Raw genomic sequence first — 57,671 nt, forward strand, 5'->3', positions numbered from 1 at the left:
TGTGCCCGATCAGCCAACCCTGGTAGGCCGACATCTTGAAGAAGTAATTCTTCTCGCGGATCTTCTCGACCGGGCGGCCGCTGATGGGATCCTTCCCGTCCACCAGTTCCTTTTCGGTGAAGAAGCGTTCCTCGCTGGTGGAATACCAGCCTTCGTATTCCTGCTCGTAGATGAGGCCCTTGTCCCAAAGCTTGCGGAAAACCCCTTGCACGAAGGCGATATGGGCGGGATCGGTGGTGCGGATGAACTTGTCGTAGCCGATGTTGAGCTGCTTCCAGGCGTCCCGGAAGCGTTCCGAATACTTGTCCGCATGCGCCTGCGGGGATTCTCCCGCCTTCTCCGCGGCTTGCTGCACTTTTTGCCCATGCTCATCGGTGCCCGTCAGGAAAAAGGTGGGTTCCCCCGCGAGCTTGTGGAAGCGGGTGAGCACATCGGCCAGGATGGTGGTGTAGGCGTGCCCGATATGGGGCTGATCGTTGACGTAATAGATGGGCGTGGTGACGTAGAAGCGATCTGGGCTCATAGGAGCAAAGCTAGGAAATCGCTAAGGCAGGGCGTCGCCCCGCGGCGCCAGCCCAGCCACCTTGCCGATCACCAGCAGGGTGGGGGAGTCGAAACCCAGGCGTGACGTCTCTTCCCGGATACCCTCCAGGGTGGAAACGCAAACGCGTTGATCCGGGAGGGTCGCGTTCTGGATGGCAGCCGCCGGAGTCCCGGGTTCCCATCCTTGCGCGAGGAATGCGGGTACGATTTCGGCCAGCCGATGCAGGCCCATCACCAGCACGATGGTATCGGCCTTTGGGATTTCGGTATTGGTGGCGGAATACGCCATGCCGGACATGACCGCGAATGAGCGCGCCACTCCCCGATGGGTCAAGGGGATGCCGGCCCAGGCAGGTCCCGCCGTGGTGGAGCTGACGCCGGGGATCACCCGCCAGGGAATACCCTTGGCCTGCAATGCCAGCACCTCTTCCCAGCCTCGGCCGTATACGAATGGGTCGCCCCCCTTGAGACGCACCACGCGTTTCCCCGCGAGGGCATGTTCCACGAGGCGGACTTCGATCTCATCTTGCCGGGTGGATTCGAAATGCCCGCGCTTACCCGCCGCGATCAGGCGGCAGTCGGACGGGGCGAGGTGAAGGACTTCTTCCGGGATCAAGCGATCATGAATGATGACTTCGGCCCGGCGCAGGATGTCCGCAGCCAACAAAGTCAAAAGGCCCGGATGGCCGGGTCCCGCGCCCACCAGGTCGACCCCGGGCAGGACGTTAACCGTGCCGGAAGGATGTCGCCCGGCGTCCGGCGCTCCTGCCTCTCGATCCCTCTCTACCTGCCCGTCCATCCCCGCCGAATCCGGATCCCCGCTCGACTTCACGGCTTGATCCAGCATGGTTTCGGCCTGCGCCCGGTCGCCGGCCTTCAGGGCTTCCAGAAGGGCCCGGTAGGGAAGGTTCTCCAGTATCGATGCGGCTCCCGGTATGCCCCGGGCGCGTAATCGGGAACGGAAACCGGAAAGCAAGGCGGCGGCATCGGCCACTTCCGGCCCCAGGGCCTGGGAGAGAACTCGTTTCAAGTGCCGGGTAAGGCCGGGAGCGGCCCCTCCGGTCCCTACGGTAACCGTCACGTTACCCTGCCGGAGGACCCCCGGGACGTGGAAGCTCCCCGCTTGCGCCGCATCCGCCACGTTGCAGAGGATATTCGCCTTGCGGCAGATCGCGGCGATCTCCCGGTTCACCGAGGTATCGTCGCTGCAGGCGAAGACGAGGTATTTGCCGCCTTCGTCGCCGGGACGGAACGGGCGGTGCTCCATGCGGAGGGCCGAAGCCAGGCGCTCCACAGCGGGCGAGATTTCCGGGGCCACTATGGTGACGTCCGCGCCGCAACGCAATAGCTCGGCCAGCTTGCGCGCGGCCACGGAACCTGCCCCGACCACGAGGACGGGTTTCCCATGCAGATCCACCGCGAGGGGATAAAGTATGCGCGAGGATTGCGGGATCGGCTCCGAATGCTCATCCGAAGGCCCATCCGAAGGTTCATCCGAAGGCGTAAGCGAGGATATATCCGAAGACATATCCGGAAAGGTAGCAAGTCAGGAGGCGGCTTTCCGGCCTTCCCGTCGTAACCGTCCGCGCAGGTATTCCCTCCCGACGACCCAGAGGATTTTCTTTCCCGCCCGCCAGCTGCCTAACACCGTTCCCGAAATCTTCGACTTTCCGATCCGCTTGCGGTAAGAAACCGGGACCTCTTCGATGCGCAGTCCCAGGGCGGCCGCCTTCACTTGCATCTCGATGGTCCAACCGAAATCGCGGTCCTCCATTCCCAGCTTTCGCAAGGCGTCCATGCGGATGGCCCGGAAGGGGCCTAGATCGGTATAGGCCACGCCCCAACCCAAGCGCACCAGGCGCGTCGTCAGCCAATTCCCGAAGCGCGCCACCGGCAATAGGGCTCCCGGTTCGCTTTGGCCGAGCGTCCGCGATCCGATCGCCAAATCCGCCCGGCCCGACCGGAGGGGCTCCAACAGGCGATCCATTTCCCGCGGATCGTCGCTGAAGTCCCCGTCCAGGAAAACCGCAACCTCGGTATCCACGGGCAAGGCGGCGATCCCGCCCAGGCATGCCGCCCCGTACCCGCGGCGGCCCTCGGCCACCACCGTAGCGCCCGCGTTACGTGCGACGGCGGCGGTCCCGTCGGTGCTGCCGTTGTCCACCACGATCACCTGGGCCGCAACGGCGGGAATGGCGGCTAGCACCTTGGCGATGGCCAGCTCTTCATTCAGGGCCGGGATGATCACTACTACTTTCATTCCGTCTTCTCCCGTCCGCGGCACCAAGCGAGCCAGGCTCCCAGCATCAGGGGCGGCAGATACTCCGGGAGGCGAAGCCAAACCCGCTCGGACCAGGCGCCCGTGGCCGCCATGCGCGCGTACACCTCGTAACTGATCAGGCTGGTCGCGGTGAGGAGCAGCCAAGGCCGATTCAGCCGCAAGGTCGCGAAGGGAAGGATCCAGATGAGATACCAGGGGTGGAGGGTGGGGGAGAAAAGCAGTACGGTTCCCAGGCAGGCCAGGGCCTGGGATTCCGGCGGATCCCGGCGCGTCCTCCATAGGCAGGCGCCCAAGACCGCGCAGAAGAGGGCCGCGAGCAGGGCGTTGCGCGCCATCGCCGGCAGGAATGGGAAACCGTAATCCATCAGTCCGGGAACGGCGCCGTTGAAACGGAAGCGCGTGGCGAACCGTCGCAGCACGTCTAACGCGCCCACCCGCCACAAGAGCATGCCGACCGCCGCGCACGCAGCGAGTGCCCATGCCGCCCCCCTTCGCCAGCCGTCGCGCAGGACCAGCAAGGGCGCCAACGCCAGCGAGGAGATCTTCGCCAAGCCTCCCATCCCCAGCCAAGCGGGCGCCCAACCGGATCCCAAGGCCCACAGAAAAGCCACGTTCAACCCGGCGGACAACGCGTCGAAGTGCCCTCTCCCCGCGCTTTCGAAGATCAAGAGCGGATTCAGGAAATAGGCGGCAAGCACATGGGATGCGTACTGGTATGCGGGTCCGGTCCCGCGTAAGCTCTCGTTCCCGCCCAGGCTTTCGCCCTTATCCCGGCGCCCCCGCAACAGGCCCGACAATGCGAAGAAGGTCGCGACATCGCAGGCTAGGAAACCCGCCTTGAAGACGAGTATCTTCGGCCCCAGGCGCGCCAAGAGACGGAACAGGGCTTGGGCCAATGGGGGATAGAGCGTTGGCAGGTGCGGATGGTTGATGCGGGCCCAGTCGGCATCGCGCAGGAAGGCCAGGTAAGGATGATCCGGGGCCAACAGGTAAGGGCTGAAACCGTTGAGGCTTACCTTGCCTTCCCAAATGAATCGATAGATATCGTCAGAAGGCGGTAGAGGGAGCAGGATCAGCCGCGCGGCCATGCCGATGGCGAGTATGGGGCCTATCCCGATCGGCGCCCGGTTTTCCGCCCATGCGAACCCGTATACGAGGAAGGCCGCGCCCAGGCAGGCCCAATAAATCGGAAGGGCCCCTTCCAAGGGGCCCAAGCGCGAGAGAACGAGGAATGGCAGGAGGAAAAGGACGGCCGCCGCAAAGCTCCGGCGGTCCATGGGGACGTCTTTAGGCTTCTTGCAGGGCCGGGACGGTCGCGAACTTGACCAGGTAGAACTTGCGCAGGTAATGGGTCAAGGACATGGTGCCTACGACCAGGAAGCCGACGGCGTACAGGCCCAGGAAAGGCCCGACCAGGTACTTCTCGGCAGAGGTGTACTGGTAAAAACCCGTGAAGCAATACGCGGCGAGGGACAATTCCACCACCGAGGCATAGGGGAACTTCGACTTGTAAACGTGCACCTGCTTATCCCCCGCCTTAGGAGTGCGAATGAAAGCTCCCTTGCGGCCGGACAGGGCCGAAAGGACAGCGCGCGTATTATTGAGGGCCACGCCCACGCCCAAGGCCATCAAGGTGGGCAAGGAAAGGATTCGGCTCTTCCAATTCTTCCGGGAGACGCGCTGAGCCACCAAATACAGGATGGACGGGGCCAGGGAGGAGATGAGGATCAAGACGCACAGTCCCGAGAAGGCCACGGTGCCGACCTTGAAGGGGAACCAGAACAGCAACGGCAGCGCCAGGATGGCGGTCAAAAGCATCAGGGGATGGATGGCGTAGTGCGTCGTATGCAGAACGCTTTGCAGCTTGACGCGCCAGGAAACATTGGCGCGGAGCACTTGCGGCAACAGCTTCACCGCGGTCTGGATGGAGCCCTTGGCCCAACGGAATTGCTGTGACTTGAAGGCGTTGATGTCGGAAGGGAGCTCGGCGGGCACGACCACGTCGTAGAGGAATTTCATGCGCCAGCCATGCAATTGCGCGCGATAGGAGAGATCCATGTCCTCGGTGAGGGTATCGCCCTGCCATCCGCCCGAGGTCTCGATGGCGCTCTTGCGCCAGATCCCGGCGGTGCCGTTGAAGTTCATGAACAGCCGTCCCCAGGAGCGCGCCGATTGCTCGATCACGAAATGCCCGTCGATGCCGATGCTTTGCGCCAAGGTGAGGGAGGACTCTTGGGAGTTGAGATGGCCCCAGCGGGCTTGCACCAGGCCGATTTCCTCATCCATGACCAGGAAGGGCACGCAACGCATGAGGTAATCGGTGGGCGGGACGAAATCGGCATCGAAGATGGCGATGAAATCGCCGCTGCATACCTGCATGCCCTCGTTCAACGCGCCGGCCTTGTAGTCATGGCGGTTGGTGCGGTGGATAAGCTTGATATCGTGGCCCTGTGCGCGCATTTCGGCCACCATGCGGGCCGAAATCTCTTCCGACCCGTCGGTCGAATCATCCAGGACCTGGATTTCATGCTTGTCCTTGGGGTACTCCATGGCGCATACCGCCCGAATCAGGCGTTCCACGACATTGGCCTCGTTGTAAACCGGCAATTGGGTGGTGACCTTCGGCATGCGGTCCATGCCGCTTTCGGCATAATAGCGACGAAGCTTGCGCTTATCGTGGACCACTTCCTTCCGCTTATTCTTCAGGAATAGCGCCAACAGCCAGTAACAATTGATGCCATAGGTGAATAGCCCCACGGAGGCTATGGCATACAGGCCAAACATGGCGTAGATGATCGGTGAGGGCATCTTATCCTATTCCCAGATGTTTGAGTGGTTCCAGGTGTCTTACCCGCTCGAAGTCTGCCAGGGTATCGACATCGGAAAAAGCGTTAAGCGAAATGTAACTTAAAGAATGGATTTTTAGAATATTTAAGGTTTGCTCCAGAACTTGCCCCGTGCTCCAAGGGATGCTTTGGAAAAGCGCCGGGCGTTCTTCTTTCAAGCCGAGCAAATAGTAACCTCCGTCTTCCGTCGGTCCAAGGACGGCATCGCAATCATTGAGCGCGGTAAAAGAGGAAACTATGGATTCTTTCGAAATTTGCGGGCAGTCACAACCGATGACTACGGATTTACGCGCGCCGCGGTCGAAGCTGGCGGCGAAAGCGGCGCTCAATCGGGTTCCCAAATCTCCTTGCGCTTGCGGTAGATAGGCATCCATTCCCGGCGCCCAGTCGGCGCCGTCTTGCGCATGGGACGGCGGATCGGCCATGAGGATCTTGCGGCAGGGCAAGGCGCGGGCGACCGTGAGCGTGTGGTGGAGCAGCGCCTGGTAGACACGCAATGCGTTCGCGGTTCCCATGCCGCGCGCCAATCGCGTTTTGCAATTCCCGGCCTGGGGATACTTGGCGAAGACGAGGAGTTCGTCGGAGCTGGTTTCCGCAATCACGCGGGGAAAATTAAGAAAAGCGGAGCCGGGGTAAAATGGAAATGAGGAGGAAGGCAGCGATCCGGGTCAAGGGACCCGGATCGGCGAGGGGTATCTAGTGAACGGTGCCGCGGGGCTTTTTGGTGGGGAAAGGGACCAGGTGGGGCTGGCTCAAGGCGTATTCCTCGAACTGCGCCTCGTAATCGGACCACTTGCCGAACTCGGGGCGCTGTTGGTAATCAGGCTTACGGCCCGTGGCCAGCATCTTCTGGAAGTGGCGGCGCTTGTATTCGGTGCGATGCAGCTCGCAATACATGGGATAGATATTATGGTCGGGATATAAAGTGAAGGAGTATTCTCGGCCGCAATCGGGCAGGGAGCAGCACAAGGTCTTCTGCATCGGCTGGATGGCATCGGGCTCGATCACCAGGTTGGTGTCTTCGGGCTTGGGCGCCTCTTTCGGCACGAAACGTTCCGCGCGGCTTTTGCGGGTACGATGATCCACGCAATAGAGGCTCGTGGGCGAACCCTCGAACTTCTTGTTGCAGGCGGGGTGCTTGCAGGTGCGGATTTCCTTGCGGACCCGGCTGCCGGTGTTCATCCCCTGGCCGAATGACCGTGCTTCGATTACATGCGCTGTCTTTTCCATGGTGCGGTGCTCTCCCTAAGACCATTATCGGAGGCGGGACCGCATTCCTTGAGTGATGAAGTGGAAGTTGAAGCGGTCAAATCACTCTGGCTTGCAAAAAAACCCAATGGGTTTTTGGAGCCTTGCCCGGCTCGCGGGAGAGGCGGCGGATGTAAGCGGGAGGGCCCGTTCCGCCACCGTATCCAGTAACCAAAATTCCTATATTGGGCCAATGGCCACCGAGTCCTCCGCCGCCGGCGCACGCGATGAGTTCGATGCGACGGAGCACGTCGCCCGGCTCAAGCCCGGAGTGGTGCTCCTCGCGCGGGACATGTCCGATCCCAATTTCAATTCCACCGTCGTGCTCGTCTGCCAGCATGGCGCGGAAGGGTCGTACGGCCTGGTGCTCAATCGGCCCTCGCATATGCCTCTCTCCGAGGTGTTCGATAAGCCTCCCGTCTGGGCCGGCGATGCCTCCCGCAAGCAGCGCATCTACATAGGCGGGCCGGTGCAGCCCGAGGAATTGCAGATCCTGCAAGTCACCACCGAACCCGTTCCCGGCTCGTACCAGGTGGCGCCCGAAGTTTTTCTGGGCGGATATTGGGGCGATCTCAAGGACATCATCGAGCTCGATCCCCGGACCATCCGGTTGTTCCTCGGGTACTCGGGTTGGGGCGCGGACCAACTCGCCCGCGAGGTGCAGGCGGAAGCCTGGGAAGTGTGGAGCGTGGACGTGAAGCGGTTGCTGCTGGGGCCCGAGGACGCCTGGGCCGGCGGCATCGGGCAGATCAAATCCTTCCTGTCGACCCTGCGATAGCTTCTTCCTAATCCTGCCACTTAGGCCGAATCGTGCCACTTGGGCAAATCGGCCTTGATTCGGCAACCGCCCGCCGGCAAAAAAAGGTGACTAATCCGGAATTCTTCTTATTTTTCCGATCGAATGGCTGCCTCATCCGGTCACCCCTCTAAGTTGAAACGCAGGTAAGGTTTTTCCGAGCGGGTTTGCCCGCGACCTCTCCTGCAAAGGGGAGGGGAGGGTAGTCATTGTGTCGTACGCAAGTTTTTAAGCAGGAATACAATATGAAGGCTCCAGGAATTCCCCAGAATGAAGGCTTGTACGATAGCGCGTACGAGCATGATGCCTGCGGCGTGGGATTCGTCGTCCATATCAAGGGAAAGAAGTCCCACGACATCGTGGCCAAGGGCATCCAGCTCCTGGTCAACCTCGAGCATCGCGGCGCCGCCGGCGCCGAACGCAATTCCGGCGACGGCGCGGGAATCATCACCCAGATGCCACATGCCTTCTTCCTCAAGAAATGCACCGAGCTGGGCATCGCCTTGCCGCAGCCGGGCGAGTACGGCGTGGGCCAACTGTTCCTGCCCAAGCCCGAAGATCAACGCAAGGAGATCGTCAAGCTCTTCACCCGTTGCGTGGAAGAGAGCGGCCAGATCGTCCTGGGCTGGCGCAGCGTGGAGACCAACAATTCCGAACTGGGCGAGTCGGTCAAGCGCACCGAGCCCGCCCATTGGCAGGTCTTCATCAAGCGCGGCAAGAACGCCAAGGATCCGGAAGCCTTCGAGCGCAAGCTGTACGTCATCCGCAAGTACGCCGAACGCGTGATCCGCGATTCCAAGCTGCCGGGCAGCGAAACCTTTTACTGCGGCTCGCTCTCGTACAAGACCATCGTTTACAAAGGCCTGTTCCTCTCGCCCCAGGTGATGACCTATTTCCCCGATCTATCGGATGAGAGCTTCGAATCGGCCCTGGCCCTGGTGCACAGCCGCTTTTCGACCAACACTTTTCCGACCTGGCCTTTGGCCCATCCGTTCCGCTACATCGCCCACAACGGCGAAATCAACACCCTGCGCGGCAACGAGAACTGGATGAAGTCGCGCGAGACCTTGCTCAAGAGCAAGCTGTTCACGCCGGACGAGATCAAGAAACTGCTCCCCATCATCGATGAGAAGGGTTCGGATTCGGCCAAGCTCGACAACGTGGTGGAACTCCTGGTCCTGTCGGGCCGGTCCTTGCCCCATGTCATGATGATGCTCATTCCCGAAGCCTGGGAAAAGGATCCGGAGATGAGCCCGGAGAAGAAGGCCTTCTACGAATACCATGGCACCTTGATGGAACCGTGGGACGGCCCCGCTTCGGTGGCCTTCACCGACGGCCAGATGATTGGCGCCACCCTGGATCGCAACGGCCTGCGGCCTTCGCGCTACCAGTTGACCGAGGACGACATCCTGGTGATGGCCTCGGAAGCGGGCGTGATCGAATTCCCGGCCGACAAGATCAAGCTGAAGGGCCGCCTCCAACCCGGCAAGATGTTCGTGGTTTCCCTCGAGGAAGGCCGCATCATCCCCGACGACGAAATCAAGATGAAGGTCGCGACACGCAAGCCTTACGCCAAGTGGCTGGCCAAGAACAAGATCGAAATCGTGAACCTCAAGCCGCCCCGCGAAATCCGCCAACCGGATCCCGAGACGGTCATGAAGCGCCAGAAGACCTTCGGCTATACGCTGGAAGATCTGCGCATCCTGATGGCCCCCATGGTGAACAGCGGGGAAGAGGCGCTGGGATCGATGGGCAACGACGCGCCCTTGGCCGTGCTCTCGGACAAGTCGCGCAACCTGTTCGATTATTTCCATCAGCTCTTCGCCCAGGTGACCAACCCGCCGATCGACAAGGATCGCGAGGAGATGGTCATGTCCCTGACCTCCTTCGTGGGTAAGGAAGACAACCTGCTGGACGAGACGGACAAGCATTGCCGCGTCATCGAATTGCCCCAGCCGGTCCTGACCAACGACGATCTGGAACGCCTGCGCTGGGTGGACAAGAACCATTTCCAGGCCCGCACCATCCCCATCGTCTTCAAGGCTTCCTCCGGGGAAGACCGTTTGGCCAAGGCCCTGGAACGGATCCGCCGCCAGGCCTCCGAAGCCATCGCCGAAGGCTATAACGTCATCGTGCTTTCGGACAAGCCCATCGATTCGGACCATGCGGCCATCCCGTCGCTGCTGGCCGTCGCGGCCGTGCATCATCATCTGATCCGCGAGGGCACGCGCTCGCAATGCGGCATCATCATCGAGACCGGGGAAGCCCGCGAGGTCCATCATTTCGCCCTCTTGCTGGGCTACGGCGCCAGCGCCATCAATCCTTACCTGGCCTTCGAGACCATCGAGGACATGCGCCGCCGCAAGATGCTGAAGGACGGCCTGACTTCGGAGAAGGCCCAGCAGCTCCTGATCAAATCGGTCAACAAGGGTCTGCTCAAGGTCATCTCCAAGATGGGCATCTCCACCATCCAGTCGTATATCGGCGCGCAGATCTTCGAAGCCGTCGGCCTTTCGAACGACGTGGTGGACGAATACTTCACCGGCACGGTTTCGCGCCTGGGAGGCATCGATCTGGCCACCTTGGAAGAGGAAACCTTGCTCCGCCATCGTTTCGCCTATCCGGAAATCCCGGAAGAGGAAACGGCCGAACTCGAAGTGGGCGGCCAGTACCAATGGCGCCAGCGCGGCGAGCGCCACCTCTTCAATCCGGATACCATCCACAAGCTGCAGCACAGCGCGCGGACCAACGATTACAAGCTCTACAAGGAGTTCACCAAGCTGGTGGACGACCAGACCCGCAATCTCTACACCATCCGCGGCCTGCTGGAGTTCAAGGACATACAGCCCATTCCGCTCGAATACGTCGAGTCGGTGGAGTCCATCCTGAAGCGATTCGCCTCCGGCGCCATGTCGTACGGGTCGATTTCCTGGGAAGCGCATACCACCATGGCCATCGCCATGAACCGCATCGGCGGGAAGAGCAATACGGGCGAAGGCGGCGAGGACGCTTCCCGTTTCCAACCGCTCCCCAATGGGGACAGCATGCGTTCGGCCATCAAGCAAGTGGCTTCGGGCCGCTTCGGGGTGACCAGCAATTACCTGGTCAACGCCGACGAGTTGCAGATCAAGATGGCGCAGGGAGCGAAGCCCGGCGAGGGCGGGCAATTGCCCGGCTGGAAGGTGGACAAGTTCATCGCCAAGACCCGGCATTCGACTCCCGGCGTGGGCCTCATCTCGCCTCCGCCACATCACGATATCTATTCCATCGAGGATCTCGCCCAGCTGATCTACGATCTGAAGAACAGCAACGATAAGGCCCGTATCAGCGTGAAGCTGGTGGCCGAAGTCGGCGTGGGCACGGTGGCCGCGGGCGTGGCCAAGGCCCATTCCGATGTCATCCTTATCTCCGGCCATGACGGCGGTACGGGCGCTTCGCCCCTCACGTCGATCAAGCATGCGGGCCTGCCCTGGGAACTCGGCCTGTCCGAAGCGCATCAGGTATTGATCAAGAACGGCCTGCGCGGCCGCGTGGTCTTGCAGACCGACGGCCAATTGCGCACCGGACGCGATATCGCCGTGGCCGCCTTATTGGGCGCGGAGGAATGGGGCGTGGCGACCGCGGGCCTGGTGGTGCTGGGCTGCATCATGATGCGCAAGTGCCATCTTAATACCTGTCCCGTGGGCGTAGCCACCCAGGACCCGGACCTGCGCAAGCTGTTCAACGGCGAGGCGGATCACGTGGTGAACTATTACCGCATGCTGGCCCAGGATCTGCGCGAGCATATGGCCATGCTGGGCTTCCGCACCGTCAACGAGATGGTGGGCCGCGTGGACAAGCTGGCGCCTAAGCGTGACGTCAAGCATTGGAAGGCCAAACAACTCGATCTGAATAAGTTGCTCTTCAACATGGCCGATACCCATAAAGGCATGGGGACCTTCTGCTGCGAGCGGCAGGATCATGGTTTGGAAAAGGCTCTCGACTGGAAGCTGATGGAAGCCGCCAAGGACGCGCTCGAGCATGGCAAGCCGGTCCGGAAAGAGGACTTCACCATCCGTAACGTCAACCGCACGGTGGGGACCATACTCTCCTCCAACATTTCGCGCCGGTACGGCGAGGATGGCCTGCTGGAAGACACCATCTGGTTCAAGTTCAAGGGTTCGGCGGGGCAGTCCTTCGGCGCTTTCGGGGCCAAGGGCCTGACCTTCGTACTGGAAGGCGAAGCCAACGATTATTTCGGCAAGGGATTATCGGGCGCCAAGCTCATCTTGTACCCGCCCCTGGAAAGCAAGTTCATCGCCCGCGAGAACGTCATCATCGGCAACGTGAGCTTCTACGGGGCCACCGGCGGCGAGGCCTACGTGCGCGGCATGGCGGGCGAGCGTTTTTGCGTGCGTAACTCCGGCGCCAAGGTGGTGGTGGAAAGCTGCGGCGACCACGGTTGCGAATACATGACCGGCGGGCGCGCGGTGGTGCTGGGCGAAATCGGCCGCAACTTCGCGGCCGGCATGAGCGGGGGCATCGCCTATATCTGGGATCCCCAGGGCAAGATGGCCGCTCGCGTCAATAAGGAAATGGTGGATTTGGAAGAGGTGACCCAGGCCGAAGAGGCCATCGCCCTGAAGGAAATGATCGAAAAGCATCTGGAATACACGCGAAGCGGATCGGCCAAGGAAATCCTGGCGGACTGGAAGCACAATGCCGCCAAGTTCCTGAAGGTGATGCCGCGCGATTTCAAACGGGCCATGGCCGATCTGGCCGTGGAGAAGGCGGCCGGGCATGCGGCCCCGACCGAAGGCGTGGGGGCCCCCGGGGCCTCGGGCGCCGTCGCCGAGGATTTGGTTTCGCCGATCGTGACTCCGAAAGCGAAGGTATAAGGGAAATGGGAAAGATTACCGGATTCAAGGAATACGAACGCAAGACCCCGAAGTACCTGGCGGTCGACGATCGCACCAAGAACTACCAGGAGTTCGTGGTGCCCCTTTCGAAAGAGGAAGTGGAGCAACAGGGCGCCCGCTGTATGGATTGCGGCGTGCCGTTCTGCCATACCGGATGCCCCCTGGGCAACATCATCCCGGACTTCAATGATCAGGTCTACAACGCCAAGTGGGAACCCGCGTTGCGGACCTTGCTTTCCACCAACAATTTCCCCGAGTTCACCGGCCGGATTTGCCCGGCCCCTTGCGAGTCGGCCTGCGTGCTGGGCATCAACAAGCCCCCGGTGAGCATCAAGAACATCGAAGTCTCCATCATCGATTACGCCTTCTCCCAAGGCTGGATCGTCCCGGAACCGCCGGCCGTCCGCACCGAGAAGAAGGTGGCGGTGATCGGTTCGGGCCCCGCGGGCCTGGCCGCCGCCGATCAATTGAACAAGGCCGGGCATTGGGTGACCGTATACGAGCGCGCCGATCGCATCGGGGGTCTGCTCCGCTACGGCATCCCGGACTTCAAGTTGGGTAAGAACCACGTGCAGCGCCGTGTGGACCTGATGGAGAAGGAAGGGGTCAAGTTCGTGACCAAGACCGAAGTGGGAGTGAACCTGCCCCTGGCCGAGCTGAAGCAGAACTTCGACGCCATCGTGCTGGCGATAGGTTCTACCGCGCCGCGCGACTTGCCGATTACGGGCCGCGACGCCAAGGGCGTCTATCCCGCCATGCACTTCCTGACCCAGAACAATAAGCGCGTCGCCGGCGATAAGATCCCGAAAGAGATCGAACTGCTGGCCACCGGCAAGAACGTGGTCGTCATCGGCGGCGGCGATACCGGTTCGGATTGCGTGGGCACTTCCATCCGGCATGGGGCCGCTTCCGTGACCCAGATCGAGCTTTTGCCCAAGCCCCCGCCCGGCCGCACCCTGGATACGGCCTGGCCCAACCACCCTGGCCCCCGCATGCTGTCGACTTCCTCTTCGCAGGCCGAAGGATGCCAGCGCGATTGGGCCGTGCAGTCCAAGGAATTCGTGAAGGATGCCGACGGCAATCTCAAGGCCATCAAGGCCGTGCGTCTCGATTGGTCGTCGGGCAAGCCGGTGGAGATCCCGGGTTCGGAATTCGAGATGAAGGCCGAACTGGTTCTCCTCGCCATGGGCTTCCTTTTCCCGGAGACGAAAAACTTCGTGGATCAACTCGGAGTGGAGAAGGATGAGCGCGGCAACGTGAAAGCCAACGCCAAGTACGCGACCAACGTGGAAGGGGTGTACGCCGCCGGCGACGCCCGCCGCGGCCAGTCCCTGGTGGTGTGGGCCATTTCCGAGGGCCGCGAATGCGCCCGCCACGTGGACGAGTTCCTGAGCGGACAGTCTTCCATGCTGGCGTCCAAGAATCGTTCGCTTACCGAAGTAAGCGCCTGATACCGGCCGGCGGCCGGCCCCATGGGGCCGGGCCGCCGGTCAATCTTCCCCAATTTTTCCGATTCATCCCAACCTTCCCCAAGGTCCCCGCGCTTTGCGCTGGCCGCCCCCCTCTGCCACCCCCAGAATGGTTAAACCATGTCCTTGGATGGCGTGACACCCTCCCTCGATCCGACGGGGGAAATCAGCACCTTTTGTCCGGTCCGACTCCATCTGGCCGATCGGCGCTTCGACGGCCTCTTGGATACCCTGGATGCCAAGGGGGGATCGTTCTACGTGCTCACGGATGGGGATATCCCACGGCCGGGCACCCGCCAGCGCGAGGATCTGGAAATGCAAAGACGCGCGGAACTCGTATTCGGCCCGCCCGAAAGCGAATTGCGCATACCGTGCAAGGTGCGCAGCATGCGCATCGATGAAGACGGCCTTTTCATGTACGTGGGCCTGGATTTCCAGTTCGGCGCGGAAATGGATCGCCGCCGTCTGGATGGGTTCATCGCCTCACTTTGGTGAGCCTCTCGGCCGGCGCCGCTTCCCGCCATCCATAGCGGCGCGTTTCCATTCGACCCGAACTATATTCCCTTCCAGGGAAGTCTCCCGTAGCGAGGGAATATGAAAAGCGCCATAAGCGTTTGCGCGTTCTGTCTCGGCTGCATTGGCTTCACGGCCGCCGCCGATGCCTTGCCTTCCTCCACCCATGTCGAGAAAGCGGATTCCTGGTCCGCCCTGTTCAAGCGCGGCGAGGGCTGGACCGGCGCCGACGGCATCTTTTCCATTCCCCTATCGGGCTACGAGGGACCCGGCCATGCGTCGGGAGGGAAAACCTTGTTCGTATTCAGCGACACCTTCATCGGCCATGTGGATTCTTCCACCGGGGCACGCAAGAACGCCGTCCTGATCAACAATTCCCTGGCCGTGCTGGATGGCGACCAGCCGGACCCCGCGCGGATCCGGTTCCTATGGGGCAGCACCGATAAGGCCGCGCCGACCGCGGCATTCGTCCCCGATCTGCCCTCGACCGCGGGGAGACAGGCCTGGTATTGGCTGCAAGACGGTTTCGCCCGTAATGGTTATGTGTACGACCTGCCCATCATCATGGCCCGGGATACGACCGGCGCGCCGGGCTTCCAATTCAAGGTTACCGGCGTCGCCCTGCTGAAGATCCCTCTGGATTCCAACGGCGATCCGGACATGGCGCATGCGGTCCAGCGGGAAACGCCCTTGTTCCACGGCGGCGCCAAGCCGTTCTATTTCGGCTGCGGCATCTTCGTGAATACCCGCTCCGCCGGGGCCCCCGATCCGGACGATTCGGTGTACGTGTACGGTCGCGACGGCCTGTACGTGGCGCGCGTCCAGGCGGATGAGTTCGAGGATTTCGGCAAGTGGCGCTACTGGGACGGCCAGGGTTGGAACGAGGACATCGCCAAGTCCGCGTCCCTAGGCTTGGGCGGCCCGGAACTCAGCGTCATCGCCATCGATGCGGGAGCCTTGCGGGGCAAATACCTGCTGACCACCATGGGACTCGAGAACAAGCTTTTCGTGCGCATCGGGGATAGCCCGGCGGGCCCCTTCGGGGATCGCCACGATGTCTACGTCGCGCCGGAATGGAGTCCCTCCGATTCCATCGTAACTTACAATGCCAAGGCCCATCCCAGCCTTTCCCGGGACGGAAACTGGTTGGTGACCTACAACGTGAATACCACCAGTTGGGCGCGCGATCTGGCCGATGCGGACATCTATCGTCCCCGCTTCCTATGGATGCGTTTCGATCCGGCCGATGCCCTTCTCGGGACTCCCGAAGCGCGCGCCAGAAGTCGCGCAGGGGCGGAATGGAATGGAAGCGGATCGATCGGATTCGGGCGGGCTTCCGGCGCGGTCCGCGGGACCGATGGCCGGCTATGGCCCCCGGCGCAAGGGCTGCCGGCCGGGCGCTAGCGCCGACTCCCGGGCCCGGGAATCATCCCAGGCCCACGTCCAGGCATAAGATGAAAGGATGCCCGTCGGCATCCTGGAAGCGGCAGGAAAGGGTGCGGCAAAGCATTCCCGACGCCAGGGACAGATAAGGCTCGGTGGCATGGGGGAAATCCCCGCTTTCGGCCAAGCCGTAGAAGTATTCCTTGGAAGAATGATCCGCGCCCTCGGTCGCCGGCAGGAACAGGCGCGAACGGGGCTTGGCCGCCATGGCCGGGGCGAACACCGTGGGCGTTACCTGCAATCCGTCGCAGCTCAAAACGTATAGGCATTCGATGCGGGGCGAACGCAAGGCAAGCCGGGCCAAGGTTTCCTCGAAGCAGGCGAAGCGGGACGAGGCGGTTTCCGAGAGCATTCCCGCCATCAAATCCGTCCGGGCCTGCTTCTCCGCGCGGTTGCGGCCCATACGCTCCTCGGCTCGCTTACGTTGCTTATCCGCCGCCGCGAAGAGATGCGAATCCACCAGCTCGAGCGAGAGTCGATCGGGGGCGGAGGGCCGGCCGAAGAAAAAGCCCTGCACCATATCCGCTCCCAGATCCACGCAAACGGAGACTTCCTCTTCCGTCTCCACGCCTTCGGCGAGGACCAGCGATCCGACCCGCCGGCCAAGGCCGACCAGGGATTTGAAGAGTTCCTGTTTGTGGAAGTCGGTTTCGATGCCTACGATCAGGGACCGATCCAGTTTCAGGATCTCCGGCTTCAACAGGCCGATGCGATCGAGATTGGAGAAGCCCGCGCCCAAATCGTCCAGGGCGATCAGGAATCCCTGCTCGCGGTGGGTTTGCACGAAGCGCACCAGCGCTTCCACGTCCGCGACCTTGGACTCGTTGATCTCGATCACGATTTGGCCGGGGACGAGGCCGCATTCGCTTACCGCGCGCCTCAGCACGCCCGATCCCAGTACCCCCTGATCCAGCACCGACGATTCGAAGTTGAGGAAGAGGAGCGGCGACTGCGGGGCGCCGGCCATGGGGGCAAAGGCCGTCAGGGCCTTGCGACGGCACAACCGATCCAGCGCGACGGTTTCCCCGCGGCGGGAAGCCCAGGCGAAAAGATCGAGAGGGAGGATGGGCCGTCCCGATCCGATTTCCCTCGGCCGCGCGAGACCCTCCACGCCGATGATGGCCTTTTTCTTGAGCGAGATGATGGGCTGGAAATGGATGTCGAGGGAACCTTCGCTTAGCACGGAATCCCATGCCGAATCCGCGCTTTGCGGAGTCCAATCTTGCGCGGGTACGGGCGCGATCAAACGCGCCGGGGCGATGGTGCGGGGCCAGGTTTGCCAAGGCGCCGGGCCGCCGCGTCCGCCGGCCTCTCTTCTTTGCGGCATCGGTTCTCCGAAAAAAATACCGATCAGATTGTAGGATATGGCGCAGGGGCGTGGCCCGCCTGCCGGATAGGGGCCGGTCGGGAATTGTCAAGGAATCGCGAAGAACCCAAGCGGCAGCGAAGCAGCTAAACTGGACCGCGCCGCAATTTTTTTGGTTCTAAGTGGGCTGCGAGGCCGGCAGCCCGCGCGTGCCCGGCGGATTCGCCAGGCCGCCTTTGGCGGCCCGCGGCTTAGATCCCCACCCCAGCTTCACGCCCACGGCCGTCGCCGCCATGAAGGACAGTTCGCCGCCGATGTAGCTGAAGAGCTTGGTGGCCGCTCCGGTGGTGAATCCATAGGAATGCAGTCCCACGTTCAAGAGGTTCACGCCGAACCAGGCCAGGCTCACCACGATCGCGCCGAATACCGCGCCCTGCGCCATGCCGAAGGCGCGGATATAGCCCCACTGCTTGGCATGCAAAAGGATGATGCACCAGATGACGATCAGGAGCGCGCCGTTTTCCTTCGGGTCCCAGCCCCAGAAACGGCCCCAGCTCTGATCGGCCCAGATCCCGCCCAGCACCGTCCCGATGAAGGAGAACAGCAACCCGAAGCATAGGGTCCCGTACACCATCTTGCTGATTTCCTTCAGCCGTTCGGACTTCCCACCGGCTTCGCCGGTGGGACCCAAAACCCCGCGGCCGCCGTCCGCGGGTTCGCCGCGGGACGCTTCATCGCCGCGGATGGTCGCCGGCCATAAGGCCCGGATCAACCAGAGGTGGCCGATGGCACCCGCCAGAAGGCAGGCCGAATAGCCGATGGTCACGCAGACCACGTGGGTGGAGAGCCAGAAATTGCTGTTGAGCACGGCCACCAGCATTTTCATGGTATCGCCCTCGGCCGCGTAGCGATTGGCGATGGATAAGAGAACCACGCCCAGGAGCGAAGCCGACAAGAGGCCGATGGCCCGGCTGGGCTTCTTCCGGTTGATGCGTTCGATGAAAAGGGCCGCCAGGATGGAAACCGCGGCGACGAACGGGAAGGTTTCGAAAAGCGAAGTCACCGGGGGCCGCTTCATGATGAGGATGCGCGCGACGATGCCGGAGATATGCACGGCATAGCCGGCCAGGAAGACCCAGAGCGCGCCTTTGTACATCCACTCCTTGCGGGTCAGGAAATAGGCGAAGCAAGCGATGAGGGCGAACCAATACAGGACCAGGCCCCAATAGAAAGGCTCGCTTTTCTGGTACAGGATTTCCAACGGGAAATGGGTCTCGGAAAGCTGCTCGTATGCCCGGTTCTCCATGGCGCCCACATAGTCGCCGGCGTCCTTGCTAAAGCCCGCCTGATCCCCGGCGCGGTAGGCCGCAGCGGCATCGGCCCAGTAGTCCAACTCTTTGCGGAAGGATTGCAATTCCTCGGGCACGGCCACGATCTCGGCGGGGCTGACCCAGCCCGGCACTCCCGCGGCCGCGGCCATGGCGGGCGGAATGGGGAAGCACCGGAAAGGGGAAGGATGAAGCGTTTGGGAGTTCATGTACATGGCCTGGGACAAGGCTACGATCTCCCGTTCCATGGGGGTGCGTTGGGCTTCGCCGCGGTTTCCGATGCCCTCCAGGACCTTGGCGATGGGCTGCGCGTCCATCATGAGATCCCAGAACGAGTAGCGCGGTTGCCCGGGCTTGAGTTGCAACAGGGCGCGGGTTTCCGCCAACTGCACCTCGTAAGCGGCGTTCGGCAATGCGAAGGAAAAGGTGCGGGAGAGGTTCACGAATTCCACCAGGTTGCCGAATACGCGCAGCACTTCCTTCTGCACCAGATTCCGCTTCTCATCCTGCAAGGCGTTCGCTTTGTCGGCCAGCTCCTGGAGCTTCGGCAGCGATTTCTCCAATTGGGAGAACGAATAGCGGCGGCTTTTCTCGGGGGCCACTCCCAGGGCTTCGGCCACTTCGGGATTGTTGATCAGGAAGATGCGCAGATCGCCCACCGTTTCCGGCGCGAAAAGGATCTTGGCCATCACCTGCATGGCGGAAAGGTTTTGATAGCTGGTACGCCCCGAGAATTGCAACAGCATGTGCCGCGCGTAGGTGATCATGGGCTTGAGGCGGCCCTCGTGCAGCACGGGCACGGCTTCTAACGCCTTCACGTCATGGACGGGGACGATCGGTACCGGGCCCGGTTTCGGCAGCAAGGATCCCATGCCGGCATGCGCGTGCGGATCCGCGCCGGTTTCCGGGCCCCCGGTCTCCGGGCCGACCTCGGGATGCCCGTCGGGTAGGGAACCGTCCGTAGCCGTCGGCCCGTTGGCGGGCGCGACCGCGCCCCCGGCCTTATGGGACTCTTCGAAAAGCGAGTCGAACTTCTGATCCATGGCGGCGGGGGCCGGATTGGCGCTTTGCGATTGCGCGCGGGCGAAGGGCGCGGCCAGTGCGAGCAGGATCCACAGGCTGTTGGCGATGCGAGTCATACGGCGGCCTCCCTGCGCACGAACGGGATCAGGCGGATGAGGAAATGCAGCAGCAGCCCCGCGAAAACGGTGATGCTGGAAACATAAGGGAGCACGCGGCCGGGATTGGTCACCACCGCGAAGGTTGACTTATTGGCCTGCCCTTCCGCCTGCGCATAGGATGCCTGGAAGAAGGTAAAGCCGTAGGTACGCAGGGGATTGTTCATCCACACCTTCACCGGGCGGCTGGAGCCGTTTTCGGTCAGGTCGGCGTAGCTCTCGAAGCTGCTGGGGATGTCGGTGCCGGGGTGCAGGTTTTTCACGAATCGATTCAGCTTCAGGCTGAAGGGGAGGGGATAATGCTTCAAGCGCAATTGCGCGAAGACCTTTTTGCCTGCCAGGGTGAGGGAGAGAGGCCTGGGCTCCTGCGCGTAGAGCAACACCTCGCGATCCGGTTGGCCCGGCTCGCTCAAGGTGAAGATGACCCCGGGCGCGTTCTGGGTCACCTCTTTCTCCGGCTTGCGCTGCTCCAAGAGCCCGATGCCCGAGCCGTTCAGGTAATGCGGCCCATTGGTGGCCTGGGTGGTGAAGGCGTCGGAGTTCTGGTAATAGGCGTGGACGGTGATGCGTGCCCCATAGGGTAAGATGTCCAACTGCCGGCCCGGTTGCAGCGCATCCGAGCCCCAGGCGAAAACGCTATTGGTGTCTCCCCGGCTTTCCCAGAAGGCCAATTCGAATTCATGGTAGGCCGTGGTGAAATGCCCGGTTTCCCCTTCCGCCAAGGTGAGTTGGGATTCCACCGCCAGCATCTGGGTGATGAATCCGCCCACGAGCAAAGCCATGATCCCGAGATGGACGATCCACAGGCCGATGCGGTTGAGGCGCCAGGTCAGCTGCACCGTCATCATCACGGCGAGTTGGATGGAGAGGATCCAGATGACCAGGCTCGCTCCCGGCAGCGGAAAGAACCCGCCGACCAGCACGATGCCGTATCCGAAGAAGCGCTTCTGCGCTTCGAACAAGCCATGATCGGCCTGGTACAAGGTGCCGAAGAAGATCAGCGCGAAAAGGATCAAGAGGCAAATCAAGGTGATGGCGGGATGCAACACGGCCTTGACGAGGCCGCTACGTGCGGCCGTCCGCCGCCAGGAACGCGCTTCCGTCATGCCTTAGTACCTGCGATGCGCAACGACTTGCAGAAGGCGGCGACTTGGGGCTTTTGCTTTTTCACCTGGGCGAAATCGCCCATGGCCTTCACGAACACGGTATACTCCTCGGTCTGCACGATGGCCCCGTAGATGGTTTTGGATTGCGTCATATCCCCCGAAAGCATCCCGGTCAGATCGATGAGCATGCCTTCCTGCCCGGTGGCGGTCTTGAAGCGGGGCGCCTTTTTGATGATTCCCTCCATCTCTTCGGGGGAAGCCTTGAGGCCCACTTGGCCCATCCAGCGGCGGATATTGGCTTCCAGGCCTCCCGCGGTTCCCCCGAGTTGCACCACGGAAACGTCCACGGCATTCGGATCGATTTCGCCGGAGTTGGCCAGATTCGGATCCATGGCGGCGAAGCTGCCGACGCGCATGGCATTGGCGGAATCCTTGGGCACCCAGCCCTTGGGTAACGTCCAGGTTACCTTGATGTCCGCCGGCGGGGCCGCCATCGCGGGCATCCCCGCTCCTCCCGGCATGCCCATGCCGCCCATGGGGCCGGCGGCCGCGATGGGTTTGAAAGCCACTTCGGAGTAGACGCGGGGCTTTTCCTCCTCGCACCCCGACAGCAGCGATAGGGCCAGCGCGACGACGGCTCCGTTGCAGGTGGATTTCAGGCTGAAAATGCGGTTTTCAAGGAAAAAAGACGGTCTCGACATCGGGGTTAATCTAGAAAATGAGCCTTCTCCGCATTTCCGCGCGTAGCCTGGCCGCCACCCGTCGCGGGGCCGCCGTGCTTTGGGGCCGAATGCCCCGTTTCCGCTCGGCTGGGCTTTCCGGACGGGGATTTCAGGAATCCAACCGTTGTGGATAGATCAGGGGTAAAAACTTTTTTTCCGCTCCCTTGCGGAGATCGAATCCACATATGCCGCAACGCGTTCATCCTGCTTTATATGTGGATAGTGTTGAAAAGAAAACGCGATTCCGGCCTTCCCGTTTTGGCTATCCTTATCCCTCTAAAACGCCCTCTTTATCCCCGCTCCGGACCGCTTTCGGCTAAGTCCTTGTTTCTTCTTTAAATAGCTTCGATCCACAACATATTGTGGGGGGTGCGGAAAAAATCCCCATGATCTAGTTGCAAAGGTATTTTCAAAACACTACACTTCATCAGCAAGTCGACGCTAAATGCAGAACTCCCCAACGAACCGCCCAGCATGGGGGTCGATCCGCCAAGCGGCTGGAAGCGCTCCCCCGGAGGGGCGGCCCCGAAGCGGGCGAAGAGCGCCAAGAGCGCGAGCAGCGTGCTGGTGAAGAAGGTACGGCGGATGCGGGGAGAGTATCTGGCGACGAGGGGCTGAACGGGACAACCGGAGGATCGCTATCCGGGTTCAATGCAGGAACAAGAGGAGAATGATTCAATGAGCATGACGCTGGTGGACAAGGAGTCCGTGCGTACGATTGATGCGGTGGGAACGGTAGTCGCGGGCCTCGACCCGGCCAAGTACCAGGTAGAGCGCCGCAATGGCACCGTGGTGAGTTTCAAGGGCGATAAGATCGTTAACGCCATCACCAAGGCGTTCCTGGCCCAGGAAGGCCTGGAGCGGGCCACCGCGCGCATTTCGGAAGAGGTCCAACGCATCGCCGACCTGGTCTTCGCGGCCCTCTCCAAGCGCCGGCCCAACGGCGGCACGTGGCATATCGAGGACATCCAGGACCAGGTGGAACTGGCCCTGATGCGCGTGGGCCGGCCCGAGGTGGCCAAGCGTTACGTGCTGTACCGCGAAGAGCGCGCCCGCCTCCGCGAAGCCGCCAAGTCCGGCGCAACGGCGGCCCCGGCACAGTCGCCGGCCATCGAATACACGGTGACCGACGCCCAAGGCAGGGTGAAGCCCTTGAACCGCGCCCGCGTGGAAACGGTCATCCGCGAAGCCGTGACCGGCTACGAGGCCGTCGTCCCCTTCGAACGCATCCTCAAGGAGGCCCTGGCCAATCTCTTCCCCGGCATCCCCGAGAAAGACGTGTCCAAGGCCATGGTCATGGTGGCCTGTTCCCATATCGAAGAAGACCCCGCCTGGAGCTACGTCACCGCCCGCATCCTCATGGACGATATCCGGGACGAAGTGCTCGGCGAGCGCCTCACCCAGGCCCAGATGACCCCGCGCTACGTGACCTATTTCGGCGAATACGTGCAATTGGCGGTGGACGCGCAGCTTCTGGACAAGCGCCTGCTGGAGTTCGACCTCGATCGCATGGGCAAGGCCCTCAAGCCCGAGCGCGATCTCAACATCACCTACCTCGGCCTCAAGACCCTGGTCGATCGCTACTTCGTGCATACCCCGGACGGCCGTACCATCGAGCTCTTACAGGCCTTCTGGATGCGCGTCGCCATGGGCCTGGCCCTCAACGAGGTGGACCGCGAGACCCGCGCCATCGAGTTCTACGAGGTGCTGTCCAGCTTCCGATTCACCAGCTCCACTCCCACCCTGTTCAATTCCGGCACTTTGCATTCGCAGATGTCCTCCTGCTATCTCACCACCGTCCCGGACGATCTGAACGGCATCTTCGGCGCCATCCGCGACGACGCCATGCTGTCCAAGTTCGCCGGCGGCCTCGGCAACGACTGGTCCAACGTGCGCGGCCTGGGCTCCCATATCAAGGGCACCAACGGCAAGAGCCAGGGCGTGATCCCCTTCCTCAAGGTGGCCAACGACACTGCCGTGGCGGTGAACCAGGGCGGACGCCGCAAGGGCGCCATGTGCGCCTACCTGGAAACCTGGCATATGGACATCGAGGAATTCCTCGACCTGCGCAAGAACACCGGCGACGATCGCCGCCGCACCCATGATATGAACACGGCCAACTGGATCCCGGATCTGTTCATGAAGCGCGTGATGACGGACGGGGAGTGGACCCTGTTCAGCCCCAACGAGGTCCCAGACCTGCACGATCTGTACGGCCAGGCCTTCGAGAAGCGCTACAAGCATTACGAAGAAGAGGTCCGCCAGGGCCGCATCAAGACCTTCAAGAAGATGAGCGCTACGGCCTTGTGGCGGAAGATGCTCACCATGGTCTTCGAAACCGGCCATCCCTGGATGACCTTCAAGGATCCCTCCAACGTCCGTTCGCCCCAGCGGCATGCGGGCGTGGTGCATAGCTCCAACCTCTGCACCGAGATCCTGCTCAACACCAGCGAGGCCGAAATCGCGGTCTGCAACCTGGGCTCGCTGAACATGGTGGCGCATATCCGGAACGGCAAGCTCGACGACCAGCTGATGGGGGAGACCGTCGCCATCGCCATGCGCATGCTCGACAACGTCATCGACCTGAATTATTACCCCGTGGTACAGGCCCGTAACTCCAACCTGCGCCATCGTCCGGTGGGACTGGGGCTGATGGGCTTCCAGGACGCCCTCTACGAGCTGGGCATCGCCTACTCATCGGACGCGGCCGTGGAGTTCGCGGACTACTCCATGGAGGTCATCTCCTATCATGCCATCCTGTCCAGCTCCAAGCTGGCCAAGGAACGCGGGACCTATCCCAGCTACCAGGGCTCGTCCTGGTCCAAGGGCCTGCTTCCCATCGACACCATCGAGATCATGGCCGCCGAACGCGGCGAGCCGGTCTTGATGGATACCAAGTGCAACCTGGACTGGGCGCCGGTGCGCGAGCATATCAAGCTGTGGGGCATGCGCAATTCCAATACCATGGCCATCGCTCCCACCGCCACCATCTCGAACATCATCGGGGTCTCGCAGTCCATCGAGCCTACCTACAAGAACCTGTACGTGAAGAGCAACCTGTCGGGCGAGTTCACCATCATCAACAACTACCTGGTCGAGCGCCTCAAGAAGCTGGGCCTGTGGGACAAGGCCATGGTGGACGATCTGAAGTACTTCGACGGCGAACTGGCCGAGATCAAGCGCATCCCCGAGGCGGAGAAGAGGATTTTCCTGACCTCGTTCGATATCGAGCCCAAGTGGATGATCGCCTGCGCCATGAAGCGCCAGAAGTGGATCGACATGGGCCAGAGCCTGAACCTATACATGGCCCAGCCTTCGGGCAAGAAGCTGGACGCCATGTACAAGCTGGCCTGGCAGGCCGGCCTCAAGACCACGTATTACCTGCGGTCCCTGGGCGCCACCAACGCGGAGAAATCCACCCTGGACAAGACCCGCGGTGTGAACGCGGTATCGGCGGGGGACGTGCTGGCGGGCCCGGTCAACGGCCTGGACGGCAAGTCCAAGGAGGCGGCTTTCGCGAATGCGGCCATCAAGCCCAGCATCGTGAAGGACCCGATGGATTCGGCCGCCGCCGCCGCGGCGTTGTCCGCTCTCAAGGGTACGAACGGGAGCGCCCATGCATCCGCGGCCTCGGCGCTCGACCGCGCCGCCGCTTCGGCGCGGGAATTGGCTGAAGCGGAAACCGATCGGAGCGATCGGGCCAAAGAGGCGGCCAAGGCCGCCTGTTCCATCATCAACGGCGAGGAGTGCGAAGCATGCCAATGAATTGGGATGACGAAGACGATAAGAGCGGAACCCCCAGCGTATTCGGCGGAGCGGCGGTCGCACCCGCCGCGCCTCCCGCGGAGCTGAAGCCCAGTTCGATCTTGGCGGAAACGGTAATGACTCCGCGCTCGCCGGCCGTTCAGCGCATGGTGGCGGAAGCCGCCGCGACCCGGACGGTCGCTCCCGCCCAGGGCCTGCGCCCGAATGCCCCGCCCGTCCTGGATGCCGCCGCGGAGGCCATGGCCGCCGCCGCCGCATCCCTCAACGGCACCGCCAAGCTGGTCTCCCTGTTGGGCGAATCCGTCTCCCGCGTGAAGGTTGACGAGAAGCGCATCATCAATTGCCGCGCCGACCTCAACCAATTGGTGCCCATCAAGTACCAATGGGCCTGGCAGAAATACCTGGACGCCTGCGCCAACCATTGGATGCCGCAGGAGATCAACATGTCCCGGGATATCGAGCTCTGGAAGAGCAACGAGCTCACCGAGGACGAGCGCCGCATCGTGAAGCGCAACATGGGCTTTTTCTCGACTGCGGATTCGCTGGTGGCCAACAACATCGTGCTGGCGGCCTACAAGCACATCACCAATCCGGAATGCCGCCAATACATGCTGCGCCAGTCCTTCGAAGAGGCCTTGCACACCCATGCTTATCAGTACATCATCGAGTCCCTCGGCCTGGACGAGGCCGAAATCTTCAACATGTACCATGAGATCAATACCATCCACGGCAAGGATGCCTTCGAGATCGCGCTCACCCGCGAAATGCTGAAGCCGGATTTCGAGACGGAAAGCTTCAAGGGGGCCCAGACCTTCCTGGAGAACCTGATCGGCTACTACGTGATCATGGAAGGCATCTTCTTCTACAGTGGCTTCGTGATGATGCTGAGCTTCCAGCGCCAGAACCGGCTTCCCGGATCCGGCGAGCAGTTCCAGTACATCCTCCGCGACGAAACCATGCACATGAACTTCGGCATCGACGTGATCAACCAGATCAAGATCGAGAACCCGGACTTGTGGACCCCGGCCGTGAAGGAGAAATCCACCGAGCTCATCCGCAAGGCGGTGGAATTGGAAATCGCCTACGCCAAAGACACCATGCCGCGCGGCATCCTGGGGCTGAACGCCGCCATGTTCGAGGACTACGTCCAATACGTGGCGGACCGCCGCCTGGAGAAGATCGGACTGCCCAAGGTGTACGGCGCCAGCAATCCTTTCCCCTGGATGTCGGAAATCCTGGACCTCAAGAAGGAGAAGAACTTCTTCGAGACCCGGGTGACCGAATACCAGACGGGCGGGGCGCTGAGCTGGGAGTAGGCGACGACCGCCCCCAAGCGGTAGGACGCCGGCCCGGGGCCGCAACCCCCCGCCAGAGCGGCGGGATTTCGAATCGGAACCGAAGGGGCTCGCGCAAGCGGGCCCTTTCGCTATGCGCGAAGGAAGGGAAGGGAAGCATGGGAGAAGATGAGAAGGCAGGCACGCGCCCCGCAATCGACGCGGCTACGTTGAAGCAATGGATCCGGGAAGGCCGGAAGTTCCGTCTGATCGATATCCGCAGCCCGGAACAGCATGCCGCGGGCCATATCCCCGGCGCGCAGAACGAATTCATCAATGCGGCGCTGAAGCAGGGCGACGAGAAGGCCGTGGACCGGATCGAAACCGGGGATGGGATTCCCATCGTGACCGTCTGCAACCAAGGCGGCTCATGCCGCATCGCATCGGACCTGCTCCGGAAAAAGGGCGTGGAAGCCTATGCCCTGGAAGGGGGTATGAAGGCTTGGCTTACGGCCGGAAACCCGGCGGAGACCGCTTCTAAGACAGGGCCGGAGTGAGCCATACGGGCCGCATTCCGGTGTTGAAGATTCTGCATTCGAAAAGAGCGGCGGAGGGCTTACGGAATCCCATACATTGATTTTGATTTCCTCGTTATTGCTTCTATTCGGCTGCAAAGAGGGATCTCAAAAAAGCGCCGTAGCGGAAAAAGACATCCCCGAAAATAGGATCTGCTACGTCTACCCCGGTTATTCCCCGTGCTCTGTTTTGCATTATGAGCTTTCATTTCCGGAATTAGTCGGATATTTGAAAATCGATGAGAGGCAAGTCAACGCGAACATCATGAAAAGGATGTTAGACAAACTCGGGAATAAGAGTCTGGCGTCGAAAGGGCTGGAGATTCCCTGCGAAAAGATGGATGAGCCGGGATTTGCGCCGCCCTTTTTGAATAAAAATTGTTCAACAACCAGTTATTCAATCAACGGGATTAATAGCAATGTCGATGAGGAGACGGACTCATCCATCGTTTTCGCGATCGAATACTTCGAAGAACAGCCGAACAATCTCAGAACCGACAATCGGTACTCGATGACCATCAGGAAAAGCGATGGGTCCATCGACATTCGAAAAGCCGCCTTGCCCTGATATCTGCTGAACGGTCTTGGGCGGCCTCATTTTATCGGACTAATTCCTTTTCCCCGCTTCCCCCCAGCCCGCCACGGTCTTATCGATCATCGTCACCGCGTAGGCATCGGCCGGATCCTTCGCCGCCGCTTCCCGCGCCTGCTTCGCGTACTTCTTGGCTTCATCCAACTTTTTATCCGTAGCCAGCATCTCGGCCTTGGCCCAAAGGTTGTTGTAGACCGGCTTGATCTTGATGGACTTGTCGATCCACTCCATGGCCTGCTTGCGGTCGATGCCGTAGGTCCAGTAGAACTTGGCCGCATTCATGTAAGCGGCTTGATCGTCCGGCTTGGCCTTGGGCAGGCCTTCCTTGATCTTGGCTATGCCCGTTTGCAGGAACTCCACGCGGATATTGATGGGGGCTTTCAGTTTCTCCCAATGCGCGACCAAAGTGGCCCCGCTGTCCGAAAGATTTTCGAAGCTGTACTCCAGCCGTTCAAGATGCTCCGCGGCTTGATGCGGCACGGTAATGCGCAGGGCATCGTCCTTAGCATCGTAGGTAAAGGCGCCCCAGGTCTTGTAGGTTTTGCTGAAGATGAAGGTCCAATCTTTCTCCGTAGGCAAGATGAAAAGGCCGTATTTACCCTTGGGCAGGAGCTGGCCGTTGAGTCGCGCATCCGTCGACAATTCCAGGACGGTGGCTTCGTTCGCCCCGGCCCGCCAGACCTTGCCATAAGGCACCAGGCCTCCCCAGATGACGCGGCCGTTCACGGCGGGACGGCTGTAGGTGACCGTGGCGGTGGTGTAGCCGAAGGTCTGGCTAACCGATGCCATGGGGCTCACGCGGGGTATATCCACCGCGGGTTGCGCCCACGTCATGCACGCCGCGAGCGCGAACGCAGCGCCGGCTTTCGCGGAAGAACGGGACAGAGCACGGGTTTTCAACTGCATATGCGCCTCTGGGTGGGTGTGTGCGACATGGGTGGTATGGCCTTCCATGCAAGTACGGGATGCCGTTCCGGAACGTCCTTTAGATAGGTATTTTCGAAGGGATGGCGGAAGCTCCGGTGACGCGCGCATTGTATACCGTTGGGCACTCGAATCAGCCCTTGGAATCCTTCCTCGGTCTGCTCAAAGCCCATGGCATCCGCTTCCTCGCGGATATCCGCCGCTATCCGGGATCCCGTCGTTGGCCCTGGTTCGGACGCGATGCCTTGCCGGCGTCCTTGGCCGAGAACGGCATCGCCTACCGACATTTCCCTTCCCTGGGAGGCCGGCGCAGTCCGGAGCCGGGATCGCCCAACGGGGCTTGGAGGGTGCCGCAGTTCCAGGCCTATGCGGATTACATGGCGACGCCGGAATTCCGGGCCGGTCTGGATGAACTCCTCGCCTTGCTTCCCGAAGGCCCGTTGACCGTGCTCTGCGCGGAGGCATTACCGTGGCGTTGCCATCGGAACTTGCTTTCGGACGCGGTCCTGGTCAGGGGGATACCGGTATTCCATATCATGAGCGGAGGGAAGCTAAAGCCCCACGCCTTGCCCGATTTCGCGAAGGTGGAGAACGGAGGGGAGCAGCCCCGATTGACCTATCCGCCGCAGGAAGAAGCCCAGTCGAAGTTGCTTTGAGCCTAAGGGGATAGTTACTTTTACCGGCCACACCCGGTCGTCCGGGGTTACGCCCGGTCATGCGGGCAGGGAGGCAACATGGCGGCAGTCAACGCGTACATCAACTTCGACGGCAATTGCGACAAGGCTTTCGACTTCTACAAGTCCGTTTTCGGCGGCGATTTCCAGGCCCGCATGACGTTCGGCGAGGCGCCCGGCATGGACGTGCCGCCCGCCCAGAAGAACAAGCTCATGCACGTGGCCCTGCCCATCGGCAAGAACACCCTCCTCATGGGCAGCGACTGGTCCGCGCAGTTCGGCCCCATGGTGCGCGGCAATTCCTTCTCCCTCTCGGTGAATGCCGATACCCAGTCCGAGGCCGACAAGGTGTTCAAGGCCCTGTCCGATGGCGGTAAGGTGACCATGCCCATCGGCGTGGCCTTCTGGGGCGCTTACTTCGGCATGTGCACCGACAAGTTCGGCATCAATTGGATGGTGAATCACGAAATGAAAAAGGCCTGAGACGGCATCCGCCGTCCTCGTCAATGCCCAGGCATCGTTCCAACCGTTTCGAAGCCGCTACCCAGCCTTTGCTGCCGCGCGCCGCCTTCCTGAGGCGCCTGGCTCGGCATGGGCGTTTAGCCATCCTCTTCATCGCGATCTCGCTGCTGATCGGGATGGCCGGGTACCGGGCCTTCGGGGGCTTGTCCTGGCTGGATTCCTTCCTGAACGCCAGCATGATCTTGACGGGCATGGGTCCGGTTTCGCCGATGACGACGCCGGCGGCGAAGATATTCGCCGGCTGTTACGCGCTGTTCAGCGGCTTGGCCTTCTTGAGCTCGGCGGGCATCTTGTTCGCGCCCATCGTGCATCGCGCTTTGCATCGGTTTCATCTGGGGACGTAGGCCGTTTGGCCTGCCTGTCCCGGAATCGGCCCCGCTTAGAGGGGAAATGGGAAGCGCGGACAATCCCCGAGGTTTACCTTAGAGGCGGCCATAACGGTTGACCTCAGTAACAGATTGGCAGCGCCGGGAACCATGATCAGAAAAGCCAGCTACGCATTTCTCCCTTTGCTCGGGTCCATGGCCATCGCAGGGCCCATCACCACCGTGCCTTGGAACGGGCATACCGGCGCGGTTAGCTTCACCTACGACGATGCCCGCTCCAGCCAAATCCCCACCCTCCTGCCGCAATTGGATTCCCTGAAGATCAAGGCGACCTTCTTCATCGCGGTGACCGGTACGGGCGGCGACTTCGAGGCGAGGAAGGCGGATTGGATCAAGGTCTCGAAGAACGGCCACGAGCTGGCGAACCATACCAAGAACCACGTGAACGTGCCCGCCGATCCCCAGGCCGCCAGCATCATCCAGGAAATGGCGACCTACCTGCGCGCCCTCGACCCGGGCGTTCAATCCGTCAGCTTCGCCTATCCCAATTGCAACGTGAACGGCAAGACCGGCGTGGGCTCGGAGGACTTCCTCGCGCGGGGATGCGGGGGAACCCGTTATGCCTGGGGCACCCAGCCTGCGGATTGGATGAACATCGAAGGCCTGATCCTGACTCCCACGAGCGTGGCCAGCGGGATCAGCCACGTCAACGGGGCCAAGTCCGGCAATACATGGGCCGTTACCATCGTGCATGACGTAAAAGAGAATCCGGATTCCTACAGCCTTACCCCCGCGGACAATCTGTCCATGCTCAAGGCCGGAGTTTCCAGCGGCGTCTGGATCGATACCTACCAGAACATCGGCGCTTACTACCGCGCGCATTTCACGTTGGATACGGTTAACGCGACCGCCACCTCCGATGGTTGGAAAATGGCCTGGACATCCCCCAACCCCAAGCTGCCGAAAAGCATCAATATGCGGGTGAAGCTCTCCGCGACCCCCTTCGGAAGCGCTTTCACCGTCCAGCAAAATGGCGTCACCATCGCCCCGGAGAGCGACGGTTCTTACGTCATCGATTTCATGAAGCTTTCCCTGAACGTGCTTAAGACCACTACTGGCGTGGCGTCGGGGGCGTTCTTGCCTTCCACCTTAAAGGCTCGGGCGGTCCGCAACGGGATCGCCTTCGCGGGGGTAATCGGCGAACCCGAAGCCCTGGTGGTGGACGTGCGGGGAAGCTGCGTATTCCAAGGTAAGGTGTCCCATGGCCTGGTACCTCTCCCGATGGACCGCTTGCAGGGAGTCCTTTTCCTGACCTTGTCCGATCGCGCCAGCGGCGCGTCGGTGCGCGCCACCATCGGACCGGTCCGTTGAACGCCGGGCCCATCGTCCCATCCATTTGAAATCGCTGCTGCAGGAAATCAGGGGCTGCGCCATTTGCGCGGGCCATCTGCCCGGCCTCCCCAGGCCCATCCTTTCCGCCCATGCCCGGAGCCGCATCTTGATCATCGGCCAGGCCCCCGGCGCCAAGGTTGACGCCACCGGCGTTCCCTGGAGCGATCAAAGCGGCAAAGAACTCCGCCGCTGGCTCGCGGTCGAGGAAGACGCGTTCTACGACGTCGGGAACTTCGCCCTGGTCCCGATGGGATTTTGCTTCCCGGGAACCGGGAAGTCGGGCGATTTGCCGCCCCGCCCCGAGTGCGCGCCGCAGTGGCACGCGCGTCTGCTTAAGGCCATGAAGTCGGTACGGCTGGTTCTGCTCATCGGTTTGTACGCGCAGCGTTATTACCTGGGCCAGGCGGGCGGGAAGTCGGTGACGGAAAACGTGAGGAACTTCCGCCTTTTCCTACCCGGCTATTTGCCGCTGGTCCACCCGTCCCCCCGGAACAAGATCTGGCACAAGCGGAATCCCTGGTTTGAGACCGAAGTGCTGCCGGAGCTTAGAGAGCGGGTTCGCGGGGCGCTGAAGAACCCTTAGGAACTCTTGGAAACGAGTTCTTTCCACTTCGGGCTCATGGCCCAAACCCGGCTAATCCGTTCCGTCAATTCCGCCATGGTGAATGGCTTCCTGATGAAGTCCGCGCCGTCCGGGCAGAGCTTGAAATTCGCGAGGATTTCCGCCGTATATGCCGACATGAAGAGGACTTTAAGGAATGGCTTTATGGACGAGAGCCGGTTCGCCAAATCGCGGCCATTCATGTGAGGCATGATGATATCCGAAATCAGGATATCGATGTTGGTTTCGGGGGTCGTGGCTATGAGCAGGGCTTCGCGTCCGCTCTGGGCCTCGAATACTTCGAAACCGGCGGCTTTCAAATTGATGCAGATAAGTTCCCTGACCGACCGTTCATCGTCCACGACGAGCAGGGTCGGCTTCCTATTGGCTAACAATCCGGCATCGCCTTTCTTTAGGGATGGAATGAAACTAAATCCGTTCCGATCCTATAGTGGATATTTCTTTGGTAGAATAACCAAAATCGGAAAAGAGGGACACCGGAAAATGGAAATTCGGGGCAAAATCCCGGGGAGGAGCGGCCTAATCCGGGACGATAAAGCCCCATTCACTGGCCGGAAGCCGGCTTAACCCCATCATGACCGGGATTTCCGGGTCCTGAGGGTTTTCCCGGCCTTTTTCCAACGCCCGCTTACGAAGGGTCAGCTTTCGGCCCATCGGGTTCATCTGCCGGAACAGGTTCAAGTCCCGGGGAGTCAAGGCAACTCGCTGTCCGTTTTCATCGAGATAGTAGGTGCCGGAATCATTCACCAGCTTCATTGTTCTAAGCATAGAACTCGGATCGATTAGACGTTAAGTTAAACCTTGGGAAAATAATAGCGTTACGCACAACCTGTGCGTAAGCGTTTGACCGTCCTAGCCCTCGCCCTGGGCTTGGATCATTGCCTGGATCCTATATTCGCCCCATGCCAAAAGGAGCGGGCCCGTCGGTGCTGGTGGCCGAGAACAATCCGGTGGAACGCGCCATGATGTGTTCCATCCTCGAATCCCTCGGCATATTCCCGGATTCGGCGGCGCATGGCCGCGAAGCCTTGGATGCATGCCGGATGCGCGCCTATGATCTCGTTTTCCTGGAGTGCCGCATGCCCGTGATGGACGGCATCGCGGCCGTGGCCGAAATCCGCGCGGGGGAAGCCGGGAAGGAAAAGCGGGCTTACATCGTGGGTATGGCCGAAAAGGCAGGGGAAGATTGGGCCGGGCCCGGTCTTCCGCAAGGCATGGACGTATTGATCACCAAACCATTGAACCTCGAAGTAGTCCGTGATTCCCTCCATAAAGCCATGGGAAACCGACCGAACTTCCGATCCGCTTAAGAAACGGTCCCTTAAATAGGCTCTCCGCCGGCCGGCTCGCAGACGCGGCGCCATTTTTTTATTTAGGGGCGGAACATGCCCGTCCTCCGCCGTAAATGCGCCTAACGGTTCCCGTGGCCTTAGGCCTCTGCCTGCTATCCGCGCCGCTGGCCGGGGCGGCCGGCTTGCCTCCGTTGACCGACACGGAACGATTCCGGCTGGAAGATCGCTATCGCGTGGGGAATTATCTGGCCATGGGCGGCATGTTCGCCGAAGCCGTCGCCGCCTTGACCCATGACCGCGCCTTGGCATCGGGTTTCTACGGGGCGTCGGTTGCCATGCGCTTCACGGGGCTTCCGATCATGGCTTCGTCGGCCCAAACGTTATGTACCGATGGCGGTTCGGGTCGTTGCGCCAACGGGGGCTATGCGTACTTCGCCCTTAGCGCGGTGGCGGAAGCGGCCTTGGCGGGGGAATTGTATGCCCTCGATTATGACCGGCGCCATGGGGCGCCCCGTAGCCTGTCGCATCTGGCGGGAGCGTACGCCGCCGCGGGGGCTTCCGCCACGGCCTACTTGGTTTCCTGGTACCGTTTCCGCGACCTGCGCGCGCGCAGCGGGGAAGAGGAGCGCGTATCCGTTGCGGTACGACCCATGCCCGGGGGAGGGGGATTAACCTTGCGTTTCGCGTTCGGCGGGGACCGCTGACGGCTCGCGATCCGTTTCCCGCGGATCGGCTCCCGGAAGGGAGAAGCGGTAATGCACCCAGGCCTGGATGCCGATGACCACGGGCACCAACAGGATGGCCGAAGCGACCGCCAAGAGCGCGAGGGGCCCCAGCGCCCGCCCGAAGGGCGCCGTTCCGATCAAGGCGATGGCGCAAAGCGCCAGCACCCGAGAGGTGGGACGGATGTAGGAACGATCCTCTTCATTCTCGGACATGATGCGGGTGAGGCCGAGGATGGCCAGGGGGATCACCGCCAGCGATAGGCAGAACAGCCAGGGGACGTCGCCCGGCAGGCTGCCGCCCATATGCCCGATCAACACCTTCACGCAAGCGCCCACGAAGCTCAAGGCGGCCAGGAGCGGAAAGTGCAGGAAGATGAGGGCCTGCATGTTATGGTAGCCGGGCTTGGTCTCCTGCTCGCTGGTCATGTCGAAATACAGCGACCAGAGCAAGAAGGAGAGGAAGAGGGCCAAGGCCGCGGCGGCCCAGGCAGCCGGGCTGCGGTGCTTGGCTTCGCTTACCCCCGCGACCGTGCCGACGATGCTCTCCGTGAGCACGATGATGGTGAAGAGCCCGAAACGTTCCACGAGCGCGGCGGAAGCGGAGAATACCTGCCCCCGCTCGCGCAACACGCCCACGATGGTGGGCCACCCCATCAATGGAGGCGAGATATCCACCAGGACCGCGGCGATCCAAAGCCCGGTCGCCAGGCGCGCGTGGCAAAAGGCCGAAGCGATCAACAGCGCCAATCCTATCAGATACCCGATGGTGAAGAACTTGCTGAAGACGCGATGGGAAGGATCGAAGAAGCCCACGCTCCACCACAAGTAGGTGACGATGGCTTGCGAAAAGGCGAAAGCGCAGGCGAGACCGCCGGTGCGGCCGGCGAAGGCGGCGGGAATGGCGATGGCGACCGCGGCGATGGCGAGCATCTGCAGGAAGGTCAGCACGCGCGTGCGGATGCCGTCGCTGCCGTGCAGATCATAGTATTGGCTGCCGTTGGTCCACGCCCAGAAGATGAGGGAGAAAAGCAGGAAGCAAAAACCCGCCACCGGCCAGGAGGGATGGGTCGAAAGTTGTTGGGTCAATTGGGAAATGGCGGCCACGAAGGAGAGATCGTAAAACAGCTCGAGCCAGCCGATCTTCCGCTCGTGCAGGCGATCGTCGAAATTGCGCGGGGGACCCCACCAGAGGTTTCTATTACTTCCGGACATGCCTACTCTCCACAGGGCCAAAAAGTAACTCTTCGCGATAGCGTCCGCGCTATGGAGAACGTACCCGGCGGTACACTCGCAGTTCCGGGGGCAAGCATCCTATCCGCGCCCGGAAGCGGGATAAAGCCGATTTCGCATACATGGGCGCACTATTCGGATCTTGCGTGACAGGCGGAAACATTTTTACTTCCTTTCCGCACTAATTACGGCGAGGGGGAAACGCGCATGCGGAATCGGACTGCCCCCGTATCCAATCATCAACGGGGGAAATTTCATGGGTAGGTTGAACGGATTAATCATTTCAATGTCGATCGCGGCCGTAATCGGCGCGACGGGCGAAAAGGCCGAAGCGGCCAGCGCGAAGGCGAAGGCGCGGGCCTACGTCGATACCGTGGATTACAAGCTGTCCACTTTCGACTACGGTCTTCAAGCCGGATCGTGGGGCGGCTATTGGTTCGAATACAGCGATATGAACTCGGCCGCGGCGAGCGACACCACCTTGCGGGGAAACTCGTATTTCACTGCCGGGGATTCCATCACCGGCGCGCCTTTTCCTAACAATGACACCAGCGGAGCCTATGATCCGCGCAGCTATACGCTTGATCGCACGGGAGATACCACCCTTCATTCCTTCCACATGGGATTCGCCCTAGGCAATCGCAAACTGAGTTGCGGTACGGCCTGTAGCTACGACCCGTACATCGGCTGGGGGATGAACTTTTCCTATAGGACGCCGCCCGATGACACCGTCGATCTGACGGGTTCGACGGGGATTTCCTTCTGGGCCAAGGCCGATACGGATACCGCAGTGGTGAGTTTCAGCGTTGCGACCCTCGATTCCACGCCAGGCGCCGCCGATTATAGCCAGGTATTCAAAATCGGTCCGACCTGGGCGAAGTACACCTGCAAACTCGTCGCCTCGGCCGAGTTCGCGGAACCGTCCTATGCCGCCGTCAAGCCGTTCAATCCCGCGCGCGCGACCGGGATGGGTTGGAATTTCAGTAAGGGATTGAATGCCAAACACCCCACCAACGGGATCGAAATCGACGATCTCGCCATCGACCATTGGACGGACTATCCCCCGGAAGACGGCATCCGCTCCGTGTCGCGCGCCTCGGCCGCGCATGCGGGCTGGCGCCTGCAAATCCAGGGATCGCAGATCCGGCTCGTCCGTCCCGACGGGGACCGCTTGCTTCCGCTCAACCTGAACGGCCGCGCCCTGCCGGCGCGCTGAGGGATAACGCCGCGGAAGCGGCCCATTCGCTTGCGCGCGCCCGGACCCATCCGGTCCGGGCCGCCTTCATCGGGATCCTATGGCAAATGAACAAGAGGTCGGGGCCGCGCCCGGCATCGATCTGGTCGCGCGGATCCGGGCCAAGCGCACCCAAGTGGACGTTTGGTTGGCGCGCATGCGGCCCCGCAAGCGCCGCTTATTGAATACCACCATCATCGGAGGCGGGATTTCCGCCCTGCTCACCGCCGGCCCCGCGCTCGGCGGTAAACCTTTTACCGATTGGCTGACGGGCTCGCTTGCCCTTACCTCCCCGTCTTGGCGCTTGCTTTGCGGGATGGCTGCCGTCGCTTCCTGTTCGGCCGCCTTGGCTACGCAGATCATAAAGTCCAATAGCCTTGAGGAAAACCTGGCCAAAGCGCAGGGGTGCAGCGCCAAGCTCGAGATCCTCGAGCTGGCCCTGGCTGCGGGGCAAATCGACTTTAAGGCGGGCCTGGAAGAATTCGCGCGTTGCGCGGAATCGATCGCCTTCCTGCAAGGCGCCTAAGTAACGGTCCCATGGATTTACGGGACCGTTAAGGGCCGCTTCAGAAAGCGTGGTAGTCGAAGCCGACCGCGTAGACGAAGACGTGCTTCTTCTCGTCGGCGGTGGTAGCGAGGGCGGGGAAATCCGCTTTATCGGCGAGGCCGAAGTTCCCGGTCCAACCCAAGGTGATCCCGAAGTTCCGGCCTATTCCGTAGCGTCCTCCGACGCCCGTGGAGATGCTGTTCAAGGCGGGATTTTCGAGTTGGTAGGAAGCCTGGTCGGCCCCGGTGATGGTGTACTGGGCGCTCGCGCTCAGCTTCAACGGCAGCCGGTCCGAGGCGTATTCCAATCCCGCGGCGAACTCGTAACCATCGTCATGCTGGTCCTCTATACCGCCCCAATCGGCCTGGCTGTTGAAGTAAACGTTCATGGAAAGATCGGCGCGCAAAACGGGCAGGATGCGGTAACCGGCGCCTAGCCCGAGAACCGCGGGCAGATCGCGATTGAATTTGGTTCCGGGCGCGCGCAGGACCGAGCGTAATTGCGCGATGTAGGCGTCACGGGTGCCCGGATCATTCTTGAAAACCCCGTCCAGATTGAGTGAGGAACGCTGCACTTCCCATTCCAGGGGCACCACGGCTTCGTATCGCACGGCAAGGATCCAATCGGTGATGTCGGTGCGGGCATAGAGGGTACGGGCGGCCAAGGAGGCCGAGAACCAGGGCCGCGGGGCGTAGCTGCCGCCCAAGGTGAACCCGTAATAGACGGACCGCAAGTAGGCGTCCGCATTCAGCTTCTGGGTTTGCAAATTGGTTTCGAGCGGAAAAGTGGTGGCCGAGCCTTTCTTATACTCGAGTTCGCCGCCGCCGCCGGGGAAGCTGAAGGCGGCGAATGCGGCCCAGTTATCCTTCTTGTAAACCGCGAACGCGGTCGGGTAGAGCGGGCTCACGATATCCGAGGTATAGGTGATCTTCCGGGCCGTGGCCGTAGGCGCGAAGCTTTGCTGGTTGAATTTGGCCACGGTTTGGTTGGAAAGCGATAATGACAGGCCGTCCTGAAGTTTAACGGCCCCGGCGGGATTATAGATGGATACGTCCGCGCCTTCGGTCGCCGCGTTCCGGCTCAAGTCGCGGATATATTCGGCGCTATTGTTGTTCCGGTTATCCACGCTACCCGCGCGCGCGGCGGGAACCAGAGCAAGGGACATGGCCAGGGCGGGAAGCAGTGAGCGCATATGGATATTCCTCCTGTCGTGGGGGGAGACGCGCCATGAAGAGTCCTTGGCGCATCCCGTGGTAACCAGGCGGCGGGAAAATTAAATCTTAACGCGACTCTGTCAAAGTGCGCGGGAAAACTATACTTTCCAGCTAATCCGCGGAGGGACGCATGCGCAGAGGATTACAAATACGGTTGATCACGATTCTCGCCGCTTCGGCGATGGTCGGATGTTTCGATAACTCGAGCGACGACAACAACGGATCGGGGATTACCGCGCAATACTACGTGGCCGTGGGCAACAGCCTTACCGCCGGTTTCCAGAGCAACGGATTGCGTGCCGATTGGCAGAAAGAAAGCTATCCCGCCCTGATCGCGAAGCAAATGGGCGTGGACGCCGATTTCCAGATCCCTCTCGTGGATTCGCCCGGGATCGGGGGCAAGGTGGACGGGAAAATCACCGAGCCTTTGACGCTGGATTCCACCGGCGCCATCGCGCCGACCAAATTCCTAGAGGTGGATCCGGCCACCCTGCTTTCCAACAAGACCCTGAACCGCCCTTATAACGACCTGGCCGTGCCGGGATGCACGACCCATGATTTCATCTTCGCTTCGGACAGCAGCACTTCCCAGGGGAACATCGGCCTCTTCAATATCATCTTGCGCCCCGGCCTGGAAGGCGGCCTCAGCATGATGCGGCAGGCCATCCTGCTCCAGCCCACCGTTCTCACCATGTGGATCGGGAACAACGATATCCTGGCGGGAATCACCTCGGGTACGGTGATCGAAGGAACCACGGTGACTCCGGTGGCCGCCTACAAGCAGATGATGGACCTGGCCCTCGACACCTTGCTCCGGGAAACCCAGGCCCATATCTTCCTGGCCAACATCCCTTCCATCCCCACCATTCCTTTCGTGACCACCATCCCTACCTGGATTTTCAAACCCGACTTCACCCCGGCCGTGGACACCAGCACCAAATTCCTCACGGAAGAGTCGAACGTGAAATATATCCTGCTACCGGCGCTCTCCTACATCCAAAGCAGCAAGATGGGGGTTCCCACCGCCTTGGGCGGCTCGGGCGTGAAAATCCCCGCCAGCCTGACCCTCACGGAAGAAGAAGCCGCCGCCGCCACCAGTCTGGTGGAAGGCTATAACGCTTACCTCAAGGCGAAATGCGATGCCAATCCCACGCGCCTGACCCTGGTGGACATAAACGCTTTGCTCGAGAAGTTGCTAAAGGGCGAAATCGCCGGCCTCTCCGGTACCTTCCCGCTCCTCGATCCTACCCATAGCGCCTTCAGCCTGGATGGAGTCCATCCCAACGCGAAGGGATACCAGCAGGTGGCCAACGCCTATATCGACGCCATCAATTCGGCCCTGGGCAAGAACTACAGCCACGTCGGCGGATAACCGATCCCTACGGCGGGGTTCTATATTTCCCGCCATGGCGGACAAGGCGGGCGGTGGCTTTTTCGTACGGTTGGGCGGGTGGCTGAAATCCAGCCGCCCCACGGTGACCTGGATCTATTGCAGCGCCATCCTGTTCCCGATGGCGTTCGCCCTGGTGGCGGCCCTTATCCTCCGGTACCGGCATCCGGAGTCGGCGCAAGGTTCCTTGGGATTCTTCGCCGTTTTCTACCTGTCGCTCATGGTGACCCTGGCTTCGGTCCCCCGTTCCATCATCCCCATCCTCTTGATCTGGTTGGCGGTCGCCCGCTTTAAGCCGGATTGGGATGAGCGTCGCTGGATCCGCTACGTCGGATTGTTCCTGCTGATGTTCCTGGCCGTGTCCGCCCACGCCCTGGCCTACCGCAACGGCTTCAACGTGCCGTGGCTCATCAGCGGATGGCTGTCCATCGCATTGCCGCGCATAGCCTTTCCGATGCTTAGGGAAGGCCTGGGAAAGCCGGCTTAAGGCGCGAACGGAACCGATGGCCACGCAGAAGGAATTGATCGCCTTCAACCGGCTCATGGCCGAAGTGGAAGAGCGGCTGCAAGCGGAGCGGCGGCTGCATGTGGAATACGTGCAGGTCCTGACCGCGGCGATGAAGGCGTTCGACGAGCCCAATCCCGAAAAGCTTTGCGGACTCGGGCTCACCGCGGAAGACGTGCTCTCCAAGCTGGCGGATTATCCCTTCGACGCTCCGGTAATCCTGGGATCCGTGGAGGCTCCCGACGTGCAGATTCCCGGCGGGATGGGTCGCATCCGCGCGGCCTTGGGCCGGGCGGCGGGCGAGGAATGGAAAATCCTTTCGCATCCCGCGGATCCTTTTCCTTCCGATCCTTACGCGCATAACGAGGCCGATGACGTGGACCTGGATTTGTCCAACGGGGCGTTGTACCATGATCGCCAATACGTGCATACCTTGTTCCGGAAGGACTTGGCTGCCTTCCGGGCCAGGGTGTCGGCGGAATACCCGGGGGTGCGACTTCCCCCCATGAAGGAAACCTGAGCATGGACGCCGCGATCGTTTTCCGCACCGAGCCCCGCAGTTTCAAGTTGGCCTTCCAGGACGAGGCCGCGGTCAATATCGCCGAGATCAACGACGAGATCCTGGATTCGGTGGGGAAGTACGGCGAGCGCGCCGTGCTGGGCTATACGAAAAAGGGCCGCGCGGTCACCTTCGAAGAGCTGGCCCGCAACGGCATCACTTCGGATTTGCCGAGCGACGGAAGCTCCGCCCTGCGCATCCTTACCTTCGACTTCAAGGAAGAAAAGCTATTCGTGCTGGACCGGCAATCCGCCGTGCCGCTGGCGCGCTTGCGCCTGACCGTGGCTTATCGCGCCGTTCCGGCCGAGCCGGCCGCCGCTCCCGAAGCCAAGCCCCTGGACCCCGAGGATGACGATTATACCTTGGACGTGTTCGTGAAGCGTAAGGAAGACTGACCCGAATCCATGGATGCGCCCACACCAGCCCACGCGCCCGGGCCGGCTCGTGGGACGGGGCTAGCGTCCCTTCTTCCTGTCCTGGTGTACCGCGGAGTTGCGCAGTTGCCCTTCCATCACCCCGTACTTCTCCGCCACGCCCAGGCGGGCGAAAACGCCGCCCGCATCGGCCGCGCCATCGATCAGGGCCGCATAGGCCTCCACCTTGGCCCGCAGGGCGTCCGCATCCTCGTATAAGGCCTCGACGCGGAAACGGCGTACGCCTTTGGCCAAAAGGCCGGGCACCAGCTTGGCCGCGCTTTGCGGCCGACCATTAAACATGGTGTTACGGCATTCCTGATCGGCCTTCAGGGGGTGGGTGGCGCCGGTATGATCGCGGAGCTCGACGCGATGGCTTTCGCAGGGCTTTCCGCAATCCCTGAAGCTGGAACCCTGGCTCAGGAAGGCGGCGAAGACGCAATGCTCCATGTGGAAGCTGGGCAAGTACTGGTGTACCGTGATTTCCAACCGCCGCGGCGCGGCCGGATCGTCGGCCGCCAAAGCGTCGATGAGGTCGGTCAATTGCCATTGGTTCAGATCGTAAGAGGGGCAAAAGGTGGAAAGTCCCTTGCCCAGCAGCCAGGCGGCGGAAAGCGAATTGCTGGCGTTCAGGCTGAAATCGCCCGCCAAGTGGAGGCCCTTGCCCGCCAGCCAATGCAAGGCGCCCAGGTTGCGGACCAGGACCGCGTCCGGCGCCAGGGCCTCGATGACCTTCAGGTTATGATGCTCCGCGGGCTTGAGGATGCGGGTGGTCGCGATGCCGGCCCGGAATCCCAGCTCCCTCACGCGGGCGAGCGATGGTTTGTAATCCTTCCCGTGCTCGAAATCGAGGTAGACCGTATCCACCGGCATTCCGCGCAATGCTTCCAGGCTGGCCGGCTCCCGGATCAGCAAATTCAGGCGCGGACGTTCCGCGTCGGCCAAAGGGGGCGCGCGCCGCAATCCTTCCAGGGCCTCGCATTCCATCCAGGTCACGGCCTCCGCGGCATCGCGCAGTACGCGCGCGGGCCGCTGGGCGCGGCGCGCCTGCAAATCCGCCACGGCGGCCTGGCGCGCCTTGCGCAACTCCTTATCCGGCAGGAACAGGCCCTCGGGAAGGTCATAGGCGAAGTTTTGCAGGCGGAAGCCCGAGCCCGAGAGCGCCGCGGCCTCGACGGAGGCCTTCTCCCGGGTTAGCGCGGCGGCGGCGGAACGGGCGGGGGAGAGGAGGGCTTCCGAACGGCCGATCCCGGCATGGCCCAGGGAATCGCCGGCGGTGAAAGCCAAGGCTTCCCCGGGGCGGCCTTGGACGCCCATCGAAATCGGAACGGTCTTCCATCGGGATTTATCGGAATAGCTTTGGCGCAGGGCCTTTTCCAGCGAGGGCGAATCGTTGAGCCAGCAAGGGGCGCCGACGGGGATCTCCCCGACGGGGAAATCGTTGGCGAAGCCCACGTCGACGGCCTCGGCGCCGGCGGACCGGCATGGGGTAACCGAGAAGATACGCCCGCCCCAGGTTCGCCCTTCCTTCCCGGAAGGATCGGCGAAGAACAGGCCGTCGCCTGGCTGCAAAGGATGGGCGGCAGGGAGGCGCAGGCTGCTCTGGCCCCGGCCCAATACGGTCCCGATTTCCAGGCCGCGATGCGCGCCATAGCGACCGTCCACCAGGCGTTGATGATCGACTCCGCCCAGCCAACCGCTGAAGAACCCGCGGGAATAGGTGACTTGCAGGGCGGCGATCTCATCCGGCGTCGGTGCCTCGGCGCCTGGCCCATCAGCACTTGATCCATCCAACCCCGACAATTGAGTCGCGGCGATAGCGCGGCGGTAGGCGGAGGCCGTGGCGGCCACGTACTGCGGGGTCTTGAGGCGGCCTTCGATTTTGAAGGAGTCGATCCCCAGCTCCGTCAGGGCTGTTACCTCGTCCAGGCCGCACAAGTCCTTGGGTGAGACCAGGTATTTGCGGTCGCCGAGATCCCGCTTTTCCCCGTCGACGAGGAGATCGTATTCCATGCGGCAGGATTGGGCGCATTGGCCGCGATTGGCCGATCGGCCTCCGAAGCCTTCGCTGGTCAGGCATTGCCCCGAGTACGCGACGCAGAGCGCGCCGTGCACGAAAACTTCCAGCTCCTTGTCCGTCGCCGCGCGGATGAGCCCCATCTCCTTAACGGATACTTCGCGGCCCAACACGTAGCGCGCCAATCCCAGGTCGGCCGTGAGCGCGATGGCCTCCGAGCTGGTTACCGTCATCTGGGTGGAGGCGTGCAGGGCTTGTTCCGGGCAGAGATGGCGCAGCAGCCGCGCCAAGCCGATATCCTGCACGATGAAGGCGTCGGCGCCGGCCTGGAGGGCGCGCGGCAGGGCTTCCAGCAAATCGCGCAATTCCTTCTCGAACAGCAGGATGTTGAGGGCCAGGAAAACCTTAACCTGATGGGCATGGCAAAAGGCGATCAAGGCGTCCAATTCGTCCCAAGAGTGATCGACGGTCCGGCCGCGGGCATTGAAACCCGGGAAGCCCACGTACACGGCATCGGCGCCGTTGTGGACGGCGGCCCGGCACATTTCCATGTCCCCCACGGGGGAGAGGATTTCGGGGGTCTTTGCGGGCATGGGATAGGGAATATAGGAACCCCGTAGCCCCGTTCTGTACGGGAGGGCCCTCTCCGCCAGGTGCGCCCGATCCAGTCGCGAAAGCCCCCCTTCCCGAAAGACCGGAAATCGCGGTAGAATGGGAGCGAGGGCCCTAAGGAAAGGGCGAAGGGGGGTAGCATGGGCATTACCATCCATTATCGGGGAAAGCTGGGCCCCAAGGTGCGCGCCAAGGAGGCGTACATTTTGGCCAGCCTCATCAGCAAGGAAAAGGGTTGGGAGTGCTCGGGATTGGCGGAGACGGATGGTCCCGCATTATTGGCGCATCCCGACGGGGAAAGCCCCTACGACGGAAAGTTGGCCACTTTCGCCATCAACCCCCATGAGCATTGCGAGCCTCTCACTTTCCAAATCACCGCGGAAGGGTACTTCAAGAATTGGTGCAAGACGCAGTTCGCGCCCCTGGAGATCCATAAAGGCATCGTGGACTTTTTCAACCAGCTTAGGATCAAGTTCGGGGAGCTGGTGATACAGGACGAAGGCGGGTATTGGGAAACCCGCGATGAGAAGGCGCTCGAGGAGCGCATCATCAAATGCTTCCTGGAGATGCAGAAAACGAAAGACGAAGATCCGGAGTACTACGGGCCGGTCAAGAGCGAAGACGGCCGCATCACCGATTTGGTCAAATAGGTTCCGAAGTCAATCACGACGGAAATCACGGAAGCGGCAGCTCAGCGATAAGCGGCGGGTACCCGCTTGGCGTCCCCTCCCGTGCGGATGTACTCGGCGAATAGGCGGCGGGCCTCCGGCACCGTTCCCGCCCGCGCCGACAAGGTCCCAAGGAAAAAATAAGGCGCCGATTCTTCCGGGCAACGGGCGGTCGCCTTACGGCTCAGATCGCCGGCCAGGTCATCGTGGCCGGCCCGCAAATGGGCCTTGGCGGCCACCACCATGAAATCGCACGAAGCCGGATGCGCGTCCAAGCCGGCCTGGGCCAGCGCGACGGCCTCCGCCTCGCGATGCCCCGCGATCAAGCCGTCCACGGCGGCCATCAGGCCCAAGGGTTCGCTGGGATCGAGTTTACGGGCCTTGGCGGCCCATTCCTCCGCCTCCTGGTTCTTGTCCAGCTTGAGGAGCACCAGGGCCAGGTGGGCGGCGGCTTCGGCGCCGGGCGCGGCCTGGAAGGAACGGCGCAGGTTCTCTTCGGCCGCCTCGGGTTTCTCCTCCCGGGCGAAGGCCTGGCCTTGGCCCAACAAGCCCTTGGCCCGCCAAGAGGGCTTTTCGGAATCCATCAGTTCCTTGAAATAGAAGTGGGCCTCGCCGCTCCGGCCTTGCTTAAGGAGGCAAAGGCCCTGCAGGTACTTGGCCTCCGGGTAATCCGCGCGGTACTGTAACGCGGAGGTTAACCTTTTCCCTGCGGCGGCGTAGTCGCGGGCCGCGTATTCGGCCCGGCCCAGCAGGTAATGGGCTTCGGCGTCGGTTTCTTGCCCGGACGGGGGCGGATCCAGTAGTCCTTTCGCCTTGTCGGGCTGGTCCAAGGCCAGGTAGGCTTCCGCCCAGGCCTTGCGCACCCCGAAATCGCCGGCATAGGGCGAACCGTCCACGGCGGAAACGGCCCGGTCGGCCCTTTTGGAGGCCGTGAGCGCCCGGGCATAGGCCGCGAGATTGGCCGCCGAAGGCTTACCCGCGTAGAGTTTCCCGAGCTCGGTGACCGCCGCCCCCGCGCGACCCTGCGCCAAAAGGCAATTGCCGACGATGGCCAGGCCGTCCACGCCCAGGCGGGCGCGCACCGGTTGCAATGCCTTCATGGCCGCGTCGCATTCTTCGCGGGCGAAATAAGCGGCGCCCACCGCCTCCGCGAACTCCACCCGCTTGGGGGCCAGGCGGGAAGCCTGCTGGAAATGTTCCAGCGCCACGCCGTCCTGCTCGCGCTTGAGCGCCATTTCGCCGAGCCAATAGTGGGCTTCCGCTTCGCGCGGGCGGACCTTGAGCAAGGAATCCAGCAGGGCCTCGACCGGTTTCCAGGTGCCGCGGGCCAAGGAGAGCCTCGCCAAAAGCATCAGGTCGCCGCGTCCTTCCGCCGATCCCCCTTCCAATCCGAGCGCCCGCCAGAGCGCCTTCTCCGCGTCCTCGCCGCGTCCGCTACGCCAGGCCATCCGGGCGGTGGCGCGGAATCCGCGCGCCTGCCATTCCGGCGATTCCACGCGGGAGAGGGAATCGTACCAGCGGGTAGCTCCCGACGTGTCCCCGGCCGCCAGCGAGGCTCCGGCGCGCGCGGCCGTTACGCGCGCGTCATCCGGCCGCAGGGCGGCCACCTGTTCCAGATCGCCCAACGCTTCGTGCGCCTTGCCGGCTTCGGCTTTCCGGATGGCCAAGTGGTAGAGCGCCACGGGATTGGGCGCGCGCCCCTCGGCCGCTTCCATCAAAACCTTCCACAGGGCCTCGCCATCCCATGCGGGCGGCGGGGGCGGCGGCGTCTTGGTCCTGGGCTTGCGGGGCGGATCGATGGACAAAGCGATGCGGCGGGCGGCCTCCGGCCCGATCAGTTCCTTGACCTTGGCGAGAAAGGCCTTCTTCTTGGGCTTGGGCGCGGGGGTCGAGAACGTTTCCTCCAGTATCGCGAGCGCGATGGACTTGGGCAGGGAACGCTTGGCCAACTCGGAAACCTCATCCCGCTTGGAAGGTTTGGCGAGCATGCGATAGGCCAAGAGGGCTTCGGCTTCCGTGGAATCCGCATCGGCTTTGAGCCAGGGCTTCAGCGAGGCCGGCGCCGGCAAGCCCGCGGCGCGCAGGACCGAATCATAAGCATGGGCCAGGTAAACGCGCGCGGCGGTCGGGCGCTGCTGCCGCTCCACGTCGGCCCAAAGCAAGGACGCCCACAGCGAACGGTAGGCGAGGGTGGTATCTTCGGCGTCAAAGAAGCGTCCGAAGCTGGCATCCCGGACGGCGGAATCACGGTAACACGCGGGTGACCCCAGGGAAGCCAGCATGCCTTCGGCCAACATAGGGTAGTAGGCGGGAGCCGGGGTTTTGGCCCGGGCTTTGGCTTTGGGGCGCGAGGCGGCCGTTCCCTGTACCGGTACGCCGCCCCGCATCGGGATGCGATCCAAAACGAAGTCCCGCGAGAGCGTATCGCCTTCGCCGATTACGATGGAACGGACCAGCAGCTTGGGCAGGTAACCGGAGCGAGAGACCGCGAGCGTATAGGCTCCGGGTTGCAGGCCCGGGAAGGCATAGGAGCCGTTCCGGCCCGCGGCTTTGGCCGCGCGTTTCTTCCCGTCCGATCCGTACAGGACCAGGCGGGCGGAGGCCACGCCTTTGCCGGCCGGGGCGGCGGCCAAGGAAGCGCGCTCTAGGATATGGCCGCGCAATGTCTCGGCATGCGCCGGCAGAATCGCGAGCGCGCTCAGGCAGGCGCCCAGGAGCGGGCCATAGATACGGGAATCGACGCGCATGGCAAACCCCTCTGCCCCGGCAGTGATTGGATCCGTTGAATGGGTACGCGGCCTAGACCGGCCCGGTCGTTATCTTCCCCGGCGGCCCGGCGCAGTCAGTTCCGCTTCAGGTCGGCGAGGATCTTTTCGGCTTCCGGATCTTTCTGATCGGCCGCCTTCAGGAACCATTTGAAAGCGGCCGTCTCGTCCTTGGGGACGCCTTTTCCGGTCTTATACATCTGCCCCAGGGCGACCTGGGCGCGGGGATGGCCTTGCTCCGCGGCGGATTGGATCCAATGGGCGGCGGCGTAGGAACTTTTCTTGGTGCCTTTGCCCCAGCGATACATCATCCCGACCTTGTATTGCGCTTCGGCCATGCCCTGGTCGGCCGCCCGCTTGTACCACTTAAGGGCGATGGAATCGTTGCGATGCACGTCTTTCCCGTTCTCGTACATCTCTCCGGCCTTATACTGATCCGCCGCCGAGCCTTGGGTGGCCTTGCGCAGGAAGGCTTTGGTGGGGTCCTCGTCATCGGTAACCGCCACGATACCCGAAGGCTTGGGCGGGGCCTCCGGTTTCGGCGCCGCGGCCATGGCGCCTACGGGAGCTTCGGCAGAAGGCTGTGCCGCAAGGGCTTGCGAAGATTGGCCTTCGGCGTTCTCGGCGCGATAGGGGACGGACCTCAGGATGGGAGTGCCTTTGAGTTTGACCGCGGCAAGGGCCAAGAGCGCCAGTCCCACCGCGCCGAAGGAGAGGACCCGCGGCAAACGTCCGCCGCTCCGGTTGCGGCGGCGGAAGGGGGTGGCCAGGGCCTTTTGCAGGATAGGAATGGTGGTCGTCGCGCTCGCGCGACCGTCCGGGGTTTGGGATTGCGGCAGCAGGGAAACGCCCATGGGTATCTTGCGCGTTTCCGAGGCCTTCGCCTTGAACTTCACGGTCTTGGGCCCGGACTTGGGCTTGAGGCCGGAGTCCTGCGCCAACCGCCACAAATCATGGGTGACCATGGAGACGAGGGAGTAGATGTCGTCGAATACCTTGGCCCCGTGGGTGGCTTCGATCTTGTCCCGGAAGGCTTTCAGTTGCGCGGCGCGGGCGGGATCCCTTTCGAAATGGGCCGGGTGCATTCCCGAATCGGGATCGCGGAGGTAGACAAGTATCCTTTTCCCGGAAGCGACACCTTCGGCGTATTCAGCTTCCGCATGCGGCGTATCCAGCCCCGGGGCGATGACGCCATGCAGATGGCCCATGATCAGGATCAGGACGTCGCTGCGGCTGATTTCATCCTTGGCGACATCCAGGGACTGGATGGAACGCGGACAATAAAAGGTTAACGACGCGAACTGATCGGTGAGGCCTTCGAGGCCGTCGAGTACGGCGTTCCTCTCGCTCACCAAATCGCGATACGTGCTGCAGACGAATACGTGGAGGGACTTATCCATGGGATCCCCTGATTTTCCGTGAAGTCCCGCTAGTGGCAGGACGCCGATGCGTGGGAAGGATGCCGGCGCCGGCCCGCGCCGTCCCGAGGGATCGGGGCGGGAGGGATGAAACCGTTCCTTGTTGGAACACTTCGAAATCTACTTCCGGCCCCGAGCGAGGTCAATCGGGAAAAATCCTCCCGCATGCCTTCGACGGCTTGTCCCGGCCGGTAACCCAATCTATGAAATGGTCCCGCGCCGGCCCACAGCCACGCCCAGCCCGCGGCCGGGGTCGCCATGGGGCGCCGCGCGTCCAAGGCTGAGTCGCGGGGGTCCGGGGTAACGGAGGTGAGACCCCGGTAGGACCCAAAAAACCCATGGACCCGATCAGCGGGAAAGGCCCATGGCCTCCAGGTTGGAGCGGGCCGGGGACAGGGAGTCCGCGGCATAGGCTTCTTGGAAGTCCCGCTGGGCCGCGTCCCGGTCGCCAAGGCGTAAGGAACAAAGGCCGCGATTGCCGATCGCCTCGGGGAAGCCCGGCAAGGCCTCGGCAACGAGTTGGTATTCCCCTGCGGCGAGCGCCCATTCCGCCCGGGCCCGGCGCGCATTGGCCATATTGAAAAGCAAGGCCGATAAAGCCTGTTCCGGTCGCGCTTCGGCCAAGGAATACCAGGGCCTTTTGGCCAGGGCGAACGTCTCCCGGTAGAAGGAATCGCTGCGGGCGATCCCGCGCCGCAAGGTCTCCACGTAGAAGCTTTCCCCCGCGCTTCCCCGCAAGCGCAGGGCTATGTGCCCGGGCAGGAAAATGGGGAAGAGGGGCAAATCCAGCGACCTGCCGACAGCCAGGTACAGGAGAACCAGGGCGACGCAAGAGCCACGGCGATGCGCCAGGGCCAGGCTGGGCACGGAGGCCGCCAAGGTGGTGTCGGCATCGAGGGCCGCCAGTCCCAGGGAATCGAAGAAGAAGGCATTGAGCCTAGCCACGCGATCCCGGTCGGTCGCCGCGGAGGCCAGCATGGGCCTGAGGCGGGTACAGTAGACGTACAGGCTTTCGGCCATGACGGGACGCGATGCGGGCATGGCACCGGGTTCGAGTTCGGCGACTTCGCGTTGGGCCAAGGCATCGAGGGCGACAAGCTGATCCTGGAAATCCGAGGGATGCTTGCGCAGGATGGCGGCCGCCTGGGAGGCCGGGTCCGGCTTTTCCAGGTGGCATGCGACCAGGGCGAAGGCCAGGCCGGCGACGCCGAGGGACGTCCGCGGAAGTCGATTCACTTCGCGGCCCAGCCTCCGGGATACACGAACAGGTCGCGCGAGGACATCATCCATACCACGAGGCGCTTATGATCGAGGTACCCGTCCCCGCGCTTCTTGAGCTTGCCGGGGGCTTCCGGCCCGCCGCCCCAGCCCATGATCAGGTCCACCGGCCCGCCCAATTCCTTGGCCAGATGGGCGGTGACGCCGGCATGTCGGCAGCCCACGGTCTGGAATACGCCCGTGTAGCTGTCGCCCAACACCAGCACCGCCGAGGAATCGGAATCCTCGTAAAGGTTGCCGGCATTATCGATGACCTGGCGTCCCAGCACGGATTCGGGAGCGACCTGGCCCTTCTTCGCGTCCGGCAGGCGCGCCTGGATATCGCCCAGGTTCTCGAAGGTGGTGTCCTTCAGCTTGTAGCTTTTCTTGTCGGCATAAACCGTATCATACCAAGAATACTGGCGGATCCGCTCGGCTACCAATTGCGCGGCGGCCTCCAGGCCCACCGTGGTCCAATGCGTATCCTGGCGTTGGTACAAGGCCCGTTTGCCGTCCTCGCTGGCGGCCTTGATCTGAAGATAAGGATCGAGCAGATCGAGGGTCTCGACGCGGGCCTCGGCCAAATCCCGCATCAGCTTGCGTCCCAGGGGCTGGGCGATATGGCCGGGAAGGGTATCGGTGCCCGATGCCAGATACTCGGGATAAAGATCCAACTTGGTGGGGATGGGCACGAAGAGGAAGTCGATGCCCTTGGCCGCCAGTTCGTCCTTGAAGGCAGTGATGGCCGGCACCGGGCTGGCGGGCGCCCCGGGCGCGCTCCAATCGGGGGCAAGCAGATAATCGACCTCGCGGCGGAAGACCAGGAAATTGTCCTTGGCCATCAGCCCCAACACGGCGTCCGGCTCTTGGGCGGCGAAGGCTTTCAGATCGCGATGGAATAGCCCTAAGCGCCCGGCCCATTTGGACCAATCGCCTTGGCCGTAATTTTTCTTCTCGGCATCGAGCTTGGCGGCGATGGCATCCAGCCTCCCGTTCAGCCCCTTGTCCAGGCCGCGGGCCACCGGCTTGCCTTCCTTACGCTGCTGTAAAGGCGTCTTGGTTCCGCCCATCCCGTCAACCACGAAGGCATTGAAAAGCGTATCGGCGAAGGGATGCCCCTGCAAAATGAAAAGGGGATTGGCCACCCAGTTGCCGGCCAATTCCTTCTTGGCGCCTTCGGGGCTGTCCTCGTAGGGCCAGGCCGATCCGGCCTTGAGAGGGAGGAGATCGGTATTGTAGGACGGGTACCAGCGCGAGGCCAGGCTGCGGGCCCAATCGATGACCTGGGGCTCACCCAAAACCTTGGTCGCGTAATCACCGGCGATCTCCGACGTCATGGCGTCGGTGAAGACCTTGGGATCGAGGCGGCCCACCACCGAGGGATAGCCGTCATGATCATCGTCCGGGATTTCGTTCAGGAAGGAACCGAGCCAAGGCTTGAATTCCAATTCCACCCAGACTTCCTTCACGTTCCCGTTGGCGTGCAGGTATAAGGTCGCGAACTCCTGGTAGGGCTGGGAAATGTCGGTGGAGTCGCCCCACTTCTCTCCCGTTACGTTGGCGTACGCGTTGGCCAGGCCGGAGGCCTTCTCGAAATTCCACTTGAGCAAATGCTCTAGGACCGGCGTCCAGGCCATGGGCCGGGCCTTTTCGGCGCTGGTGAGGGGCGCGAAATCGAGCATCGGTTTCACGTCCTGGATCAGGCCGTTGAAGGATACGTCGGTCAACCCGATCTTCTTGGGGGGATGGACCGCCTTCCATTCCGGATCGGCGAGCATGACGTTCTTGGAATAGGCGGCGAAGTCCAGCTCGGCCTCGGTGGGCACGCGCACGCGGCGGACCAGGGCGTGCGAGCGGATGCGGTTGTAATTGGGATTGACGGTCACGACGGCCGGCTCGGCCGTCCCCTTTTCTTCGACCTGGCAGGCGGAAAGCGCCAGGGCCAGGGCCGCGGACAAGGTAACGGATGCGGTACGGGTAACGTTACAGTTACGGATGATCGGCATTCGGCCCTCCCGGAGGCCCGGCGATCCGCCCGGCCTCGCGTGCAAGCGGGAAAATATAGGAATCAGGTCCGGGCGGCCGGGGCCGTGCGGGGAGCATGAATCGAGAAAGCATGTTCCAGGGTACGGCGCAGGATGCCGGGCAGGCCTTCCCGGGGTTCCCAGCCTAACAAGTCCCTGGCCCGTTCGATGCGCGGCATGCGGCGATCGGAATCGGCGTAGCCCTCCCCGTAGAAGGTTTCCGCCGAAACGCTTTCGAGGGGGAGGGAAAGGTAGCCGCGATCGCCGGTGACCGACGCGGCCGCCTCTCGCATCGATTCCGCCAGCCCGCGGATGGTGGTCTCATTGGCGGGGTTGCCCAGATTGAATATGCGGTTCTTCGCGGCCGCGGGGCGCTCCAGCATGCGGCCCAACGCCTGGACGGCTTCTTCCACGGCCAAGAAGGTGCGGCGGGCCGTTCCACCGTCGACCAGGGGCAGGGGGCGGCGATCGAGCAGGGCCGCCGTGAAGCAGGCCAGCACCCTAGGCAAGCCTTCGCCCTCCCGGCCGGGCAGGAAATCCATGCGTGGGCCCAGGAAATTGAAGGGCCGCACCAGGGTGAACTGAAGGCCCCGCTCCTTATGCAGGGCGTAGACGTAGCGTTCCAGCAATTGCTTGGCGCAGGCGTAGCTCCAGCGTTGGCTGGAAATCGGGCCGAGGAGCAAAGGCGTTTCCTCCTCGTCCATTTCATACAAGTCGGGGCGGCTTTCACCGGCGCCGGTCCAATGCGCCAAGGTTTGGCCGTACACTTCGCTGGTGGAGAACTGGATCAGCCAGCGTCCGGCTTCGGCGCAGAAGTCGGCGATCCTGCGCGCCTGGATGAAATTGCTTTCGATGACATCCACGCCTCGGGTATTGTATTGGGAAGGATTGCAGATGGCCGCCAGGGAGATCACCACGTCGCAAGCGGCGAAACGCTCGGTCAAGTCGGCCTGGGCATAGATATCCCCGGCATGGAAGCGGAAATTGGGGCGTCCCAGATGGTTCGCGATTTTGGCGGAGGACCAATCCCAGCCCTCCACCTGGATGGAGGGATCGGCCAGAAAGGCGTCCAGACAATGGCTGCCGATGAAGCCGCCGCAACCCAACAGGGCGATCTTGGCCATGGGTCCACAAACTAGCAAAGGTGATCGCCGCCGTCGGGAATCCGGAGCCGACGACCTTCCTACCTTTGGGCCATGCATTCCCGGGCGTCCCTTCCGCTTTATCTCGCATGCGCCGCCGCCGCCGTCTGGATCGGCGCCTGCTTATGGTTCCCCCTGACCGATACGGATATCTGGTGGCATCTGGCGGCGGCCAAATGGATGTGGGCCCACAAGGCTTTCTTGAGGAGCGATCCTTTCAGCCAATCCTCCTTAGGCGCGCCTTGGACGGATTTGCATTGGGGATTCCAGGTTCTCGCCTCCGCGCTTTGGAAGGCGGGCGGGGCCTTCGCTTTGATCGCCGGGAAATGCCTGGCGGTGATCGGGGCCGTCGCTTTCGTTCTGCGGCCCCATCTCGATCGCCGTACCTGGCCCTGGCTATTGCCCCTGGCCGCCGCGGGAGCCTATCTGGTCCGCTTCTACCTGGACGTGCGTCCGTTGGCTATCACCCTCTTGGGTCTTGGAATCCAATACGCCGTGGTGATGGCCTATTTGCGCGGTCGTTGGCGGCGCCCTTACCTGGTCTTGATCCCGGTTCAGATCGCCATGGCCAATGTGCAGGGCCTTTACCCGTTGGGATTGATCCTGGTGGGATGCTTGTTGTCCGGCGAATTCCTGGCGCGCCGCAGCGCGCGAATCGCGCCGGCTTTTCCGGACGACTTCCGGCCGGGAGGAAGGGGCGCGGGCAGTGACGGAGCCGGGCTGGTTCCCTTGCGGCCTTTGGCATGGGCATTGGTCCTCATGCTCGCGTCCGGATTCGCAACGCCCTATGGCTGGGACGGATTCCGTTTGCCTCTGGCCCTCTTCGCGCGCATCACGCCCGAGGCTTCCAACATCTTCTCCCGGGAGATCGCCGAGAACCTGCCCTTCCCGAGCTTGTTCCATACCGACCCCGCCCTGGCGACGGCTTGCCTGGCTTGGGCCGCCGTCGTGACTTGGACCTTCCTCGGGATCCGGCTTTCGGCGGGAACCTTGTTTCTCTGGGCGGCTTTCGGGGGCTTGGGTCTTATGGCGCAGCGGAACCTGCCCTTGGCCTTCCTGGCCGGGCTGATGGCGTCCGGACGTAACCTGGACGTTTCCTTAAGGGAAAAGGACTGCGATCCGGAGGCCGGCAAAGCCGGTAGGCGGCGGCGTTTGGCTTGGGCGGGCGCGGCGGCCCTGCTGGCCGTGGCCGTGGCCTTCGGGCCCCGCTTGCGGGCGGCCTGGGCCTATGAATTACCAGGTTCATTGGTTACACCATTCCGCGTTCCTTCGGCGGCCGTGGACCTGCTGGCGGCGCATCCGCTTCCGGGACCCATCCTCAATGAGCTGCGCTTCGGCGGCTACCTCGAATACCGCCTCTACCCCGAGCCCGCCTTCGTGGACGGGCGCATGATCCTGCGCTCGGCGGATTTCTACCGGGACTTCCTCGCCGCCGCGGATGATCCGGAAAAGTTCCCGGAGTACCGCGCGCGTTACGGGTTCACCCATGCCTTGCTCCCCATCGCCGAGGACGCCCGTTTCCTGCCCCTGGCGGCCTTCCTGTTGCGCTCCGGTTGGGATCTGATCTATTGCGATGGGGCCTCGGCCCTGCTTGCCGATCCCGCGCTCCGGGCCGGCGGCATGGCCTTGGATTCGTTACTGCCGGACCATCCGCTCGCCGTCGCATTGCGGACGCGGTTCGCCGCCAACCCGCGACTGCTGGGCTTGGCGACCGTGTACGCCGAAGCCTTTTTGCGCGCGGCCGGGAAGGAACGCGCGGCGTCCGATCTCGACGGCACCCTCGCATCCCCCCCAAGATTTTGAGCCATGTCCTCCCTTGACAATCGAGCGCGAATGGATATACTTGGGAACATGTCGCACCCGTCCACCCGAGCCCAAATGACCATTTCTTGGTCCCTAGCCTGCGCCAAACGCTGGCAGGTTAAGCGTATTTGGGGCGCGGGGAGCGGGCACAGCGGCTGATCGTCTAAACAAACGACCGGACCGTCCAGATAAGCCCGCTCCTCCCAGAGCGGGTTTTTTGCGTTTGGGCGATTTCCGGGAGAAAGGCAAATATGGCCTCGCGGCCCGATTTGAATAAGAACATCCGGAAGGGATTGGCGGTGGCGGTAACGGCATCGGCGCTCTTCTCGGCGAAATCCGTTTTCCACAAGCTGTGCTTCCGTTATGGAACGCCGCCCGTGGTGCTGCAAACCCTGCGGGCGTTGTTCTCCCTGCCGTTCTTCGTCTGGCCCTTCGTCGCCCGGCGCTTCGCCGCCAACTTCATCGCCCGGCGCGCCGCCGCACGGAGCCCCGCCGCCCCCTTCGAGGGCAAGCGGCCTGTCGCGGCCCCAACCTTCGCGGCCAAGGATGTCCTGATCCTGGCGGTGCTGGGCTTGACCGGCTTCTACGTGGCGAGCCTGTTGGATATGCTGGGGTTGCAATACGTATCGGCGGGCACGGAAAGGCTGATCCTGTACGTGTATCCCACTCTCGTGATCCTGTTCTCGGCCTTCATTTTCCGCAAAGCCATTCCGCGGGCCCTCTACGCGCCTTTGGCCTTGTCCTACCTGGGGATAGCCGTTTCCTTCGGGGGGGAAGCGAAAATGGGCGGGAGCCGGTCCTTTTATGGCGGATGCCTGGTTTTCGGGAGCGCGATCTGCTATGCCCTTTTCATGGTCTTCCAAGGAAAGCTGGTGCACCGGTACGGCCCGCGTTTTTTCGCCGCCGGTTGCATGCTCTTCTCCTTCGCCGGCTACTTCGTCCACTTCCTGATTTGCTATCCGCTCTCGGCCTTGGCGCAGCCGCGCCCGGTGTTGTGGATCGCCGCCTTCACGGCGGTGTTCTGCAACGTGGCCCCGACCTATCTGACATCCTACGCCATAAAGCTGGCGGGATCGGGACCGACATCGGTGGCGGGCACGGTGGGACCCGTTTCGACCCTGGTGCTGTCGTCCTGGCTGCTGGGGGAGAAGGCCGGATGGCCGCAGATCGTGGGGCTGGCGCTGGTGGTAGCGGGGGCGTTACGCCTGTCCGCCGGGGGGAAAGGCGGGGGTCAAGGACCTTCCTCGCCGCCGGCGCCGGCCAAAGGCGCGTCCGGATCGGCGACAGGCGGCGGCAAGTTCGCGTCTTCCACGGCGCGGGGAACTCCGGCATCGGCGCCGGGTCGGCGGGCTTCGGCCATGGGGATTTCGGATTCGGCGCGGGCCGTCCCCGTTCCTCCGGAGCTTTCCGATCCGGCCGCGTCGGCAGCCGCCTTTCTGGCGTCGACGAAAGGCGGAGGCTCTATGGTTTGGGGCCGAGGCAACAGCCATTCGCGCAGCGCATAGCCGGCCCAAGCCCCTACCGCGCCCATGAGGCCGGCCACCGCGCCGGTGGCGGCGATCGCCCCCAGCGGCCCGGGCAAGTGGAAGAGGGGAGCGACGCGATGGGAGAGGATGTGGTGGTTGCGGAAGTCCTGCCAGGCCGCCGAGCCGGCCCAGGCCGCCGCCGCTCCCAGAAAGCCGGATAGCGCGGCGATGCCCGCGCGGCGCGGCAGCCAGGCCCCGATGGCGCACGCCGCCAAGGCCGGCCACCACCAAGGAAAGATGTAGCCACCCAGCCAACAAACGCCGAACAGGAGCAAACCCGCCACTCAGCGCCCCCTCAATTGCAAGCGATAATCGGCTTCCTGCCCGGCGACGCCGGGATCGGAAAAGAAGGATAAGGGATAATGCCTACCCGTGGCCCAATCCGCCACGAACTCGGCGTAATGGGGGGAGCCGGGATTGCCCGATTGCCCGCCGGGATAGATGCCGTAACCGGTGGGTTGCCCCGAGAGGTCCACCACCATCCGCCAAGAAGGGCCATGCACGCCCTTCAACGAGTTGACGCAATCGGCGCAGCCTCCCGCACGTATTCCCAGGGCCCCGAAGGGGGCGATATGCGCCAGATGGTTGATCTCCACGGGCCGGTAGGCGGCCCAATCCGGCGGCCCGCCGGGCCGGTTGCGCAGGGATGCGCATGCGTCGCGGAAGGTGCGGAGGGCCAGGGAAGATAAGGTTTCATGGGCCGGGGTGGTGATGTCATCGAACCATTCCGCGTCCGGTTCCTCGAGGATCAACCTGCGGGTGCGATCCTTGGACGGCCATTGATAATGGGCCGAGTCGCCCCCGAATTCATCCGACCAGATCGCCTTATACAGCAACCGCCACCATTGATCGAAAACGGCGGCCGGCCGGCTTTCCGGCCGATGCCGGAAATCCCAGGCCGCGAGGGATTGACGGGCGGTGGAATCCTCACGGGAGAGCGGAGCCCGGGCGATGCGGGGAAGCAGGGCGGGAACCAGGTCCGCCGCG

Annotated in this window: 49 protein-coding genes (1 of these 49 running past the window's edge); 26 read left to right on the forward strand and 23 right to left on the reverse strand. The window is 62.5% G+C overall.

The features are described 5' to 3' along the window. From JF616_17545 to JF616_17575, 7 genes are all read right to left on the reverse strand, one after another. Positions 1-523: class I tRNA ligase family protein (locus tag JF616_17545; protein MBW8889563.1), on the reverse strand; the 523-nt coding region annotated here is incomplete at its 3' end. A gap of 21 nt (positions 524-544) precedes the next feature. Next, on the reverse strand, positions 545-2,071 hold the full coding sequence (cobA, locus tag JF616_17550) for a uroporphyrinogen-III C-methyltransferase (GenBank protein MBW8889564.1): 1,527 nt from the start codon (positions 2,069-2,071) through the stop codon (positions 545-547). 18 nt (positions 2,072-2,089) lie between these two features. Continuing rightward, entirely contained in the window at positions 2,090-2,803 is a 714-nt protein-coding gene (locus tag JF616_17555; protein ID MBW8889565.1) for a glycosyltransferase, read from the reverse strand. After that, entirely contained in the window at positions 2,800-4,101 is a 1,302-nt protein-coding gene (locus JF616_17560) for a hypothetical protein (protein ID MBW8889566.1), read from the reverse strand. Before JF616_17560 ends, JF616_17555 begins: the two co-directional genes overlap by 4 nt. A 10-nt stretch (positions 4,102-4,111) precedes the next feature. Beyond that, positions 4,112-5,632, reverse strand: a complete 1,521-nt coding sequence (locus tag JF616_17565) for a glycosyltransferase family 2 protein (protein MBW8889567.1) — start codon at positions 5,630-5,632, stop codon at positions 4,112-4,114. A gap of 1 nt (position 5,633) precedes the next feature. Continuing rightward, positions 5,634-6,272 (reverse strand): TIGR04282 family arsenosugar biosynthesis glycosyltransferase, encoded by a 639-nt coding sequence (locus JF616_17570; GenBank protein MBW8889568.1) that lies wholly within the window; start codon positions 6,270-6,272, stop codon positions 5,634-5,636. A gap of 94 nt (positions 6,273-6,366) precedes the next feature. After that, positions 6,367-6,900, reverse strand: a complete 534-nt coding sequence (locus JF616_17575; protein ID MBW8889569.1) for a hypothetical protein — start codon at positions 6,898-6,900, stop codon at positions 6,367-6,369. A gap of 211 nt (positions 6,901-7,111) precedes the next feature. Between JF616_17575 and JF616_17580 the strand changes: the two genes are divergently transcribed. From JF616_17580 to JF616_17600, 5 genes are all read left to right on the forward strand, one after another. Then, positions 7,112-7,696 (forward strand): YqgE/AlgH family protein, encoded by a 585-nt coding sequence (locus JF616_17580; GenBank protein ID MBW8889570.1) that lies wholly within the window; start codon positions 7,112-7,114, stop codon positions 7,694-7,696. 263 nt (positions 7,697-7,959) lie between these two features. Beyond that, the gene (gene gltB, locus JF616_17585; protein MBW8889571.1) at positions 7,960-12,591 is read left to right on the forward strand and encodes a glutamate synthase large subunit; all 4,632 of its coding nucleotides are present in this window, start codon (positions 7,960-7,962) and stop codon (positions 12,589-12,591) included. Positions 12,592-12,596: 5 nt separating this feature from the next. Further along, positions 12,597-14,063 (forward strand): glutamate synthase subunit beta, encoded by a 1,467-nt coding sequence (locus JF616_17590; GenBank protein MBW8889572.1) that lies wholly within the window; start codon positions 12,597-12,599, stop codon positions 14,061-14,063. Between the two features lie 138 nt (positions 14,064-14,201). Continuing rightward, positions 14,202-14,576, forward strand: coding sequence for a hypothetical protein (locus JF616_17595; GenBank protein ID MBW8889573.1), 375 nt, complete (start codon positions 14,202-14,204; stop codon positions 14,574-14,576). Between the two features lie 99 nt (positions 14,577-14,675). Next, positions 14,676-15,998, forward strand: a complete 1,323-nt coding sequence (locus JF616_17600) for a hypothetical protein (protein ID MBW8889574.1) — start codon at positions 14,676-14,678, stop codon at positions 15,996-15,998. Positions 15,999-16,020: 22 nt separating this feature from the next. Here the strand turns inward: JF616_17600 and JF616_17605 are convergent, their stop codons facing one another. From JF616_17605 to JF616_17620, 4 genes are all read right to left on the reverse strand, one after another. After that, positions 16,021-17,364 (reverse strand): EAL domain-containing protein, encoded by a 1,344-nt coding sequence (locus JF616_17605; GenBank protein ID MBW8889575.1) that lies wholly within the window; start codon positions 17,362-17,364, stop codon positions 16,021-16,023. A 157-nt stretch (positions 17,365-17,521) separates the two neighbouring features. Further along, the gene (gene ccsA / locus JF616_17610; GenBank protein ID MBW8889576.1) at positions 17,522-19,810 is read right to left on the reverse strand and encodes a cytochrome c biogenesis protein CcsA; all 2,289 of its coding nucleotides are present in this window, start codon (positions 19,808-19,810) and stop codon (positions 17,522-17,524) included. Further along, positions 19,807-20,955 carry a cytochrome c biogenesis protein ResB gene (locus tag JF616_17615; GenBank protein ID MBW8889577.1) on the reverse strand — a complete coding sequence of 383 codons (1,149 nt, stop codon included), beginning with the start codon at positions 20,953-20,955 and terminating at the stop codon, positions 19,807-19,809. The genes ccsA and JF616_17615 overlap by 4 nt, the downstream gene beginning before the upstream one ends. Beyond that, positions 20,952-21,656, reverse strand: coding sequence for a hypothetical protein (locus JF616_17620; protein MBW8889578.1), 705 nt, complete (start codon positions 21,654-21,656; stop codon positions 20,952-20,954). Before JF616_17620 ends, JF616_17615 begins: the two co-directional genes overlap by 4 nt. 699 nt (positions 21,657-22,355) lie before the next feature. Here JF616_17620 and JF616_17625 point away from each other — a divergent pair. From JF616_17625 to JF616_17640, 4 genes are all read left to right on the forward strand, one after another. Continuing rightward, positions 22,356-25,442 carry a ribonucleoside-diphosphate reductase subunit alpha gene (locus tag JF616_17625; GenBank protein MBW8889579.1) on the forward strand — a complete coding sequence of 1,029 codons (3,087 nt, stop codon included), beginning with the start codon at positions 22,356-22,358 and terminating at the stop codon, positions 25,440-25,442. Further along, positions 25,433-26,758 (forward strand): ribonucleotide-diphosphate reductase subunit beta, encoded by a 1,326-nt coding sequence (locus JF616_17630; GenBank protein MBW8889580.1) that lies wholly within the window; start codon positions 25,433-25,435, stop codon positions 26,756-26,758. Before JF616_17625 ends, JF616_17630 begins: the two co-directional genes overlap by 10 nt. Positions 26,759-26,895: 137 nt before the next feature. Beyond that, on the forward strand, positions 26,896-27,273 hold the full coding sequence (locus JF616_17635; GenBank protein ID MBW8889581.1) for a rhodanese-like domain-containing protein: 378 nt from the start codon (positions 26,896-26,898) through the stop codon (positions 27,271-27,273). Between the two features lie 76 nt (positions 27,274-27,349). Beyond that, positions 27,350-27,859 carry a hypothetical protein gene (locus tag JF616_17640; protein MBW8889582.1) on the forward strand — a complete coding sequence of 170 codons (510 nt, stop codon included), beginning with the start codon at positions 27,350-27,352 and terminating at the stop codon, positions 27,857-27,859. Between the two features lie 39 nt (positions 27,860-27,898). Here JF616_17640 and JF616_17645 read toward each other — a convergent pair whose 3' ends face one another. Then, the gene (locus JF616_17645; protein MBW8889583.1) at positions 27,899-28,789 is read right to left on the reverse strand and encodes a DUF2911 domain-containing protein; all 891 of its coding nucleotides are present in this window, start codon (positions 28,787-28,789) and stop codon (positions 27,899-27,901) included. Between the two features lie 101 nt (positions 28,790-28,890). Between JF616_17645 and JF616_17650 the strand changes: the two genes are divergently transcribed. The 5 genes from JF616_17650 to JF616_17670 all read left to right on the forward strand — a co-directional run bounded on the left by JF616_17650 (position 28,891) and on the right by JF616_17670 (position 32,304). Next, complete coding sequence (locus JF616_17650) at positions 28,891-29,463, forward strand: DUF488 domain-containing protein (protein MBW8889584.1); 573 nt, start codon at positions 28,891-28,893, stop codon at positions 29,461-29,463. Between the two features lie 78 nt (positions 29,464-29,541). After that, entirely contained in the window at positions 29,542-29,964 is a 423-nt protein-coding gene (locus JF616_17655; GenBank protein MBW8889585.1) for a VOC family protein, read from the forward strand. A 23-nt stretch (positions 29,965-29,987) separates the two neighbouring features. Further along, entirely contained in the window at positions 29,988-30,347 is a 360-nt protein-coding gene (locus JF616_17660; protein MBW8889586.1) for a hypothetical protein, read from the forward strand. 132 nt (positions 30,348-30,479) lie between these two features. Next, positions 30,480-31,700, forward strand: coding sequence for a polysaccharide deacetylase family protein (locus JF616_17665; GenBank protein ID MBW8889587.1), 1,221 nt, complete (start codon positions 30,480-30,482; stop codon positions 31,698-31,700). A 25-nt stretch (positions 31,701-31,725) separates the two neighbouring features. After that, positions 31,726-32,304 (forward strand): uracil-DNA glycosylase family protein, encoded by a 579-nt coding sequence (locus JF616_17670; protein MBW8889588.1) that lies wholly within the window; start codon positions 31,726-31,728, stop codon positions 32,302-32,304. On the opposite strand, the gene JF616_17675 is transcribed toward JF616_17670, so the two are convergent. Together JF616_17675 and JF616_17680 are read right to left on the reverse strand one after the other, a co-directional pair. Continuing rightward, positions 32,301-32,717, reverse strand: coding sequence for a response regulator (locus tag JF616_17675; GenBank protein ID MBW8889589.1), 417 nt, complete (start codon positions 32,715-32,717; stop codon positions 32,301-32,303). The two genes, JF616_17670 and JF616_17675, sit on opposite strands and share 4 nt — an antisense overlap. Positions 32,718-32,862: 145 nt before the next feature. Continuing rightward, on the reverse strand, positions 32,863-33,111 hold the full coding sequence (locus tag JF616_17680) for a hypothetical protein (GenBank protein ID MBW8889590.1): 249 nt from the start codon (positions 33,109-33,111) through the stop codon (positions 32,863-32,865). A 134-nt stretch (positions 33,112-33,245) separates the two neighbouring features. Here JF616_17680 and JF616_17685 point away from each other — a divergent pair, with 134 nt between their 5' ends. Further along, positions 33,246-33,653: a response regulator gene (locus JF616_17685; GenBank protein MBW8889591.1), complete on the forward strand. Its 408-nt coding sequence runs from the start codon at positions 33,246-33,248 to the stop codon at positions 33,651-33,653. A 113-nt stretch (positions 33,654-33,766) separates the two neighbouring features. Continuing rightward, a complete protein-coding gene (locus JF616_17690) occupies positions 33,767-34,339 on the forward strand; it encodes a hypothetical protein (GenBank protein ID MBW8889592.1) in 573 nt (190 codons plus the stop codon). Here the strand turns inward: JF616_17690 and JF616_17695 are convergent. Beyond that, positions 34,304-35,572 carry a low temperature requirement protein A gene (locus JF616_17695; protein ID MBW8889593.1) on the reverse strand — a complete coding sequence of 423 codons (1,269 nt, stop codon included), beginning with the start codon at positions 35,570-35,572 and terminating at the stop codon, positions 34,304-34,306. The genes JF616_17690 and JF616_17695 overlap by 36 nt on opposite strands. Before the next feature lie 304 nt (positions 35,573-35,876). On the opposite strand from JF616_17695, the gene JF616_17700 reads away from it, so the two are divergent. Further along, positions 35,877-36,806, forward strand: a complete 930-nt coding sequence (locus tag JF616_17700; GenBank protein ID MBW8889594.1) for a hypothetical protein — start codon at positions 35,877-35,879, stop codon at positions 36,804-36,806. 79 nt (positions 36,807-36,885) lie between these two features. Further along, entirely contained in the window at positions 36,886-37,350 is a 465-nt protein-coding gene (locus JF616_17705; GenBank protein MBW8889595.1) for a hypothetical protein, read from the forward strand. A 40-nt stretch (positions 37,351-37,390) separates the two neighbouring features. Here the strand turns inward: JF616_17705 and JF616_17710 are convergent, their stop codons facing one another. Continuing rightward, positions 37,391-38,563, reverse strand: coding sequence for a hypothetical protein (locus JF616_17710; GenBank protein ID MBW8889596.1), 1,173 nt, complete (start codon positions 38,561-38,563; stop codon positions 37,391-37,393). 152 nt (positions 38,564-38,715) lie between these two features. Between JF616_17710 and JF616_17715 the strand changes: the two genes are divergently transcribed. From JF616_17715 to JF616_17730, 4 genes are read left to right on the forward strand one after another with little or no spacing between them, the layout of a single operon-like run. Further along, a complete protein-coding gene (locus JF616_17715) occupies positions 38,716-39,957 on the forward strand; it encodes a hypothetical protein (GenBank protein MBW8889597.1) in 1,242 nt (413 codons plus the stop codon). Between the two features lie 34 nt (positions 39,958-39,991). Continuing rightward, positions 39,992-40,462: a hypothetical protein gene (locus tag JF616_17720; protein MBW8889598.1), complete on the forward strand. Its 471-nt coding sequence runs from the start codon at positions 39,992-39,994 to the stop codon at positions 40,460-40,462. Between the two features lie 16 nt (positions 40,463-40,478). Then, positions 40,479-41,000: a hypothetical protein gene (locus tag JF616_17725; protein ID MBW8889599.1), complete on the forward strand. Its 522-nt coding sequence runs from the start codon at positions 40,479-40,481 to the stop codon at positions 40,998-41,000. Positions 41,001-41,002: 2 nt separating this feature from the next. Then, entirely contained in the window at positions 41,003-41,434 is a 432-nt protein-coding gene (locus JF616_17730) for a hypothetical protein (GenBank protein MBW8889600.1), read from the forward strand. A 60-nt stretch (positions 41,435-41,494) separates the two neighbouring features. On the opposite strand, the gene JF616_17735 is transcribed toward JF616_17730, so the two are convergent. After that, positions 41,495-44,062, reverse strand: a complete 2,568-nt coding sequence (locus JF616_17735; GenBank protein MBW8889601.1) for a DUF3656 domain-containing protein — start codon at positions 44,060-44,062, stop codon at positions 41,495-41,497. 159 nt (positions 44,063-44,221) lie between these two features. Here JF616_17735 and JF616_17740 point away from each other — a divergent pair, with 159 nt between their 5' ends. Continuing rightward, positions 44,222-44,731 (forward strand): hypothetical protein, encoded by a 510-nt coding sequence (locus tag JF616_17740; GenBank protein ID MBW8889602.1) that lies wholly within the window; start codon positions 44,222-44,224, stop codon positions 44,729-44,731. A gap of 41 nt (positions 44,732-44,772) precedes the next feature. Here JF616_17740 and JF616_17745 read toward each other — a convergent pair whose 3' ends face one another. The 5 genes from JF616_17745 to JF616_17765 form a co-directional block, all read right to left on the reverse strand. Next, a complete protein-coding gene (locus JF616_17745; GenBank protein MBW8889603.1) occupies positions 44,773-47,496 on the reverse strand; it encodes a tetratricopeptide repeat protein in 2,724 nt (907 codons plus the stop codon). 95 nt (positions 47,497-47,591) lie between these two features. Beyond that, entirely contained in the window at positions 47,592-48,914 is a 1,323-nt protein-coding gene (locus JF616_17750) for an SEL1-like repeat protein (GenBank protein ID MBW8889604.1), read from the reverse strand. 366 nt (positions 48,915-49,280) lie between these two features. Beyond that, positions 49,281-50,168, reverse strand: a complete 888-nt coding sequence (locus JF616_17755) for a hypothetical protein (GenBank protein MBW8889605.1) — start codon at positions 50,166-50,168, stop codon at positions 49,281-49,283. Further along, positions 50,165-52,195, reverse strand: coding sequence for a hypothetical protein (locus JF616_17760; GenBank protein MBW8889606.1), 2,031 nt, complete (start codon positions 52,193-52,195; stop codon positions 50,165-50,167). The genes JF616_17755 and JF616_17760 overlap by 4 nt, the downstream gene beginning before the upstream one ends. A 62-nt stretch (positions 52,196-52,257) precedes the next feature. After that, a complete protein-coding gene (locus JF616_17765) occupies positions 52,258-53,337 on the reverse strand; it encodes an NAD-dependent epimerase/dehydratase family protein (protein ID MBW8889607.1) in 1,080 nt (359 codons plus the stop codon). Between the two features lie 72 nt (positions 53,338-53,409). Between JF616_17765 and JF616_17770 the strand changes: the two genes are divergently transcribed. The 3 genes from JF616_17770 to JF616_17780 all read left to right on the forward strand — a co-directional run bounded on the left by JF616_17770 (position 53,410) and on the right by JF616_17780 (position 56,927). Further along, positions 53,410-55,158 carry a hypothetical protein gene (locus tag JF616_17770; GenBank protein ID MBW8889608.1) on the forward strand — a complete coding sequence of 583 codons (1,749 nt, stop codon included), beginning with the start codon at positions 53,410-53,412 and terminating at the stop codon, positions 55,156-55,158. A 251-nt stretch (positions 55,159-55,409) separates the two neighbouring features. Beyond that, positions 55,410-56,663 carry a DMT family transporter gene (locus JF616_17775; protein MBW8889609.1) on the forward strand — a complete coding sequence of 418 codons (1,254 nt, stop codon included), beginning with the start codon at positions 55,410-55,412 and terminating at the stop codon, positions 56,661-56,663. A 117-nt stretch (positions 56,664-56,780) separates the two neighbouring features. Next, a complete protein-coding gene (locus JF616_17780) occupies positions 56,781-56,927 on the forward strand; it encodes a hypothetical protein (protein ID MBW8889610.1) in 147 nt (48 codons plus the stop codon). Between the two features lie 41 nt (positions 56,928-56,968). Here the strand turns inward: JF616_17780 and JF616_17785 are convergent, their stop codons facing one another. Beyond that, positions 56,969-57,671, reverse strand: partial view of a penicillin acylase family protein gene (locus JF616_17785; protein MBW8889611.1) — the 3' portion only. 1,742 nt of this gene lie beyond the right edge of the window; the window shows 703 of its 2,445 coding nt (coding positions 1,743-2,445); its start codon lies off the right edge, out of view; its stop codon occupies positions 56,969-56,971.

The organism is Fibrobacterota bacterium (assembly GCA_019509785.1).
Classification (GTDB): Bacteria; Fibrobacterota; Fibrobacteria; order UBA11236; family UBA11236; genus Chersky-265.

Bases quoted from the DNA above. Each gene is read 5' to 3' on its own strand.
- JF616_17660 (MBW8889586.1), top strand. From the start codon at position 29,988: ATGCCCAGGCATCGTTCCAACCGTTTCGAAGCCGCTACCCAGCCTTTG.
- JF616_17680 (MBW8889590.1), bottom strand. From the start codon at position 33,111: ATGCTTAGAACAATGAAGCTGGTGAATGATTCCGGCACCTACTATCTC.
- JF616_17590 (MBW8889572.1), top strand. From the start codon at position 12,597: ATGGGAAAGATTACCGGATTCAAGGAATACGAACGCAAGACCCCGAAG.
- JF616_17700 (MBW8889594.1), top strand. From the start codon at position 35,877: ATGTCGATCGCGGCCGTAATCGGCGCGACGGGCGAAAAGGCCGAAGCG.
- JF616_17730 (MBW8889600.1), top strand. From the start codon at position 41,003: ATGGACGCCGCGATCGTTTTCCGCACCGAGCCCCGCAGTTTCAAGTTG.
- JF616_17695 (MBW8889593.1), bottom strand. From the start codon at position 35,572: ATGTCCGGAAGTAATAGAAACCTCTGGTGGGGTCCCCCGCGCAATTTC.
- JF616_17615 (MBW8889577.1), bottom strand. From the start codon at position 20,955: ATGACGGAAGCGCGTTCCTGGCGGCGGACGGCCGCACGTAGCGGCCTC.
- JF616_17555 (MBW8889565.1), bottom strand. From the start codon at position 2,803: ATGAAAGTAGTAGTGATCATCCCGGCCCTGAATGAAGAGCTGGCCATC.
- JF616_17560 (MBW8889566.1), bottom strand. From the start codon at position 4,101: ATGGACCGCCGGAGCTTTGCGGCGGCCGTCCTTTTCCTCCTGCCATTC.
- JF616_17625 (MBW8889579.1), top strand. From the start codon at position 22,356: ATGAGCATGACGCTGGTGGACAAGGAGTCCGTGCGTACGATTGATGCG.
- JF616_17725 (MBW8889599.1), top strand. From the start codon at position 40,479: ATGGCCACGCAGAAGGAATTGATCGCCTTCAACCGGCTCATGGCCGAA.
- JF616_17650 (MBW8889584.1), top strand. From the start codon at position 28,891: ATGGCGGAAGCTCCGGTGACGCGCGCATTGTATACCGTTGGGCACTCG.
- JF616_17605 (MBW8889575.1), bottom strand. From the start codon at position 17,364: ATGCCGCAAAGAAGAGAGGCCGGCGGACGCGGCGGCCCGGCGCCTTGG.
- JF616_17775 (MBW8889609.1), top strand. From the start codon at position 55,410: ATGGCCTCGCGGCCCGATTTGAATAAGAACATCCGGAAGGGATTGGCG.
- ccsA (MBW8889576.1), bottom strand. From the start codon at position 19,810: ATGACTCGCATCGCCAACAGCCTGTGGATCCTGCTCGCACTGGCCGCG.
- JF616_17595 (MBW8889573.1), top strand. From the start codon at position 14,202: ATGTCCTTGGATGGCGTGACACCCTCCCTCGATCCGACGGGGGAAATC.
- JF616_17770 (MBW8889608.1), top strand. From the start codon at position 53,410: ATGCATTCCCGGGCGTCCCTTCCGCTTTATCTCGCATGCGCCGCCGCC.
- JF616_17565 (MBW8889567.1), bottom strand. From the start codon at position 5,632: ATGCCCTCACCGATCATCTACGCCATGTTTGGCCTGTATGCCATAGCC.
- JF616_17710 (MBW8889596.1), bottom strand. From the start codon at position 38,563: ATGCGCTCACTGCTTCCCGCCCTGGCCATGTCCCTTGCTCTGGTTCCC.
- JF616_17655 (MBW8889585.1), top strand. From the start codon at position 29,542: ATGGCGGCAGTCAACGCGTACATCAACTTCGACGGCAATTGCGACAAG.
- JF616_17575 (MBW8889569.1), bottom strand. From the start codon at position 6,900: ATGGAAAAGACAGCGCATGTAATCGAAGCACGGTCATTCGGCCAGGGG.
- gltB (MBW8889571.1), top strand. From the start codon at position 7,960: ATGAAGGCTCCAGGAATTCCCCAGAATGAAGGCTTGTACGATAGCGCG.
- JF616_17765 (MBW8889607.1), bottom strand. From the start codon at position 53,337: ATGGCCAAGATCGCCCTGTTGGGTTGCGGCGGCTTCATCGGCAGCCAT.
- JF616_17685 (MBW8889591.1), top strand. From the start codon at position 33,246: ATGCCAAAAGGAGCGGGCCCGTCGGTGCTGGTGGCCGAGAACAATCCG.
- JF616_17745 (MBW8889603.1), bottom strand. From the start codon at position 47,496: ATGCGCGTCGATTCCCGTATCTATGGCCCGCTCCTGGGCGCCTGCCTG.
- JF616_17580 (MBW8889570.1), top strand. From the start codon at position 7,112: ATGGCCACCGAGTCCTCCGCCGCCGGCGCACGCGATGAGTTCGATGCG.
- JF616_17760 (MBW8889606.1), bottom strand. From the start codon at position 52,195: ATGCCGATCATCCGTAACTGTAACGTTACCCGTACCGCATCCGTTACC.
- JF616_17645 (MBW8889583.1), bottom strand. From the start codon at position 28,789: ATGCAGTTGAAAACCCGTGCTCTGTCCCGTTCTTCCGCGAAAGCCGGC.
- JF616_17620 (MBW8889578.1), bottom strand. From the start codon at position 21,656: ATGTCGAGACCGTCTTTTTTCCTTGAAAACCGCATTTTCAGCCTGAAA.
- JF616_17665 (MBW8889587.1), top strand. From the start codon at position 30,480: ATGATCAGAAAAGCCAGCTACGCATTTCTCCCTTTGCTCGGGTCCATG.
- JF616_17735 (MBW8889601.1), bottom strand. From the start codon at position 44,062: ATGCCCGCAAAGACCCCCGAAATCCTCTCCCCCGTGGGGGACATGGAA.
- JF616_17740 (MBW8889602.1), top strand. From the start codon at position 44,222: ATGGGCATTACCATCCATTATCGGGGAAAGCTGGGCCCCAAGGTGCGC.
- JF616_17705 (MBW8889595.1), top strand. From the start codon at position 36,886: ATGGCAAATGAACAAGAGGTCGGGGCCGCGCCCGGCATCGATCTGGTC.
- cobA (MBW8889564.1), bottom strand. From the start codon at position 2,071: ATGTCTTCGGATATATCCTCGCTTACGCCTTCGGATGAACCTTCGGAT.
- JF616_17630 (MBW8889580.1), top strand. From the start codon at position 25,433: ATGCCAATGAATTGGGATGACGAAGACGATAAGAGCGGAACCCCCAGC.
- JF616_17720 (MBW8889598.1), top strand. From the start codon at position 39,992: ATGGCGGACAAGGCGGGCGGTGGCTTTTTCGTACGGTTGGGCGGGTGG.
- JF616_17715 (MBW8889597.1), top strand. From the start codon at position 38,716: ATGCGCAGAGGATTACAAATACGGTTGATCACGATTCTCGCCGCTTCG.
- JF616_17750 (MBW8889604.1), bottom strand. From the start codon at position 48,914: ATGGATAAGTCCCTCCACGTATTCGTCTGCAGCACGTATCGCGATTTG.
- JF616_17635 (MBW8889581.1), top strand. From the start codon at position 26,896: ATGGGAGAAGATGAGAAGGCAGGCACGCGCCCCGCAATCGACGCGGCT.
- JF616_17600 (MBW8889574.1), top strand. From the start codon at position 14,676: ATGAAAAGCGCCATAAGCGTTTGCGCGTTCTGTCTCGGCTGCATTGGC.